Origin of the sequence: Niabella sp. (assembly GCF_030150205.1) — a bacterium.
GTDB lineage: Bacteria > Bacteroidota > Bacteroidia > Chitinophagales > Chitinophagaceae > Niabella.
This window is the reverse complement of sequence record NZ_JASLGT010000020.1, coordinates 57672-115342: the sequence shown is the minus strand read 5'-3', so window position 1 is coordinate 115342 and position 57671 is coordinate 57672. Positions and strand designations below refer to the sequence as shown.

The following is a 57671-nucleotide window of genomic DNA, read 5'->3' as shown; positions in this document are numbered from 1 at the left end:
TTCCTCGTCCGGTTAAACACCCAGAAAATAATCGGGAAGATCAGCAGGGTTAATACCGTTGCGGTGATGAGTCCTCCTATGATCACAATGGCCAGCGGCTTCTGCGATTCGGACCCGATACCTGTGGAAAGCGCTGCCGGCAGCAACCCGATCGAAGCCATCAGCGCGGTCATTACCACGGGTCTTGTACGCACTTTCACCCCCTGCAGGATGGCATAGTTCAACGGCATGTTTAACTTTATATTGTTATGGAATTCAGAAATCAGGATCACGCCGTTCTGTATACAAATACCAAATAACGCAATAAAGCCCACACCCGCCGAGATCCCAAAATTCATATGCGTAATATGCAGCGCAATAATACCCCCGATCAATGCAAACGGCACATTGGCCAGCACCAGGAGCGAGTCTTTCATGTTTCCAAAAAGAATGAACAGTAAAAAGAAGATCATGAGGATGCTTACCGGCACCACCTGCCCCAGGCGGTGCGAGGCCCGCACCTGGTTTTCAAATTGACCTGTCCAGCCGATACTGTAGCCATCCGGCAATGCAATACCTGCCACCTTTTTTTGTGCATCCGCAATGGTACTACCCAGGTCGCGGTCGCGAATAGAAAACTTAACGCCGATATACCGTTTGATATTATCCCGGTATATAAATGCGGCACCGTTGTCTTTAACAATATCGCTGATCTCTTTTAAAGGAATCTTGGTTCCATCCTGGCTGGGCACCATTAGCCGGGCAATATCTTCCTCGTCCTTCCGGTACTCCGAAGCATAACGCAGCCGGATGTCGAATTTCCGCTCCCCTTCGTACATTTCGGAAGCGGTCTTTCCGCCAAATGCCATTTCCAGCACCGCCTGCGCATCTGCCGGCTGTACACCATAGGCCGCCATTTTATTACGATCCAGCACCACGCTTACTTCGGGCTGACCAATATTCTTAATGATTCCCGGTTCTTTTACACCTTGTACGGTTTTGATCTGCTCCAGCACCTGGTTGGCAAGGCCATCCAGTGTTTGCAGATCATCTCCAAAGATCTTGATCCCGTTCTCTGCCTTAAACCCTGCCACAGCCTCTGCTACGTTATCAGAAATAGGCTGGGAATAGTTAAACGTAATACCCTGGAACTTTTTCAGCTTCTGATCCATTTCCTCAATCAGCTCGTCCATCGTTATTTTCCGTTTCCATTCATCCCGGGGCTTCAGGTTCACGGCAAATTGTACAAATCCAAAACCATTCGGATCCGTTCCGTCATTGCTTCTGCCGGTTTGAGAAAGTACGCCGGTCACCTCCGGAAAACTGCGGATCACATTCTTTAACTCATCCGTTGTTTTCATCGACTCCCTCAGTGAAGTACTCATCGGCATTTCCGCCGTTACCCATAATGAGCCTTCATTTAACTGTGGAAGGAATTCGGTTCCCAGGAATTTTCCGGAAAAAAGGGTCAGCGCCAGAAAGGCGAGCGCCACAAGCAAACTCAGGCGTTTATTGCGGAATGTTGCCCGGAATCCTTTTTCAACAATGCGATCCCAGAAATTCACAAAAATATTATGCTTCTCCCGTACATTTTTATTCAGTAAAATATGCGAAAGCACCGGCACCAGTGTAAGTGTAAATAACAGCGCGCCCATCAATGCAAAACCCAGGGTATAGGCCAGCGGTGAGAACATTTTCCCTTCTACCTTCTGAAAAGAAAAGATGGGTAATAAGGAAGTAATGATGATCAGTTTGGAAAAGAAGATCGCCTTGCCCAGGCCGGTTCCCGTTTGCCGGATCCAGCCGGCTTTTGCCAGCTTGTTAAATTTTTCCATACCATACTTCCGGGCTTTGTGATCGAGCATTACAAATACCCCTTCTACCATCACCACCGCCCCATCGATAATAATTCCAAAGTCAACCGCCCCCAGGGAAAGCAGGTTGGCACTCATACCCGCCAGTTTTAAACAGAAGAATGCAAAAAGCAACGACAGCGGAATAATGATGGATACGATCAGCGTGGTACGCCAGTCGGCCATAAACAGAAAAACGATCACCGTTACAAATACGATTCCCTCCACCAGGTTGTGCAATACCGTATGCGTGGTAAAATCCATCAGGTTATCCCGGTCGTAGAAGGTAACCAGTTTTACATCCTTTGGAAGCGTTTTGGTATTCAGCTCTTTTATTTTTGCCTTTACGCCATCCAGCACTTCTCTTGGATTTTCTCCCTTACGCATTACCACAATGCCTTGTACCACGTCAGACACACTGTCCAGCCCCGCCTGGCCAACCCGCGGCAATGAACTTTCACGCACCTCAGCAATATTTTTAACCAGGATGGGGTTGCCATTATCCGTCTGGATGGTCACGTTTCCGATCTCATCCTGGCTTTTGAGCAGCCCGATACCGCGCACCACATAGGACTGGCCGTTTTTTTCAATTACATCACCACCCACATTCAGGTTACTTTTTGTTACCGCATCATATACCTGCAGGGGTGTAAGATTGTATTTATCCAGCTTGCGCGGGTCGATGCTGAGTTCAAACACTTTATCCTGGCCACCAAACACATTGATGTCGGCCACTCCGGGCACCCCCCGTAATGCGCGGTCTACCACCCAGGTCTGCAAGGTCAGCAGATCGCGTGAATCCCTTTTAGGACTTTTTAGGATATACCGGAAAATTTCTCCGGTAGGCCCATAAGGCGGTTGTACTTCCGGTTCTGCTCCCTCCGGCAGGCTCACCGTCCGTAACTGGTTATTTACCTGGTTACGGGCGATCATATCTTCTACACCATCATCAAAAATTATTTTTACGATCGATAAGCCAAACATCGTAGTGCTCCGCACACTGGCTTTTTTTTGCACCGGGCTCATCGCCAGTTCAACGGGGGTGGTTACAAAGCGCTCTACTTCTTCTGCACTTCTGCCGCTCCACTGGGTAATAATCACGATCTGGGTATTCGTCACATCCGGAAACGCTTCAATGGGCATGTTCTTAAAACTGATCAGCCCTGCAATGGCCAGTATACCTACCCACACAAACGTAAATACTTTATTCTTCAGAGAAAAAGTAATGATGCTCTTTATAAACCTGTTCATTCGCGCCCGTATTTATTCAATAATTTCATTCATGATTGTATCTTCAGCAGTCCTGTTTACTGATCGTTGAGCGAGCGGTAAATCATCAGCTGGTTATTGGTCACTACCCGGTCTCCTTCTTTTAACCCTTCGGAGATATAGGTAACGGCACCGGTTTGCTGCAATACTTTTACCTCCCGTATCTTAAGGTTATTTTGAGAAAGGAACTGAACCACATAATTCTTGTTATTGTCAAAAATGACCGCCTGGGAGGGTACCGCAAAAGCAGTGCTGTCCTGGGTATTAAACACTTTAATAGTGGCCTTACTTTCCGGTATCAACAGTCCCTGCACATTGTCCAGCACTACTCTGGCCTGCATCGCATTGGTTTGCGGGTCAATGATTTTAAAGATCTTATCAATCTTTCCAAAAAATTTTTTATCCGGATAGCTCAATGTGGCTACCTCTGCTTTCATTCCCAAACCGATCTTATCGATATCGGCTTCGTTTACATTCACCATTGCCCATACATTGGAGGTATTGGCCACATCAAAAATATTATCGGACCGGTCGCTCCGCAGCTGCATGTCTTTGTTAATATTCTTCTGCACAATATACCCGCTGATGGGCGCTACCACGGAGTAAATATTGCCATTACGGATATTATAAATGGTTCCCACGGCTTCGGCTCTTTTTAACTGATCGCGCGCCTTTGTAAGCTGGCTCTGCGCTTCCAGGACTTCTTTCTCCGTACTCAGTTTTCCTTCATACATTTCCTGTGCTACCCGTAGGTTGTTTTGTGCCACAGCAAGGTCCGTTTTAGCATCACTGATGTCTTTCTGCATACCGGCCATTTCTGTACTGCGTATGGTTGCCAGCACCTGCCCTTTATGTACAAAATCGCCCAGCTCCACGTTTACGCTAATCACGTTGCCTCCTACCAGCGGAAACACATCGATATAGTTGTTTTTATCGGCGGCAATCTTTCCAAAAAAATTCATTTCCGTTTCAATGGGCTGCCGGTGCACCTCCTCTGTTGTGGTGGAGCGCATCATTACATCACTAAGCTCAAATCCCTTAATAATAGTCTGTTCCTTCTGGTTCTCTTTTTGTCCGCAAGACACCAATAAGATCATCACCAGTGCCGGCAGTATCGATACGCGATTCATTCTTAAAATATTTTTGATTGTGTTAAGCGATTTAATTCCTGTGCGGCAATCATGAGTTGTTTTTTCATCTCATACATTTGCAGGATGGTTTGGCGATAGCTATCCATAAAATCTGTAAAATCAACCAGGGTTACATTTCCTTTTCTAAAGTTGGCCAGCATTCCTGCATGCACGGTCTGCAGGTTTTGCAAATCTTCCGTTTTAACCGCAGCATACTGATTGTATTGATTTTGCCAGGTTTGATACGCCAGTTCCACGGAAGTTTCAAGGTCCAGTTTCTTCATATCACTATTGGCCTGGCTTTCCTTTACCTGGTATTGCGCCTTTGTAACATTGCCCTTGTTCCGTTTCCAAAGCGGAATGGGAATGCCTACGGTAAGATTTACCTCATTCCGGAAGGCGCCGCCCAGCTGATCCCATTCTCCGCCCAGCGTAAGGTCCGGCACATTCTGTGAGCGCTGCCAGTTCACATTTACTTTATTGGCTTCAATATTTTTTAATGAATAGCGATAATCAGCATTATGCGCCAATGCCTGTTGTTTGAGCTCATCCAGGGGCATTAACGGACGTTGCGCCAACAGGGCACTGTCCTCATTATCCGTGATGGCCGTATGAATGTTTTCCTGTGAACCGGTAAACGTTTTCAGGAGCTGCTGCTGTTGCAGTATAGTGTTTACGATCCCGATCTTATCATTGTTAAGCTGTACCACCATGGCCTGTAACCGCACCTGCTCTTTCAGGGCCGTATTGCCCTTTGCCGTCTGTACTTTAAAAGCATCCAGCAGATCGGTCATATACGTTAGCTGTGTGTTAATATCGATGAGCTTTTTTTCCTCGTAATGCAGCGTGTAGTAGGTTTCATACAACCGGGCCTTTAGTTCCGCAAGCAGCTGATCAAATTCCAGCAAAGCCAGGTCCTTGTTACTGCGGGCATAGGCTACTTCATATTTTTTTTTCCCGCCCAGGTATAATAGCTGCTGAACAGACAGGCTGTTGGCTTTGCTCAAATCAAAGGCCTTATGGGCTTCCGGGTTATAAAGATTGGTTTGGAAACTCGCCTGGGGCAAGTCCCAGATTTTCGCCTGCGCAATATCGGCATCTGCCTGGCTAATATTATATTGCTGCGCCAGGAGCGACAAATTGTTTTTCAAAAATGCAGCCTCACAGGTTTCCAGGGTCATTTTCTCCTGGCTAAAACCCGAAATGCCTGCCATTAATCCTGCAAAAAATAATAATCCCCGCATACATGATCTGTTTCAGGGCAAAATTGAAACACGGGTCTTAAAGCCGCCTTAAGTTTAGCTTAAAATCTGCTTAAAAAACGGGGCGGAACAACCAGTTGTTAGCGGGCATTGGATAATGGCTAACCGTTTAAATGCCAAAGGTCCAAATCCCAAGAAACAAATTTCAGAACAGGACATCAATCACTAATGGCTGATAACTTAAATGCTAAAGATTCAAATCTCAAAAAAACAGGATCAGAAGACTAGCTCCGGGATGTGATGTTATGTCAACTTATAACTGGTGGCTAATCACTGAAGGCTGGTAGCTGATACCTGCAAAGGAAACCGGACCCTGAAAATATTCTGATCGGGCGCAACCGGCAAATAACGGATCTGCCCTTTATGGTAATCAATGATCCGTTTCACAATGGGCAAGCCAAGGCCTGATCCGGCAAGATGTTGAGCATTGCTGCCTCTCATGAACGGCTCAAAAAGACGCTGCTGTTCTTCCTCCCGAAGGAGGGAGCCATAACTGCACACATCTACTTCTATCCATTCATCGGTTTCCGTGATGGTAACGGTTACCTGCGATGTTATGGAATAAGCCGCTGCATTTTTCAACAGGTTTATAAATACAATTTCCAGCAATGAGCGAATGCCGCTTATAAGAAGTACCGGTTCTTTCTCATCCTGCGTAACAATGGTAAAATCCATTTTCAGCTCCGGGTATTGCGTTAATGTTTGTTCATAAGCATTAAAGATGACCTCATCAATGCGTTCGGTTTCATAAATACTGCTGATATTCTCCTTGTCAAATTTTGAAAGCAGTAACAGGGACCTTGTCAGGTCCGAAAGCTGGTGTACATCTTTGATGATATTGGTGATGGTATGCCTTGTTTGTTCCGATTGTCCCTCCTGGTATTTTAAGTTTTCAAGCTGAAAGGCAATACGGGTTAACGGGGTGCGGATTTCATGCGCGGCACTGGATGTAAAATCCTTTTGTGATTGAAACACATCATTAATACGCCGCATTACTGTATTAAAAGAACGGGCCAATACCGTAATTTCATCATTGGATCCTTTTTCCGGCACCGGTTCCGTGATGTTGTGTGCGGTAATATCCGTTATTTGCTGCGTTAGCTGATCCAGGGGGCTCAGCAATTTCCGTACAAAGAAATAACTACTGAGCCAAACCACAGCAGTACTGATCACATAGGTGAGCAACAGGATATAACCAAGAAAACGAAGTTTAGAGCGTCCGTTTACATCCTCAGCACTGGTTAATATATAAAACTTCTGATCCTCAATGTTAACCAGCACACCAAAATACTCCGGCGTTGTATTTTCTACATAAATTTCATTTTTCAGATCCAGCTCCTTTAGCAGGTTGGCATCCCAGGAAACACTTTCGTCCTTTACTGTACTGTAAAGCAATTTTTTATCCTGGTTAAAGATCAGGATCTCTTCTTTGTATAACCCATCATCCGATTCACTTAAAAACTGCGGAACACCTTTTATAAAATCGGGCGTTTTGGCAATAAAATGGGCCGTCACCATCGACTTGTCCTTCAGATTCTGCCGGAACTCATCCCGCCTGAAATCATAAAAGGCATAATAGATGATCACCATCAGCACGCCAAAAAGCAGCGAATAAGCAATGCTCCAGCTAAGCGCTATCCTTCTTTTTAATGTCATTTAAACCGGTTTCAGGTAATAGCCGAACCCCGGGCGGGTATGAATAAGCTTTACGTCGAACTGCCTGTCAATTTTTTTTCTTAAGAAATTAATATACACTTCTATTGTATTATGAGTGGTTTGAAACTGGTTTTGCCAAACCTCATCTGATATGTATTGTTTGGAGAGTGTTCTTCCGTTTGCCTTTGCCAGTAATACCAGCAGCTGAAATTCCTTCTGGGTCAATTGAATCTCCTGCCCGGCTCTGAACACCTTATACTCGTCGGGGTAAATCTCGAGGTCCTCGATTACAATACGGGAACTATTTTCTTTTGGAGCAGCACTGCGAAGCCGGGAATGGATGCGCAGTAAAAGCTCTTCCAGTACAAACGGCTTTACCAGGTAGTCATCCGCATTGCGCAAAAAGGCTTCTTTTTTTTCCAGGATATCATCATAGGCCGATATAACGATGATGGGCGTTCCGGCATCCTGTTCACGTATTTTTTTACAAACATCCAGCCCGTTGATCAGGGGTACATTAATATCGAGGAGATAAACATCGAACTGTTCTTTAAACGCCCGGTCCAGGAACGTTTTTCCATCAGCCGCTGCCACACAGTCTATACCATGGGCTTTGAGATAAAACAAGATCTCCGACGACAAAACGCTATCATCTTCCAGTAAAAAAGCTCTCATACCTTATTAATGAAGATACAAAAATCGGATATAATCGTTGAAAACGGTCATTAACCGCGGTAGTGCTCTGAAGCTGTGGGCCGGTGTGCAATAAAAAACAGATCCTTTCCCGGTCTTTACTCTATTTTTCCCGGGAAAGGATCTCTATAAAAAAATCAACGCTGCTTAAATGCTGCGCTGAATTCCCAGCTCAAGACCTCTTAATTCCGCCAGTCCTCTCAGCCGCCCAATCGCCGAATAACCCGGGTAAGTCGTCTTTTTAAGGTCATCCAGCATCTGGTGGCCATGATCCGGACGCATATGGATGGATACATTCCTGCGGTGCATGGTCTTTACAATTTCTTTAACCACAGCATACATATCAACATCCCCATCCAGGTGGTCCGCTTCAAAAAAGTTACCGGCTTCATCCCGTTTCGTACTACGCAAATGCAGGAAATGAATATGATCGCCCAGGCGCTCCACCATTCCGGCCAGATCGTTATCTGCACGCACGCCGTAAGAACCGGTACAGAAGCAAAGACCATTTGCCGGTGAGGGCGCAGCATTGATAAGTTCCAGCGCATCGGCTTCCGTACTAACAATTCTGGGTAATCCCAGGATCGGGAAGGGCGGATCATCGGGATGAATGGCCATTTTTAAACCCAGGGCTTCCGCTACAGGAACCACCTGCTGCAGGAAATAGAATAAATGCTGTTTTAATTTTTGCGCATCAATGGCTTCATATGTTTTTAACGCCTTCAGGATCTCTTCCTCCGTAAAACGTTCTTCGCTTCCCGGCAAACCTAAAAGGGTATTGCGGTACAGGGTTTCTTTATCGGCCTCACTTAATTTTTCAAGGCAGCTTTTTGCACTTTCCAGTTCGGCTGCGGTATAGTCGCCTTCTGCTCCCGGACGTTTCAGCAGGAACACATCAAAGGCTATAAATGCCGCCTTTTCAAAACGGAGCGCCTTGCTTCCGTCTGCAACGGTGTAATGAATATCGGTGCGCATCCAATCGAGGATAGGCATAAAATTATACGTTACCACCTGCAAGCCACAGGCCGCCACATTACGCAGGCTTTGCTTATAGTTTTCGATGTATTGCTCAAAATTGCCACTCTGTTTTTTAATATCTTCATGTACGGGCAGGCTTTCAATCACCTCCCAGGTAAGTCCGGCAGCTTCCACCTCCTCCTTTCGCTTGTTGATGGCTTCTATCTCCCAAATGGCGCCTACCGGGATATGGTGCAGGGCTGTAACCACACCGGTACAGCCGGATTGTTTTATATCATTTAAACTAACAGGATCATTGGGCCCATACCAGCGCATGGTATGGATCATGGCATTTTGCGTTTGTTTCATGCTCTTTTTATCGTTTAAAAATACTGAATCGCCCAAAAATAAGCGATTTATAAATGTGCAGGCGCACTACTTTTTCGTGTAATGATGCGGGTTGATAACATCTGTTTGGTAAAATCCGTCACGGGTCGCTTACTTTCAATGTCGGTTAGCAACAGTTTGGCAGCCGTACTGCCCATTTCCACAGAAGGTTGATAGATCACGGAAAGGGCCGGATCCAGCAATTCGGAGTTATTGAAGTTGGAAAATCCCATCAGGCCGATATCCTCAGGAATCCGAACCTGCTTTTGCTTCAGGATGCGAAGTGTTTTTAAAGAAAGGGTGTCCGACAAGGTAAGGAACGCATCGGGCCGGTTCTTCATATTCAGCAATGAGGCAATTACTTTTTCAATCTCCCGGTCATCCGACCCGCCTGCAGCACAAAACTGCACCCATTTTGCATCCTGCTCCAGTCCCAGCTCTTCAAACGCTTTCATACACCCTTCAATCCGTTCCCTGGATATGGAAAGATTTTTATTGTTGGCGATCAATGCTATTTTTTTATACCCGTTTTGTGCCAGGTGCTGAACAGCATTATAGGCACCGGTAAAATTATCCGCCGTCACCTTATGTGTTTCAATATTTTCGGCGATGCGGTCAATAAAAACGATGGGGACGCTCCGTTCAATCATCTCTTCAAACAGCGAATAATCAGTTGTTCCGGCCGCCAGTGAAATGATCAGTCCGTCAATAGACCGCGAGGTGAGGTCATTTACGATCATCTGCTCCCGCTCCGCAGAATCCTTGCTTTGTGTAATGATTACATTATACCCTTTTTCATTGGCAACCGATTCAATACCGGCGATGATCTGGCTGAAATAACTGTTGGCAATATCTGCTACAATAACCCCGATCGACCGGGATTTGCCTTTTCGCAGGCTCAATGCCGCAAGATTGGGACGGTATTTATTCGCATTGGCATAGTCCCGCACCTTTTTTTTTGTTTCCTCACTGATCTCATAGCTGTCACGCAATGCCCTCGAAACCGTGGAAGCAGATAGTCCAAGTGCCCTGGCTATGTCTTTTATGGTGATGGCATTGAGTTTCATATATCCATATCTTAACAGTAGGCGAATATACTCTATATTATACAATCGTTACCGGCAACGATTGCGTAAATACTGCCCTGCAGAACAGATCGCCCTTTGGGAAATAATCCTACCTTGTATTTGTGAGGTTTGCGCCCCGGCGCTCTTCCCCTTTTGGGATCTGAGTCATTTCAATTCGACATATGCAAAAAAGGCGTCTTTTATACCGTGTATTTTTACGGGACCTGACAGGCACATTGACTGATGGCCAGGGAACGATCCATACGGAACCGGGAAAAGGAGAGATCCCAACACCGGCAGCGGCCCCCACCCGCCAGCAAATACCCAAACCTGCCAGCCCATACTTATCAGCAGCCACCAAATAATTTTGACGTGAAATCCATTATTACCGCATTTCTTTTAGGCTGTTTTGCCATCGTTCCGGCATTCAGTCAGACAGCAAATCCTGAAAAGTATCAATACATTTTTACCGTAGCGCAGGATGGCAGCGGAAACTTCACCAAGATCCAGGATGCGATCCGGGCCATGCGCGGATATCCTCTGGCTCCGATAACCCTCTATATCCGGAACGGAGTTTATAACGAAAAAATCGAACTGCCGGCAAATAATACAGATGTTAGTTTTATTGGAGAAAGTGTAGACAGCACAATTATTACTTACGATGATTATTCGGGTAAGGGCCCGTTGACTACATTCACTTCCTATACTGCTAAAATATCCGGAAACCGCTTTACCGCAGAAAATATCACCTTTGTAAATGCCGCAGGTCCGGTAGGCCAGGCACTGGCACTATATGTAGATGCAGACCAGGCTATGTTTAAGAACTGCCGGTTTATCGGTAACCAGGACACTATTTTTAACGGGGGTGAAACGGCCCGGCAATTTTTTCTGAACTGTTATATTGAGGGTACCACGGATTTTATTTTTGGACCGGCCACGGCTCTTTACAGCCATTGTATTATTAAAGCGAAGTCCAATTCATATGTTACGGCTGCCAGCACTACAAAAGGGAAAAAGTACGGGTTGGTATTTACGCATTGCAGGTTGTTGGCAGACCCCTCCGTAAAAAAACTGTTCCTGGGCCGCCCGTGGCGGGCATATGCCAAAACAGTATTCCTTCACTGTGCAATGCCTGCCGCCATTACCCCGGAGGGATGGCATAACTGGGGCAACCCCGATAATGAAAAAACAGTGTACTACGGCGAATACGGCAGCCAGGGACCGGGAATGGCCAACTCTAAACGGGCGCCCTGGGCCAGGGATATCAGCGCTTCCGAAGCGGAGCAATACACACCGGAGCAAATCTTTGCAGCTTGCAACCCGGAGCTTCCTGCAGCAACCAGCTGGTATAAAAACATCCAACCCGCTGTTTTCAAATGGCCGGCTAAATAGGTTCAATGCTCCTGCCGGAAAGCTATCCGATATGTATCTATTCTCCTTTTTTCACCAATACCATTCGTGCCCGGTCTGCGGCATAAACCTTATTGTAAAAATCGGCCATTGTTTTATAATCGCTGGCCGGAAAACGGCCGCTGTTACGCTCATACAGGCGGGTCATGCTGATGATATCTTCCTTTAATTCAAACCGGATCTCATATACACCAAATGCATTTTTCACCGTTACGGCCTTGGGCATCGACTCTATGACGTAACCTTGTGGGATCCTGATTGAAACGCTATCTGACTTTTTGAAACCATAAGGATAAACAATTTCTTCTTCCCGTTTTTCCTCATCCAAAAGTTTACGGGTATCAACTGCCAGAATATTGGGTGCAATAAACAGGCGTTTCCCGGTAATGGTTGCATAATTTTTCGATACCAGCTGCACTTTTTCGGTAACAGCCGGAATGGTATTGCTCCCCGCTTCCTTGTAATTAAACGAATTGATTTCATAATTAGGAAGCGAAAAATGGCTGCGCAGTCTTTTTTGCTGCTCTTCATCCGAAAGGCCGTGTATCACGCCATGCAGGTCATCCTGCAGCAGCCCCGTGCAACGGGTTGTAACAGCTGCGTCTAATGTACCTGCCGCATCCAGCCGGGCATCAATCACCCGGTACTGCGTATTTTCCGACTTAAGATAAGCGGGTGTTCGTACCAGCCGGCTGTCTGCATCATCAATCAGCAAGGCCTCACGGTCGCCGGTGAAGCCTCCCATATACCCCGGTGAAACGGTTTGGCTGGTACATTCCAGCCATATGGAATCCCGTGCCCCGGGTACGCAAACGATCACATGGTTAAACTGATTAGACGGAAAATCACTCACCAGCTCTTTATCATCGGCTCCTGCGGTAATCAGCACAGAATGAGCTTTGATCCCTGCTTCTTTTAACAGTGCCACCATATAATTCGACAAGGCCTTGCAATCGCCATACTTTTTTTCAGCAACATAGGTGGCATCCAGCGGCTGCCATCCACCTATGCCCAGCTGAATACTGATATAGCGCGCGTTGTGTTGCATATAGCGATACAGGGTATCAATTTTTTCTTCCCGGGTTTTCAACCCGGCCGTTAGCTCCTGCACTTTTGTTTTCATACCGGCCGGCAACACATCGCGCCCGGCATAAAGCGTGGTCATAAATTTTCCAAACTGCTGCCAGGTATCCATATTTCCCTTATAGCCTCCGATCTCAAAATCCGAAGGTGCCGTTAACACACGGGTCACCAACTGGTTCCATTCCGGTGCAAAAGCTTCTTCCTCCCGGGCCGGTACCGGCCCCAGCTCCCAGGAAAGCATCTTTGTATTTTTCAGGTCCTTCACCTGTGGTGCTCCGGTATAATGAAACATCTTATAGCGCAGATTGTAATCCTTTGGGGTTTCAAAAATAAGCCGGCTGTTTTCCACTGCCACTTTTGGACCGCTCTGCGGTATCCATTCCGGAAAGTAAAACAACCCGTTCAACTCCATTACCATATCATATTCAATAGTATAAGGATACTCTTTGTAATAAAAATTATGGTATTTGTATCTTCCGTCTGTAATCAGACTGGACCCATCCGTTCCACTGCCGTCCTGGATGTCTTTCCGCTTTACCGATCGTAGCTTTTTTCCATCGGAACTATAAAGTGTTCCGGAAATATCATTGATCAGCCGGAACTTATCATAGCCCACAACAAGAGCGCTGTACTCGTCTGCGGCCTCACTAAGAATGGTGTACACGTAGTGTCTGCGATAGATGGCCTTTCCGATATTCCGTACTTCTATGGTGGTTTCATCCAGGCGCTTAACCAGGTCTGCCTTTTTTAGCAGGGCCTCCGGAATGGAGCTCACCGGATACTCAGCCCTGGCCAGTACCGGCCATAGTACTACAATAAGAAAGAGCGCAGCAGTGCTGGGAAAAAATGCCTTCATCACTGTTTGATTTTTTTTAATACAACCTGCTCGCCGTGTTTTTTTGCAATATGACCAAAAAAATCCCGCAGCGTCTGGTAGTCCTCTGCCTGGAAAGTTGTTTTCCGGATATCAATCTTGCTCTGCAGCATAATCCTTCCGCCGGAGGAGCTGATGAGATACTCAAACATACCCTCGTTATCGTTGAGCATCACCCGTGTTGATTTTGGCAGTTCCTCCACTTCATATCCCTTTGGCAATTCCATATTAAGCACAAATACCTGATACATGGTAAACGGCATTTCTACCGGGTACTTCCGTTCTGCAGAAACAAAAGGATTTGACTTTACTGCTTCCCCGAACATGGGGTTCAGGTAAATCATGTCTTCCCCCTCTGTGTCAAAACTCATTTTATATCTCACGGTGACCGGAAAATCAAACTTTTTTAATGAATCGACCTGGGTATCAGATAACTTCATTGGAAAAGAATAGGATTTTTCAGCCTCTTTAAAATAGCTATCCATGTCCTTTGTTGCCAGCTGATCTCTTATCCGGAACGATTCATAATAGCCGGGCGTACTGCTAAAAGAACCTTCCAGCCCCTTTCCATCCGCTTTATTCACCAGGAATAGCAGGGTTGTTTTTTGTTCACGCAATGAGTCCGGATCAAAGTTTATATTCTGTGGTGTGGTACTTACCATAAATCCCATGCCGTTATAGCATTCGGCCGGTAGTTTTCCAAAACCCAACCGGGGCCGTGTGGCATCCAGATAATAAGATTTTCCGTCTACCCGGGCAGTGCAGATAATATAATTGTACCGGCCCAGCAGCGGGTAAAAGGGGTTTGCCCAGCCATGACTGCGGGTGCTGAGCAACACCGGATTTACGGCGATCCCCCGCTGTTTCAGCATAGCAATCAACAGCATGTTGACCTCCGCAACCGTTCCGCTTTTTTTCCGGTATACGTCTTTCAGGGTAGTTTGGTCAGAAATATAAAAACCGTTTGCCTGGGTGGTTGTGAAATGGTCCCTCACAAAGGAATACAGTGCCTGTACCGCCTCCAGCTCACTGGCGCCCGCGGGTATAATCTCTTTTACCACATCATTCAGCCAGAAATTGGGCCTGGTGATCTCCGCCCCAAAATTTTCATGTTTTAACAATTGTTCACTGGCAGTAACCCAGTTCCCCATGATGTCTTTAACCGGTGTATTGGGAAAGCGATACTGGGAAAGCTGAAAATCGATCTTGGAATTATGGTTGTGAAGCGAAGAAGTAAACGGCTCTTCTTTTAATGCCGGAACATCTGTTGCAGACCAGGTGTTTTGCGTTTCATAACCCGTAAGCGAGTAGTGTTCTGTGGCCTGGGTTCCGTTTGACTCCGACACCGACCAGGTTTTAAAAACATCTTTCTTGGCGTTTTTCAATGGTATATAGCCCTGTGATAAAAATACATATTGAAAGAACTCAGGAATGTAAACGGTATACTGCGTAAATAGCCGGGGATAAGCTCCCTGGAACTCCCAGGGCCTTAGGTTGAATAAGAATTCCGATTCAATGGTGTAAGTATATTCCAGGATCGACCCTTCCTTTAGATTTGGGAATGTAAATTTACGTGCAGTCCAGCGCCGGTCCTGTTTTTCCTTAAAAATATTTGCAGCCTCCAGCTTTGTTTGCTGTACCGTGCCGTTTTCCAGGTTGTAGGTAATGCCTTTTACATCGGTTAGTTTTTCTTCACCTTCGGGAGATACATACAGCTCAATAGATACGTTACCCGCATCAAAACCCTTTTTATTCAGTATTTTGATTCGTGTAGTACGCTTATGGATCAGCGAAAACCAGCCCTTGTTGTTTCCCTCGATCCGGGAAGAACCAACATCGGCCAGCACCACGGCACTGGAATTAGAGTCCACTACAGGCGAATGGAGCGTAAAATCAGCAGCCGTAACCTTACCAAATTTGAGATTAGTCCCTTCCTGGGCATCGGCAATCGGGAATAAAAAAAATGTCAATAAAAGCAGTACAGAAAATAAAGTCGTTCTCATAATAGTTAATTCCAGCAACAAATATAAAAGCTCCATTAACAACGAAAAAATTTTTAACCGGCCAATTCCTTTGTACAATACGGCCGAACATAAGAAAGAGCGACTTCAAAACAATTACCGTGTTTGTTGCCAATCGTTGTTACGGGGAGAACAAACCTCAATACAAGGCATTTATATATTTAAGATTTTTTTTTGGGGGGGGGGTGGCACACCATTTAATGTAGCCTGGCCTCTTTTCATAAAAAAACGGGGCAGGGCCCCGATTTCTCAATGTTCATACGGAGGGTATTAAAAATAGTAATAGCCGGTATTAATTAATTTGTCTGCAATACGGCGACGTGCCTCCTTGCTGTTAAAAGGCTGAGCCTTGGTAAACCGTTTTAATCCCATCAGGATCATGCGTTGCTCATCGCCTTCGGCAAACCCATTGATGGCGTCTTTACCGGCTTTATTGATCTTATCTGCCGCGTCATACAGGTACACCCGGGTCATATCCGCATAGTCGGCTGCAGCTGCATCGCCCCTGGTTGCGGCCGTTTTCATAGTACGTAGCAGCACGCTTTCTGCATGAAATACGTCCATTGCCATATCGGCAATATGCATCAGGATCTCCTGTTCCCCTTCGATTTTCATCATTAGTTTTTGTGCGGCAGCACCGGCCACCATCAGGATGGCTTTTTTAAGATTGGCGATCAGCTTGCGCTCTTCCGCAAACGGTGTTTCATCCTCACTACCAAAGTCTGGTATACTCATCAGTTCCTTTTGTACTTCCATTGCCGGTCCCATCAGGTTCAGCCGCCCCTGCATTGCGCGTTTCAGGGTCATATCCAAAATCAGCAACCGGTTAATCTCGTTGGTACCTTCATAAATACGGTTGATCCGGCTGTCGCGATAAGCTCTTGAAATATTATACTCAGCGCTAAACCCGTTACCACCGTGTATCTGCACGCCTTCATCCACTACAAAGTCCAGCAACTCGCTTCCAAAAACTTTTAACATGGCACATTCAATAGCATATTCCTCTGCCGCTCCCAGCAATGCTTCATTAAAGGGCTTACCTTCATCCAGTAATTTCTGTTCAAACCGGTCGATCCATTTTGCCGTGCGGTACAGGGCCGATTCCGCTGCAAACATGCCAATGGCCATTTCCGCCAACTTGTGTTTAATGGCCCCGAAATTGCTGATCGGCTGCTTGAACTGTTCCCGTGTTTTTGCATACTCCAGCGAAATATTAAACGCCTTGCGCGCACCGCCCAGGGCCGCTGCGCAAAGTTTCAGACGCCCGATGTTTAATATATTAAAGGCGATCTTATGTCCTTTGCCAATCTCACCCAGCACATTTTCAACCGGTACTTTCGCATCCTGAAAATACAGTTGTACGGTAGAAGATCCTTTGATCCCCATCTTCTGTTCCTCCGGTCCTTGGGTAAAACCTTCCATACCTCGTTCTACAATAAAGCCGGTAAATTTATCACCATCTACTTTTGCAAAAACCGTATATACATCCGCAAAACCACCATTGGTGATCCAACATTTCTGTCCGTTCAATAAATAATATTTGCCGTCCTCGCTCAGCTTAGCCGTGGTTTTTGCACTTAGGGCATCACTACCACTGTTAGGTTCTGTAAGCCCATAAGCGCCCGTCCACTCACCGGTGATCAGTTTGGGAATATACTTTTGTTTTTGGTCAGGATTGCCAAAATATAAGATAGGCAGGGTTCCGATACCCGTATGCGCCGCAATTGCCACGGAAAAAGAATGCCCCGCACCCAGGTATTCATTGATAATGGTGGAGGTTACAAAATCCTTTCCCAGTCCGCCGTATTCTTCGGGAAACGAAGTGGCCAATAGCCCCTGTTCCCCGGCTTTTTGTACCAGCGATTTCATCAGCCCCGGCTCCATACTATCAATCCGGTCCAGGTTGGGCCATACCTCCGCTTCCAGGAACTGGTTACACAGATCACGTATCATCAACTGCTCTTCATCAAAGTCGTTGGCAATAAATGTTCCGGCCGGGTCCTGTTCTTTTATCAGCCACTCTGCCCCTTTGGTAATTGTTTCATTGTTTACAGCAGCATCCATTGTTTTTGTTTTTTAAGTTTTAAAATGTTGAGGCATTCTGTTATCAGTCGTCAGCTGTTCGCTGATAACTGAAGGGTAATGCTGAACGCTCATTCTTACCTTAAATTCTCATATACAATCTTCAGCACTTCTTTACAAACCTCAATTTTATCCTGGCTTACACCGGAAAGTGCTTCTTCCACGGTTTCCTCTGCAAAGCCGTAACAGGTTTCCTGCATTTCCTTTGCACGGTCTGTGAGATAAATCAGGTTCTTTCTGCGATCGGACCGCGAAGAGATCCGTTTTACCATTCCTGCTTTTTCCAGGTTATCTACCAGCCGCGTCATGCTGGGCTTATCCCGGAAAGTGGCCTTACAAAGGTCCTGCTGACTAATGCCATCTTCTTTCCATAAGTGGTACAACACGCTCCACTGTTCGATGGTCAGACTCAGATCTGCCTGGTTGAACTTCTTCTGCAACCTCCGGGCAATAGCCGTACTGGCTACACCGGTGATGAAGCTGTACAATTCACTTTTTTTAAATTGGTTGTTTGGCATATAGTTGTTTTAACAACTAACCAAAGTTAGTTTATTTTTTCATCCATCCAACTTTTCGGGATTGATTCCGCTCAATAAAACAAATAAAAAAACGGCGGCATCAAAAGTCCTGCTCCGTTGGGAAATAAGACTTTTGATACCGCCTTTGGCCACCCCATTTCAGGGATGATTCGTAAATATGAAACGTTAGCTACCGGTTTCGATGGCCTGGTTCTCTTTTGTGGAAAGAGCGGCCCGGTGTAATATTAATTGTTCCTGGATCTTGCTAAAGCTCACCTCAACCCATCCGGTATAAATGCGGCTGTTGCGCGTGATCCTAAAAGGAATAAACAGGTGATCTGCGGCCGTCCAATCGCCCCGCCAAAAGACCTGGTCATTGGCATTTGTTACTTTTTCTGCCAGCAAAGCGGCAACCCCTTCTGCCCAGTGATAGCCGTTAAAATCTTCAATACCGATCCGTTGTTTTTGAGGGATCACGGGGATATGGTCGTCTGTATTCACCGGCAACCGGGTAGTGGCATACCCCTGCACCTTCCATTGCTGTTTGTCTTCTTTATTGATGGGATCTCCCAGCAGCGATGTTCTGAAAATCAGGTCATCCGTTCCGTTACCATCCGCATCAACCGATGCCTGCTGGCCAAAGGTGATGGCCCGGTTGTGCAGGTCAACATATTGTATGGTTGCTCCCGGCGGATCCTGTAGCGGCGGATCCTTTTTTTTATCGCAGCTACCGGTCATTGCAAGCACTAAAAGGCAACCTATGGTAAAACGCATCTTTTTACCAAAAGTATGCATCCGGCTCCGCTTGCATTCACCCCATGTAACGAATTGCTGTTTTTTTGTGATGAAACTGCATTTTTAGTGCCGGATCGCAAAAGTGGTACTCTTTTTAATTCGACGGAATATAGATCAGGGGGGGATAAGCCATAGTGCATGTCATCAAGTGCCACTCCAGGAATAAAAATGTTATCGTTTAACCGGCCGGCCATAAAAAAACCGAAATTGCAGCAACTCAACAGCGGATCTGAAACAGCAGTACCTTTTATACAGGCAATCGGTCATTAGTTATGGCGTTAGCGGCACCGGGCCGCAACCGGTGATCTGTTTTCATGGTTTCAACGAATCGGCGCAGTCGTTTTCGGTGCTTAAAAACAGTGCCAATCAGTATACCATCATTGCCATTGATGCACCGTTTCATGGTAGTACCCAATGGAGGGAAGGGCTCCGTTTTACGCCGGCCCAGCTTCATGAAATCATACAGCATTTATTGAACGAAGAATCTTTTAATGCCGTACAGCCGGTAATCCTGGTGGGATTCAGCCTGGGCGGACGTATATGTCTTTCCTATTACCAGCAATATCCTCAAAATGTTCAGCAGCTGGTATTGCTGGCCCCGGATGGCTTGAAAATGAGCTTCTGGTATTGGTGCGCTGCACATACCATACCAGGCAATCGTCTTTTTGCCAGGACTATGAAAAAGCCGGGATGGCTGATAAAATTTGCGGGAGCGCTGCATAAGGCCGGGATCATTAATGCGGGGGTTAAAAAGTTTGCGGTTCATTACCTCCACCAGTCGCAGGTACGCAAAATGCTGTATACCACATGGACCGCATTCCGATTTTTTAAACCCGATATCGCACAGATAAAAAAAACAATTGCTCAACGGCAAACACCCGCGCAGCTTTATTTTGGAAGATACGACAATGTGATTCCTGCAAAACGTGGCGACCGGTTTGTAAAAAACATCGAAGCACTTGCCCATACTTATGTACTGGAAGCGGGGCACCGGTTGCTGCAGGACAGAACGGTACAGGCAATTTTTACAAAAAATTTTTGATTCGCCTGTCGTAAATTGGGCATAAATACTTTTATATGAAATGGCCTTTGCTGCTGATTATTGATGTAATTTTAGCGTATCCGGGCATGACACAAACCATTATTGTCAATTCAGATGGTACACATTCGGTGGTTATCAATAATGGAACAACAAAAACAATCGTTAACCCCGATGGTACGCATTCAACCATTATTGATAACGGGGCAGCAAAAACCATCGTAAATCCAAACGGAACACACGCTACGATCATTAATAACGGCAGCACGAAAACAATCGTTAACCCCGATGGCACGCATTCAACCATTATTGATAACGGAGCAACAAAAACCATCGTAAATCCAAACGGAACACACGCTACGATCGTTAATAACGGCCGCACGAAAACAATCGTTAACCCCGATGGTACGCACTCAACCATTCTTAATAACGGAGCAACAAAAACCATCGTAAATCCAAACGGAACGCATTCCATCCACATCGGTAATGGGAATATCAAATCGTCTAATGGTCGCCGGGCAGCTCCTGTTGTGCATGAAACCGCCGCGAATAGGATTGCAGTTTCCGATACAAGGCATACAGCTTCCCGCAAGCCAGCTGCAAACCGCTACAACCGGCAGAAGGCTGCTACCATTACCAGCCACAAAAAGCGCCCAACGGTGAAAACACAGCGCACTCCCGTTAAACGCACCAATAGTGCCCGTATTTAAGACATTACATCACGGGATTTTAAGGTAGTTTCATTTAATCACGAACCATTAGCTTTGCCAACATGTGGCTCATTGGTGTCCTGTTGCTATTACTCCTGGTGTATACGCTGTTAATCCTGTTTTACACAAAAAGCTGGAAACAGATCCCCCTGCAATCTCCAAATACCGGCAATACCGTTCCTGGTCATCCAGCTACCTTTTCCATCATCATCCCCGCCCGGAATGAAGCAGCTAACATTCTGCAGCTCCTTGAATCGATAAAACGTCAGCAGTATCCCGCCCATCTTTTTGAAGTGATTGTGGTGGATGACCATTCAGACGATGATACCGCAGCCCTCGTGGAAGGATTTAAAGCGCTCAACAGCGAAAATCTTTTAATAACCCTTATCCGGCTCACCGGCGGGGGACTCAACTCTTATAAGAAAAAAGCCATTGAAACCGGCATCGGAGCAGCGCAGCACGAATGGATCATTTGCACCGACGCGGACTGTATCGTTCCCCCCGGCTGGTTACAGGGATTTGCGCAGGCTATTCATGAAAGCGACCCGGTATTTATTGCAGCTCCTGTTGCTTTTATAGAGGAAGGAACGGTTGTGAATATATTCCAGGATCTGGACTTCCTTACATTGCAGGGCATTACCGGAGCCTCTGTTTATAAGAATATCCATACTATGTGTAATGGCGCCAACCTGGCTTACCGGAGAGATGTATATCAAGAAGTAAACGGATTCAGCGGAATTGATACCATCGCCTCCGGAGATGATATGCTGCTGATGCACAAAATATGGAAGCGATATCCGCACCGGATTACCTACCTCAAATCCAAACAGGCAATTGTAAAAACTGCGGCGGCACCCACCTGGAATGCATTCATTAACCAACGCATCCGCTGGGCCAGTAAGGCCACCAGTTACGACGATAAGCGCATCTTTGCCGTGTTGTTACTGGTGTATTTTTTTAATCTTTCCTTTTTGGTGTTGCTCATTGCAGGGTTTATACACAGCAGCTACCTATATATATTATTTGCATGCTGGCTCTTAAAAACCATTATCGAATACCCGTTTATCAGCAGCGTGGCGCAGTTCTTCAGCAAACAGTCGCGGTTAAGATATTTTTTTTTATTTCAGCCGCTACATATTGCATATACCATACTTGCAGGGTTCCTGGGAAGCTTTGGCCGGTATGAATGGAAAGGGCGCCGGGTAAAATAAAGTGATTCCGGATCGGTTTTTTCTTACATTTGAAACGCATGCAATTATTCTCCATATTTCGCCAGTCTGCCTGGAAAAGGCTCAAGAAAAACAAAGGAGCAGTGGTGGGTTTGTACGTGATTCTTTTTTCCATCTTTGTGGCGATCTTTTGCTATTTTCTTGCGGAAGATGCTTCACCCAATGCAAACCGCATCATTCTTGAGATCGGAGGGGCCAAACCCGGATGGAAACAAACCTTTTTAAAAATAAAAAAAGACCAGCAGCCAAATCCCGCCGGCTTTATACAACGGCTGCTGAACGGCCGGCCAGACCAGGCCGACTATATTCCCATTACAGCCTACCAATACACGGCCGATAGCGTCTATGTTGATAAATACATTGATGAAGGGGTTACAGAAAAGGTACATTTCTCAAAAACACAGCTGACCGAAACGCCAATTGTTACCAAAACATTCTGGTTGGGAACAGACAGCTACGGACGGGATATTCTCAGCAGGCTGATCGTAGGAACAAGGGTTAGCCTGAGTGTGGGAATGATCACTGTGCTGATATCAATCAGCATCGGATTGATCCTTGGATCCCTTGCCGGATTTTACCGGGGCAAAATTGATGAAGCCATTATGTGGTTCATCAATGTGATCTGGAGCATCCCGACACTGCTATTGGTCTTTGCAATTACACTGGCACTTGGTAAAGGCTTCTGGCAGGTATTCATCGCCGTAGGATTAACCATGTGGGTGAATGTGGCCCGTCTTGTAAGGGGGCAGGTACTGGCGGTAAGAGAACTGGAATATATTGAAGCAACCCGGGCCCTTGGATTTAGAAATGCGCGCATCATCGCGGGGCACATATGGCCCAATATTATGGGGCCCGTATTAGTGATAGCAGCCGCTAATTTTGCATCAGCAATCGTTATTGAAGCGGGGCTCAGTTTCCTTGGCGTTGGCGTGCAGCCGCCTCAACCCAGCTGGGGATTGATGATTAAGGAAAACTATAATTTTATTATTACGCAAAACCCCATGCTGGCGCTGGCGCCGGGGTTTGCCATAATGATCCTTGTGCTGGCTTTTAATCTTTTTGGAAACGGGTTGCGGGATGCACTCAATGTACGGGGAAAGCTCTGAGAAAATCCGTTTCCCTGCCTGCTACATCGGGATTGTCCATTTTGGGCTTGATCAAATCAGGTATTAAAAACCGAAAATCGAAAATGGGCTTAGTCCAGTACTCTTACATTCCGGGCAAAACTTTCCTCAAGGGAGATCAGCGTTTCGGTTCTTTCAATCCCTTTGATCTTTTGCAACTTCTCATGCAGTACGGTTCGCAGTTCACTGATATCTTTACAGATGATCTCCGCAAACATGCTGTAATTTCCGGTAGTATAGTTAAGACGAACCACTTCCTTTAGCTTATACAATTCTTTGGCTACAGAATCATACAGGGAACTTTCTTTCAGATAAATTCCGATAAAAGCAATCACATCATATCCCAATAGTTTTAAGTCTGTATTTAATTTCGTACCTTTCACTATGCCATCCTTCTGCAATTTTTTAATACGCACATGTATGGTACCGCCCGATACAAAAAGCTTTTTGCCAAGATCGGCATACGAAATCTCTGCATCCTCCATCATGTGCTGGATGATCTGCAAATCGAGTTTGTCTAGATTCAATTTATTGTTCATTTAGGCAATATTGATTTTAAATAATTTAACAATCACTGCAAATATTTAAACATTTTCTATATTTTCAAAATTTTTATTGAATTATTTGGAATGAACCGGGAAGATTCTCTATTTTTGTTCTATCAAACGCTTAAACAGCGGGTTCTTTTACACTGTGGGGTGATGAAATTTTTGGCAGACATGCCCTCTTGTCTCGGGGGTGAGGAGTCCAGGATAAACACAGCATAGAGCCGGTTCCAATTTCGGTTGGGATCGACCGGGGTTGACCACCACGGAATTTGTGTTGCGGCTAACTGCCTCGTGGAGGTTCGAGCCCTCCCCCTACAGCTTTTAAAAAGTCTTACAAGCCACTCTTGTAAGACTTTTTTTATTAGGTTTTTCGGAAAACCGTTCATTTGTAACCGATCCGTTCCCTGTTTTTCCATGATTCTGCTTTGGCCTTCTCTTGGTGTCTCTTTTCAGCTTCCGTATCCAGCATGTTTTCCAGTGCGTCATATATCTGGCTCAGCTGGGCATCATGTCCATCAATACGTTGGTACAATTCAATGCGAAGCTGTTGCAATTGTTCCAGGAAGTTATTACGCAGCAGGGTTAATTGCCGCAAGGCTATAAAAGCCCGTACAATTGCAATATTCATTTCAATGGCCTTTTCACTGTTTAGTACAGACGCCAGCATGGCTACACCATGTTCGGTGAAGGCAAAGGGCGAATATTTTGAGTGTCTGCCACGCTTTGAAACTACCAGTTCATCCTCTGCAACAATAGCATGCTTTAAGGTCGCAATTTGCGACCTTAAAGCATCGTACTCTTCTTTTGTCAGTTCAAACATAAAATCGTCGGGAAAACGATTCCTGTTTCTCCTTACAGCCTCCTTCAACCGCTTTGTTTCAACCTGGTACAAATCAGCGAGATCATAATCGATCATTACACGCTGATCTCTTATTTCATAAATTTTTTGTTGAATAACAGTTAATTGCATGGTACTTTCATTTGTTTTCAATGGTTAGAACATTTTTCGTCATCAATTTACAGCATTTTCATGACTTCCGGAAATATGCTATATGGCTGATTCATCCTCGCCTTAGCCGGAATCATGTGCCCGGAACGCCGGTCATGCAAAAATGGTTTCGCCTCCCCGAAATTACCGTTATCTTGCCTCCTTCATTTTAATTATCTTTGCCCGCTATGCAGGATTTGATTCAAAAGTTAGATGCTTACAAACACGAGATTACGGCATTCTCTGGTTCCGGCGAACAAGCTGCGGAAACATTCCGTATTCAATGGCTGGGTTCCAAGGGCCGGGTAAAAGAAGCAATGGGCGAAATGAAACATGTACCCGTTGAACAGAAGAAGGAGGCGGGACAACTATTGAATGAATTTAAACTATTTGCTGAAAATAAATACGCCGAACTGAAGGAATCAGCCGGCGCAAGTGCTGCTGATCAGTCTGTACCGGATCTTTCCCTGCCGGGTGATGCGGTTCCCCTGGGTAGCCGTCATCCCATTTCCCTGATGCGGCATAAGATCATTTCCATTTTTCAACGACTGGGGTTTGCGGTGGCTGAAGGCCCTGAGATCGAAGACGACTGGCATAATTTCACCGCCTTGAATATGCCGGCACATCACCCGGCACGGGATATGCAGGACACTTTTTATGTGGATGCGGGAGAAAATACGGCTGTTGACTGGCTGTTACGTACGCATACGAGCAATACGCAGATCCGCGAAATGGAAAAAGGTAAACTACCTATCCGCGTTATCTGCCCGGGACGGGTATACCGCAATGAAACCATCAGTGCCCGCAGCCATTGCTTCTTCCACCAGGTGGAGGGATTATATATTGACGAAAATGTATCTTTTGCCGACCTCAAGCAAACCCTTTATTTCTTTGTAAGAGAGATGTATGGCAAAGATGTACGGGTACGGTTCCGTCCTTCTTATTTTCCATTTACAGAACCCAGTGCCGAAATGGATGTGAGCTGCTTTATTTGCGGAGGTAAAGGCTGTAATATCTGTAAAAAAACAGGATGGGTAGAAATTTTAGGATGCGGTATGGTACATCCGAATGTATTACGAAATTGCAATATAGATCCCGAAAAATATACGGGTTTTGCCTTCGGCATGGGCGTAGAGCGGCCGGCAATGTTAAAATATGGCATTAATGATATCCGCCTGTTCAGCGAAAACGATGTGCGTTTCTTAAAACAGTTTACCGCTGCAACGTAATACCGGTAACACCGCATCATAAAAGAAAACCGGTAGCAACAACCACCCGTGATCCTTATTTTTGATAACTATTTATAGAAGTATAACAATGGAAAAAGAACAACTGAAACAACAGGTAAAAGAACAGATCATTAAGTTTCTGAATCTGAATAATGTAAAACCTGAAGATATTAAGGATGAAGAGCCCTTGTTTGGGGATGGCCTCGGACTGGACTCCATCGACTCCATTGAACTGATCGTGATGCTTTCCCGCGAGTATGGCATCAACATCCAGGATCCTAAAGAAGGACGAAAAATTTTAACTACTGTTAATACAATGGTAGATTATATTGAACAACACCGTACAAAATAAAATTCCGTTTTGGGCAGGATTTTAGTTACCGGCATAGGGCTCACTTCTGCGATCGGCGATACAGTGGCAGCAAACCGGCAGTCGCTGAAGGAAGGACGTTCCGGTATCGGGAATGCGGCCTTTTTGCAATCGAAATATACAACCCTGCTTCCTTTCGGAGAAGTAAAAAAAAGCACGGAGGCGCTGGCAGACCGATTGAACGCCCCCCAGGCCCAGGCTACCCGTACCGATTTGATCGCTTTGCAGGCGTTAAAGGAAGCGATCGAAGATGCACAGCTCTCTGAGCAGCAATTACGCAGCCGGTCTACAGCGCTGATCGGCGCCAGCACTGTTGGAGGTATGTGCCTGACGGATAATATGTATGCCGATGCCAATGCCGATGTGCCTACAGGCAGCCCTTACCTGGCATCCTATTCTAATAGCGCCAGCACCCTGTTCCTGCAATCTTTTTTTAATATCGGCGGTATCATCAATACCTTTAATACCGCGTGTTCTTCTTCCGCCAATGCTATTATGTATGGTGCGCGCCTGCTGAAGAGCGGACGGGCAGAACGGGTGATCGTAGGCGGTACCGATAGTCTTGCAAAATTTACGATCAATGGTTTCAATGCGCTGATGATCCTATCAAATGCACCCTGCCGGCCTTTTGATATAGCGCGGAAAGGCCTGAACCTGGGCGAGGCCGGAGCGTTTATCGTTTTGGAAAAAGAGGAGCATATTGTGCCTTCCCGCCGGATCTATGCAGAACTAAAAGGGTATGGCAACAGTAATGATGCCTATCATCCTTCCTCTACTTCAGAAAATGCCGACGGTCCCTTTCTTTGCATGCAGGGAGCTTTGCAAACAGCAGGCCTGCAGCCGGAAGACATTGATTTTATCAATGCACATGGAACGGCTACCGAAAATAATGATGAAACAGAAAGTGTAGCCATGCTGCGCTTGTTTGATAAGGTACCCGCTTTTGCCAGCACCAAATCCTATACAGGCCATACGCTGGGAGCTGCCGGTGCCGTTGAAGCCATCTACAGTATCCTCAATCTCTATCATCAGGAAGTATATCCCTCTTTAAACTTTGAAACGCCCATTGAAAAAACCGGGCTGGTTCCGGTAACGGCTTACGAAAAACGCCCCCTTCGTTATGTAATGTCCAACTCATTTGGATTCGGAGGCAATTGTAGCTCGTTAATCTTCGGGCAATACCTTTAAAAAACATCCTTCCTGTCAGGGGCAGGCGTATCTGATTGCAGTACCGGCTAAAGGCGTTATCTTTATAGAGCATCTTTGTTAAAACAAATACCTATGACAACTGCAAAACACCGGGGAGATGTTGCTGTTTATATTGATCCGCTTACAGACTTTGGTTTTAAACGCATCTTTGGAACAGAGCCAAATAAAGACCTGCTTATTGCTTTTCTAAACTGCATCTTCAATGGCCGGAAACATATCACAGACCTCAATTTCAGCAAAACAGAATATACGGGAGATACCACCAATGGAGGCGGGGCCGTTTTTGACCTGTTATGTACCGGCGACAATGGTGAAAAGTTCATCATTGAAGTACAGCGCAGCAATCAAAAAAACTTTAAGGAGCGGGCACTTTTTTATACAAGCCGCCTTATTAGTGATCTGGCACCTAAAGGCAAACGGCATCTTTGGAATTATGAATTACCGGAAGTATTCCTGGTTGCATTGTTGGAAGATTCTGAGCTGGAAGAGCTTTCCACCGGATCTGTACTCCATGATGTAGGGCTTTGCAGTGCCGGATCAGGAATACGGTTTTATGATAAGCTTGGATTCATTTATATAGAATTACATAAATTTGTGAAAACAGAGGCAGCATTAAAAACAGATCTGGAAAAATGGCTGTATGTGCTGAAGAACCTGGGGCAAATGAAAAAAATGCCGGTATTCCTGCGAAAAACAATATTTCAGAAGTTATTTCACATTGCCGAATACAGTAACCTTACAAAAGAAGAAAAGATGCTTTACGATAAGAGCTTAAAACATAAATGGGATCATGCTAGTGTATTGAGCTATGCCCGGGAGGCTGGTAAAGAAGAAGGCATCAGGATTGGTGAGCAAAAAGGCAGGGAAGAAAGAGACTTTGAATTTGTAATGAACCTTCTTACCAATACCGATTTTGAAGTATCAAAAATTGCTGCATTAGCCCAGGTTACCGTTGCCTATGTAAAACAGGTAAAAGAAAGAATCAGCTGAATTTTCATCCCGCCAGAGCGGGACATATTTTCAAATTTTCAAATCGCCCCTCAATCTTTTTTCGCCGCCAGGGTAAACCCAATGGTTGTGCCTACCCCTTCTGTACTGCGGATATGGATCGTCTGCTGGTGTGCTTCAATAATGTGTTTGCAGATAGCAAGACCCAGGCCGCTGCCTGTGATATCCATACTACGACCCGTTTCGGTGCGGAAAAAACGCTCAAAGATCCGGGGCAGGCTTTTTTCAGTAATTCCCACACCATCATCGCTGATCTCCACCAGGATCCGTTTGTCATCGGTTTTATAAATACCGGCCTTAATACTGCCGTTAATCTTCCCATACTTAATGGCATTTTCCAGCAGATTGATTACCACCTGGCGGATCTTTTCCTTATCGGCATTGACCATAATCGGACCTTCGCAGCCTTTTTTAATGCTGAAATGAATATTTTTCTGTTCGGCTTTTATCGAAATGCCCTCAAAAGAATCCTTCAACAGGTCCTGTATAATAAAATTCCGTTTTACAATGGTAATTTCCCCGCGTTCCAGGCTGGAGATTTCATCCAGGTCCTGCAACAGGTTGGTCAGCCGCTCTACATTCGTGGATGTTTTTTCCAGGAACTTCCGGCTGATCAACGGATCTACCATATCGCCGGCCAAAAGCGTTTCCACATAGCTTTGTATGGCAAAAACAGGGGTTTTAAATTCATGGGAAAGATTTTGCAGAAATTCCCGCCGGAACTCTTCATTGGCCTGCAGTGTGGCTACTTTTTGCTGGTTCTCCTGCGCCCAGGTCTCCACATCTACCGCCACCTCATCCAGGCTTTTTTTGGGAAGGATGTATTTATAATAGGTTTCCTGCCGCCGCGTGGCCTTGGTTTGATAAATAAACTTGTAAATAACCTTGATCTTACGGTAAATAAACCGTTCCAGTACAAAACTAACCAGCAGAAATCCGCCGATCAGTACCACAAAGAACGAAGCAACGGCGGGTTGCCATTTCTGTTCAAATACATAATCGATAAGGCTGATGGGAGCTGCCAGACCCAATGCCGTATAAAACGATAATTTTCTTGGTGAAAGGTTTTTAGGGTCAAACATGCTCAAGCCATTAAAATCATTCCGGAAACAGATACCATCCTATACTTCGAACTTGTATCCCACGCCTTTAACCGTTGTAATACAATCCAGCTCCAGCTTTTGCCGTATTTTCCGGATATGCACATCAATGGTACGGTCGCCCACAATTACGTCATTTCCCCAGATCGCGTTCAGGATCTCATTCCTTAAAAACACGCGCCCGGGCTTTAACGCCAGCAGGTATAGCAGCTCAAATTCCTTTTTGGCCAGGATGATCTCTTTATCTCCGTTCAAAACCACAAATTTTTCCGGATCAATGGTTACCGGTCCCACTTTGATGGCTTTATTATCGTCTTTATGAATACGGCGCAGCAGTGCGCTCACCCGGCTCAGCAATACTTTCGGGCTCACGGGTTTGTTTACATAGTCATCTGCTCCAGTTTCCAGCCCGCGGATTTGTGTAGATTCATCATTAAGCGCGGTCAAAAACATGATCAGGGTATCTTTAAAAGTCGATTGGGCCCGTAATACCTGGCATACCTGCACACCGGTTTTTTTCGGCATCATCATATCCAGGATGATCAGATGCGGTTTTACCTTGTTTGCCAGGTCAATTGCCTCTTCACCGTCCCTGGCCGTGGTTACATCGTAACCATCTTTTATCAGGTTATAAGATAAAATGTCGAGAATGTCGGGTTCGTCATCCGCAACGAGAATTTTATACCCTTTATTATCCATTTAACAGAAATTTAAAGCAAACCTAACCGTATTTTTTTGATATACGGCCTTTCTGCAGGTCTGATTGAAGAGAGTTAATAATAAATTAATCTAATCATCATCATAAAATTACGCTGAAAACTGCCTGGTTTTATCCTGCGGGTATCATGGTATAAATTTTGCATGATTTTTAACCAAATATTCTTACCAGGCTGTGTAATTTGTGATTAAATGTATATGAAGAAGCTTATACCGTTCCTTTTACTGCTATTATTATCTGTGCAGGCCGATGCACAAAGAAGATCCAAAAGAAAAAAAAAGCGGGAACAGGCACCTGTTGAAGTGGTAGACACCATTCCGGCCTATACGCCTGCAATGATCCGGTTAAAGCTTCATGAAACGGTGGATGCCGACCAAAAGGCATTAATGGCCAGCGATGGTAAAGCCGATGCCCAGCTGAACGTTTCCGCAGACGAACGCGTAAATGCCGCAGCAGGCGATGCCGCTACCAAAAGGGTTGACTGGCTGCAGTACGAAATAGAAACAGATCCTACTATGGATCAACGACTTAAAGCGAATTATCTTCTGGGACTTTCAGAAATCCTACGGTATGTAAAAACAGGATGGAGACGGGGCGACGTGGATGCGGCTTACCTGCCGGAGATCATTGCCACGTATAAAAAGTGCATCGCTGCCGACCGCAACAAACAGTCCATAGCGCCCCTGATCCGCAATCTTCCGTATGATGTGGCCTATACCGCCATTTTGCCCCGGGTGTTTAAAGACAATGTTGGCTACAACGACACCAAAGATGTGCTCCTGCTGAAATTAAGCGAGCGGTATCCGCAAAAGACCTTTGCCTCGTTGAGGACCAACCCGGACTCTCCGTATGCCGATAGCCTGATTCGGGTAATGGCACACAAATATCCCCAGCAACTCTACGATTATGCCCAGGCCAATAATAAACTCAGCTACAGGATCCAGAATATTGAAGACGATGCGCTTATAAAAAGCATTGTGGGTATGGCGCGAAGCGATAATAAAAGCGGGCAGTTCTACTTTCCGTTCCTGGACCTCATTTCCTCCGATAAATTAACGATTAAGGAGATCGACGCCGTTAAGAATGATCCTGTAAAATATTTCCGCCTGCTGGTAAAAACCCAGATCGAATATTCAAAACGGGCTTCCGCGGGAGATACTGCGATCGGATACCGGAGTCTTTTGAGCAAACTGGAGCAAAAAGCCAAAGATGAGTTTGTAGCGCCCATCAACGGGCTGCACGAGCGCCCGGATGCCATCCGCTTCCGCGCCATTCAGCCGCTGAGTGCGGAAGAACTGTATTATGTGGCAGTACTGACCAACGGTTTGATCTATACCAGCAGTTATACCAATGGCGTATACCCGCTCATGATGCGGAAGGCCCGCAACAGAGGCGACGAATTGCTGAAAAACCTCAATTTCGATCATTATCGAAAATTTATCAGCCAGGCCGCCTCCTACAATACCCTCAAAAATTTTCTGAGCACCTTTGCGGATAAGGACGACACAAAAAGACTGATGACTTCTTTTGTAAGCAACCTGGAAAAAACAGAGGGGCTGGAAGACGGGGTGGATGTAGCCGATTCCTATGCCAGCGTTTATGAAACCCTCCCGGACCTGGCAGGCCAGATGCTGAGCGATGTAAAAGAAAACCTTGCCCGTAATAAACAGGCAGGTAATAAAAAAGGCGTGGCCATCTACAATATCCTGAATTATCTTTTTCTCTCCGCCGACTCTTCCAACCGGATCGACCTTACCAAAGAGCTTCGTATTCCGCCGGTATACGATATCAGTTTCAGTACACTGGCAAATGAAAAAGGGGAAGTGATCAGCCAGGTGTTCTTTTATGGAGATCAGGACGGACGGAATATTTTTAACGGTTTTCTGAATATGTTTAACCCATCCAACTGGAAAATCGACCGCAGCAATAAGCAATGGGTGGTGATCAAATCCACCAAGGGCAACCCGGTTTCCATTTACGCTAACCGGCCGCTGGATGAAACAAAGGGAGAGGATGACAAGGCCCAGCGTGCACTGAACGCTTACCTGGAAGAAAATAACCTGTATCCCACGGTTACCATTCACCGGGGCCATAGTTACTATGCACCTACTACGATCGATTATATGTCGCCCACATCAAAGCTGGTGTTTATGGGTTCCTGTGGCGGTTTTAACCTCATCGACTCTATTTTGAGAAAATCGGAAGATGCCCATATCATCGCCTCCAAGCAAATTGGCAAAACAGCCATTAACAAACCCTTCTTTCTGTTGTTAACAGAGAAACTCCGCACAGGAAAAGACATCGAATGGATCCCCTTCTGGAAGGAATTTAAAGGCCGGGCCAATGTTCCGGGGTTTGAAGATTACATCCCCCCCTACAAAAACCTGGGAGCCATTTTCATAAAAGCCTATAAAAAAGAAACCGGGGAAACCGATATCTGATTTTTTGCGTCTTGGTTTTGTTAAAAGATCATCGCAAGCTTCCTTACTGCACAAAAAGGGGGTAGCTTTGCGCATCGCATGAATTTTTAGTACGTTTTTTATGAAAAGATCGGCTTTTGTTTTAGGATTGGTAATTGCGTCCGTAACCCAGGCATTTTCACAAACAGAAAATGGCAATATACCCGAATATACAGTTCCCATTACCCGGCAACTGGCCCACGACAATGTAAATAAGCAGCAGAAACTGTTGCTGGGCAGCGATGGTAAAGCAAACGACACATTTACCATTGATAATAATGAAAGCGCCAGCCAGATCGCCACAAAAGCGATTACTACAAAAGTAGACTGGCTCCAATACGAAATTGAAACGGAACCCAGTATTGATAACCGTATGAAAACCGGCTATCTTTCCGGATTAGTGGCCATTTTAAGTCATATGCGTACCGGGTGGTTAAAAAAAGAGGTGCGTCCTACCCATTTTGACCAGATCATTGCACTGTATAAGAAACTGATCGATGCCAATCAGAAAAAAGAATCACTGGTACCTTATGTATCGTACTTTCCCTACGATATTGTGTACACTGCCACCCTGCCCCGCATCTTTGAGGAAAACCCCAGCTATAAACAAATAAAAGATATTTTACTGGTTAAGTATTGTACGCAATACCCTTACAAAACATTTATTGCGCTTACAGATTACCCGGATGCTCCTGCAGCAGATAGCCTGATAAAAGTAGCAGGGAAACAATATCCTGAACAACTGTATTCCTATGCTCAGGCCAATAATAAACTGGGCTATAAGATCCGGTCTATTCAGAACGACGAATTTGTAAAAACGGTAGTAGCCTTATCCCAGCAAAAAAGCGGTCAGATCTATTTTCCCTTCCTGGACAACCTGGTAAAAGGAAAGATTACAACCGCCCAGCTGGATGCTGCCAAGGATGACCGGTATAAATATTACCGCCTGCTGGTAAATACCCAGATTGATTACACGAAGCGGGCACTTGCCGGCGACACCGCCATCGGGTACGCTGAATTAACCAAGCGACTGGAGCGGAAGGCCGCGGAGGACTTTATTTCGGAAATCAACGGCTTGCATGAGTCGCCAAACGCAGTTCGCTTTAAATGCCTGCAGCCCCTGAATGCACAGGAGCTGTACTACCTGGCCGTATTGTCTGATGGGTTGATTTATACCAGTAGTTATGTAAGTGGTGTATATCCCCTGATGATGAGCAAAATCAACAACCGGGGAGATTCACTGCTGGTGAGTGTTACCTTTGACCATTACCGTAAATTTATCAGCCAGGCAGCCTCGTATAACACCTTGAAGAATTTTTTCACTACTTTCAAAAGTGAAGCGCATGCCCAGGACCTGATGACCGCATTTGCCAGCGGACTGGAAAAATCCAAAGGGCTGGAAGACGGGGTGGATGTGGCCGATTCCTATGCCAGCCTTTATGAAACCCTGCCGGACCTGGCACGCCAGATGCTGGCCAATATTAAGCGGAACCTGGAGAGTAACCGGCGCAATGGCAACCAACGGGGTATTGCCATTTATACCATCCTCTCCAAGCTGTTTATGTCGGCCAATCCTGCCAATAATATCGACCTTACCAAAGAACTGGGTATTCCGCCGGTTTATATGGTGCCTTTCTCCAACCTGACCAACGAAAAAGGAGAAGTGATCACTCAAATGTTCTTTTACGGGGATGATGACGGAAAAATGGACTTTGACATTTTTGTACGGACGTTCTCTTCAGATCCTAAATGGAAGCTGGATCAGAGCAACAGCAAGTTTGTGGTAGCTAAAACCACCAGCGGCGTTCCGGTGTATGTATATGCCAACCGGCCCCTGCCCAATGAAGACGACCAGGACTATGTGGCTCAAACAGCCATGGAGGATTACCTGGAAAAGAATAACCTGTCGCCCACGGTTACCTTCCACCGGGGGCACAGCTATCATGCCATGACCAGCGTGGGCTATGTAAGTCCTACCAACCGGGTGGTATTTATGGGTTCCTGTGGTGGCTTTAATCTCATCGACTCGATCTTAAGGCGCTCATCCGACGCCCATATCATTTCGTCCAAGCAAACAGGTTACCGGGATATCAACCTGCCTTTTATCCGGATCTTCCTGGAAACTTTAAGAAATAAAAAAGATATCGACTGGATTCCCTTCTGGAAAGAATTCAGGGCAGCAGCCCATATTACCGGTATGGAGGATTATATTCCGCCGTACAAAAACCTGGGCGCTTTATTCATCAAGGCATACAAAAAAGAAACGGGGGAAGAGGATCTGTAAATGTGCGAATTTGAAAATGTGAAAATGTGAAAATGAAGATTTCGTTACCGCCTCGTGATTTTTCTTCTATTCGACATTCACAGCAATCAGCGATTAGACATTTTGACGTTCGATGTTGAACCCCCAAAAACACATCAAACATAAAAAACGGCTTCAACCTGGCCCTTGAGACTGGATCCAATGTAAAAAGGTGAAACCGGGAACGGTGCGGGTCTTCGAGTGTAAATCAGGATGTGACGTGGAACCTGGAACTTTAAACAAAAAAATCACTGCTTCCAAAGCTGCACGCCACCGTCAATGCCATCGATATTCGAAACGATGGTCATATTGTCTTTCAGTTCAAGCGTTATTTTTTTGGCCAGTCCGCCGCCAATAAACAAATGATCGTAATTAAATGTGGTTTGCAGGATTTTTAATACCGCATGCAGCCGTTTATTCCACTCTTTTTTTCCCAGGTCATCATAAGCCCGCTGGCCAATATACTGATCATAGGTCTTATTATTAATACAGGGATGTTGCCCGATCTCCAGGTGGGGCAACAGCTTTCCATCCAGGAAGAACGCCGTACCAAAACCCGTGCCCAGGGTGATCATCATTTCAAATCCCTTGCCGGCAATACAGCCCAGCCCCAGCATATCCGCATCATTCACCACCCGTGCCGGTTTTCCAAGTGCTTTTGAAAGCAATGCGGCCAGGTCTACCTTATTCCAGTATTGCGAACCCAGGTTGGGCGCCGTATACACGATATTATTCCGCACATAACCGGGAAACCCTGCCGACACCTGGTCGTATTTGAAATCCTTCACCAGTTCTTTGATCGTATGCACCAGGTTCTCCGGTGTGGCCGGAACAGGCGTTGGTTGTTTGATATAATCCTGCACCATTTCACCCTGCGCATTGAGGGTACAGCCCTTTACCTTGGAACCGCCAATATCAATAGCCAATGTGATGGATGCCATATACGTTTTCTTTTTAGAAGCATGAAAGATAGATAAGTTTACGGGTCTTAAAAAAAAATTGTCTCCAGAATAATTATCTTGCAGGCCCATGGCAGATTCAAAAAAGGCATTTTTTGACGTTTCAAAGGTCAGGCGGGTATTTCAATACGCAGCACCGTATAAGAAAAAATTTTACCTGTCTGTTGTACTGGCAATCCTTCTGGCCCTTATTACACCCGTTCGGCCGATGCTGATCCAGCTTACGGTAGACGATTATATTACGCATTCCATTCCCCGGATGGTGGTTTATGTAACGTTGCTCCAACTGGTGATCATCCTGATTGAAACCGTCATGCGCTTCTCCTTTTCCTTTACTACGGCCTGGCTGGGACAGGCAGTAGTAAAAGACATGCGGGACGCTATCTACAAAAAGATCCTTCGTCTGAACCTGCGGCAATTTGACCGCACGCCCATCGGCACGCTTACCACCCGTACCATCAATGATATCGAATCCATCAACGAGATCTTTTCTGACGGACTGATCCCGATTATAGCCGACCTGCTTTCGATTCTTTGTGTATTGCTGTATATGTTCTGGATCGACTGGAGACTGACGCTGATCGCGCTGATTCCGTTCCCGATCATGATCATTGCCACGTATTATTTTAAGGAAAGCATTAACCGTTCTTTTTTTAAGGTACGCAATGCCGTGGCCGCGCTCAATGCCTTTGTGCAGGAACATCTATCCGGTATGAGTGTAGTACAGGCCTTTCATGCAGAGGAAAAAGAATTTGACAAGTTCAATACCATTAACAAACAACACCGCGATGCCAACATCCGGTCCATTTTTGCCTATTCGGTCTTTTTCCCCATCATCGAAATCGTACTGGCGCTTTCGATCGGGCTTATTATCTGGTACACGGCCCGCGAAGCCCTGGATCTGAAACAGGGGCAGCAGGGAGTGATCGTATCCTTTATCCTTTGCCTCAACCTGCTGTTTCGCCCCTTACGGATGCTGGCCGATAAGTTTAATACGGTACAGATGGGCATCATTGCCAGTGAGCGGGTGTTTACGGTAATGGACAACCCGGATACGGATCAGCCGCCTGCAGGCGGATACCAGGATCCGCAACACCGGGTAGCAGGTACCGTTGATTTTGAAGATGTTTCTTTTGCCTACGTGGATGACAAATGGGTGCTCAAAAACCTGAGCTTCCACATCCGGCAGGGCGAAACCGTGGCCATCGTGGGGCATACCGGCAGTGGTAAAACCACGATTACCAACCTGCTGAACCGCTTTTATACCATTCAAAAGGGCACCATCAGGGTAGATGGCCGGAACATACAGTCGTTGTCACCCGCGTACCTTCGTAAAAATATTGGTGTGGTGCTCCAGGATGTGTTCCTGTTCTCCGGATCGGTTCTGGACAATATAACCCTCCGGAACCCGGAGATATCAAAGGAGCAGGTGATCGCCGCTGCCAGGATGATCGATATGCACGATTTTATTATGCGTTTGCCAGGCGGATACGATTACAATGTTAAGGAACGGGGTGCCACCTTATCGCTGGGACAGCGGCAACTGCTTTCGTTTATCCGGGCCCTGCTATATGATCCTTCCATCCTCATTTTGGATGAAGCAACTTCCTCCATTGATACAGAAAGTGAACTGCTCATACAAAAAGCCACCGAAACGCTGGTAAAAGGCCGCACCTCCATTGTTATTGCCCACCGGTTAAGCACCATCCGCAAAGCCGACAAAATAATTGTATTGGACAAGGGTTTACTGGTAGAGATGGGCTCCCATGACGAATTGATGCAAAAGAACGGGTTTTATGCACGCCTGCATAAAATGCAGTTTGAGCAGCAGGCCGGGCAGGTTTCTGCCTGAACCCTATTCCCGTATACCGGTGATGCACTCTGTTTTAGTCTATCCGCGCTCCGGGCTCCTGAAAATAAAAAAAAATTGTTAACCGAGGCAACCTGCCCCGGAAATTTGCTGTATGTACTTATATATAAACCATTTCGTAACCTTATACATAGTGTTTGTCAGTACCGCCGAAGACCGAGTATAGCCTGTCAAGTATTGTAGGTGGCTGTAAGTTGGGTATACCCTCCTGGCAGCGGCGGTTGTATGAGCAATACTTTGGGTTTTCACTTTCCGTATGCCTGCGGTATACCGCTTCGCGGGAAGAGGCGCTGGAAATGGTGAACGACGGATTTGTAAGAGTATTCAGGGGCATGGCCCATTTTCAGGAACCGGAGGACCAGGAACATTTATCAAAAGTTTTCATGAGCTGGTTAAAGAAAATAATGATTCATACAAGCATCAACCACTACCAGTCTGCTAAAAGAAAAGCAGAGCGGGTTGATACCGGCCCCGGAGAGCTGCCTGCAGCCGCATCCGGAACTATGGCAGATCATATGGCGTACCTGGACCTGGTAAAACTGATCCAGAAATTAAGTCCGGCTTACCGGGCCACCTTCAGCCTGTTTGCCATTGAAGGGTTCAGTCATGAAGAAATTGCACAAACATTGGGCATATCGGTTGGCACTTCAAAATCCAACTTGATGAAGGCCCGTAAAAATCTCAGGGAAATGCTGGAGCAGCTAAATGAATAAAAAATTTTCAAATATGGACGATGAAGCGTTAGATAAACTCTTTCGCGATGCAGCCAGCCGCTTTCAGCATCCGGACGCCCCGGAAGGTGCATGGGATGATTTTTATAAAACAAAAATGCTTCCCGCCGGAAAAGATGCCGGGCAACGCCGTCCCCCGGTGCTGCGACGCTTCTGGCAACTGGCTGCCGCCTGCCTGTTGCTGGCCATAGCGGGACTGGTATGGATGCTTCAACAGCATCCGTTGACAGGACTTGCAGGCAGTTCATCCGTAGCAGGTATGGCTTCGGATGTCTTTAAAAAAGATTCGATTGTTTCTGCGGCTACAGATCAACTCCCTGTGACAGCGGCTACAGAAAATGATGAGAAGGCGCTTCGTTCTTTGAATACAATTATACCGGGAGGGATAACGGTTCCCCTGGAAAGGAGCGAACGCTCCCAGGCAAACAACGGACAGACGTTTCCGGCTCCGCTTAAAAATGCCGGAGTCGCACCGGAACACCGCCCTGCGGATAGCAGCCAACCACAGAGGCCCTATTTTTCACTGCGTGATAAATCTACGGGCGGGCGCCCGGCAGTTCCCGGGAACTATAATCCGTTCCTGACAGAAGGAGCTACGCCGGCAAGAACGGCAAACAGCCGCTGGCAGGTGGGGCTCATTGCCGGTTCCAACCTGGGAATGGTGCGGGGAGATGTATCTAAAAAGCCAGGCCTGAACGCCGGTCTGCTGGTACAGCGTAAGCTGGGACAATCGCGTTTTTCTGTAGAATCAGGTGTGGTATACGAATCCATGACCTACGATGTGAACAATGCAGACTTCAACCCCAACGGCAAACCGGTATCCGCCAAGGTTTCCAATATCGAAGGCTCCTGTACCATGATCGATGTGCCGGTAAACGTACGCTATGACGTAGTGGCCTCCAAAAAGAACAAGGCATTTGTAAGTACCGGTGTGTCGCCAACCGTGATCGTAAAACAGAGTTATATCTACGATTTTGACCGGGGTGAAGGGCCGGTGCCCATCAACCGGGATGTATCTGGCAAAGGAAAAAGTGTATATGCGGTAGCCAACCTTTCGATCGGCTACGAGCAAAGATGGGAGCATGTATCGGTACAGATCGCTCCCTATGTAAAGATCCCGATGGGTGAGATTGGGTATGGTAATTTAAGCCTGGGCGGGGTAGGCACACAGATCTCCATTAAAAAAGACTTGTAATGCAACATATTAATTCCATACTATAATCTTTAAAAAACCAACTACAATGAACAACTACTTAACAATCTCATTCCTGTGTATTAGCATCTTATTTATTTCCTGTAACAAGAATGTAGAATTTCGTCAGCAAGCTACAGCACGAGCAGCAACATCAATTACCCAATTGAATGATGTAACATCAACATTTTCTGATCTGGTAGACTTTCCAGTACACATAATAGTAAAGGAAAATAATTCCGGGAAAATGTATTTAACGTTTTGGCCTCTAGGAACAGATTACAAATCAGATTTCAAATTTGCTTCTAAATATACAGAGGCTGATGCTTCATCAAGTGGATATTCTTATGAATATCTTAAAAGTAAGCAAGCCTATTATTTGAGAATAGATCCTCAAGGGAATTTGCAGTTTTATAGAATCATCGGAGCCGCCGGTAGTGGTTTTATGGAGGCCAGAGTCTCAGGGATTGATAAACCCAGTGCTTGGGTGGGCGATACAACTTTAATAGTGAAAGATATTGATATTGTATCAGAGCCAGTATTCCCATCAGAGCCGTTATATTCCTGGAGAATACTAAGTGGAGCGACAAATCATCCAGGTTCCTATGTATTAAAAAATGTTGGATCCAACAGATTACTGGGATGTAGCTTAACTGGTGATAATATTTACGCCAGCACGGCTTATAGCACTGGTCGTCAGGAATTTGAAATAAGGCCCGCTGATGAATTCGAAATTGTTGATATTGAATATTTTAATGACGCATATGCCACCGTTTCTCAACAACCGGATTTCATAACTCAATGGTTTTATAGCAATAATACTTCTATTCAGCAAAGTATGTCCACTTCTTTCTCTCAAAGAGCAACTCAAACATCTTCGTTTTCTCAAACAACAGGAGGTTCTCTTACATTATCAGTGAACCTTAACGTTAAAGTTCCTTTTTTCAATGGAGGAATTCAAACAACTGTATCAGCAAATCATAGTGCAACTTATGGTAAGACCGAAACAAATGAAGACGCTCAAACCTATAATTTTCCAATAAACGTGGCTCCCAGGACAAGTGTTACAGCTACCGCCACGGTTGGCAGATATCTTATTAATATGAAATACAAAGCAACCTTGCGTGGTATAAATACAGGTAAATTATTAACAGTGGATGGTACATGGGAAGGTATTTCATGTACTGATGTTAAAGTGGCGCTGGTAGAAAAATCTTTAGATACAGGGGAAACATTACGTACCTCTACATTATCTAAAGTCCCGAAAACTACGTTTAGTTTTTAGTAGCAATTTTTGTCGTCCTTTTAAATTAGTAAATTATTTCAATATATACCTTTTCGATAAAAAATCTTGTAATGCGATAATATACAACTAAATAATCCTCTTATACAATTTAAATCTGTCATCATGAAAAAAAAGAATCTTTTTTCTACAGGAATCCTATTGGCCTTTATCGCCCTTGTGGCTGTTAATTGCGGCGGCGATAAAAAAAATTCCGTTGATACTCCTCCACCTTCAAACGATTGCACAACAGGGCTCACAGCTGGTGTCAATTTTACGGCTGTAAAAAGCGTGTTGGCTGCTAATTGTGTACGTTGCCATGGCGGTTCAAGTCCACAATCCGGTATCAATTTCGCTGACAATTGTACTATTGTTAGCAAGGCAGCACGTATAAAAGCAAGAGCTGTTGACCTTGGGGATATGCCTCAGGGCGGGCCATCATTGTCGCAGGGGGATAAAGATAAAATTACCGCATGGGTAAACGCGGGAGGCAAGTACAATAACTAGCAAATAAGCAGTAATCATCTTCATTCGTTAAACTTATCGCATAAGTACCGGATCCGTGCCTCAGCAGACAAGAAGAAGATATTGGGACGCTGAATCAATGACAGAACTTTTAATAATTAAGATTATGAAAAAAGGAAAACGGGTTTTGCAGCTCCTGCTGATCGCTGTGCTGCTGGGTGGCGGTTACGCGTATTACCAGTACAACCGGAAGCCGGCAGATGTAAAGGCGGAGCAGCCGGAAATCACCACAGATGCGGCAGCACTGGTGACCGCCTTTAGTAATGACGAATCCGCTGCCAACCGGAAATATGTGGAAAAGATCATTGCAGTAACCGGTAAGGTCACCGATGTAAAAATTGACACCATGGGGCAGGCAACGGTTTTTCTGGATAGCAGCGATCCGACAACTTCCGTTACCTGCAGCTTTTACGATACTGAGGCCACAGCAGTAAAAAAACTGTCAACCGGCCAGCAGGTAACTATTAAAGGCGTATGCACCGGAAAGCTGATAGATGTGGTCCTTAACAAATGCAGTATCGTTCAATAAAACTCTTATCATGAAAAAAACAGCCTTTGCGCTTTGTATGCTCCTGCTGCTGGCAAATGCAGGACTCGCACAGAAATACTTTACAAAAAACGGCACCGTTTCGTTTGAAGCAGGAACCGCACTGGAAGATATCATCGCCACGAATAAAACCACCGCCAGTGTGCTGGATGCCGCAACCGGCCAGTTGGAATTTGCCGTGCTGATAAAAGGTTTTGAGTTCCGCCGGGCCCTGATGCAGGAACATTTCAACGAAAATTACATGGAAAGCAGTAAATACCCCAAAGCGGTATTTAAAGGAAAGATCGTTAACCTGGCAGATGTTGCCTTTCAAAAACCGGGCAAATACCCGGTAACCGTAAAAGGTATCCTGGAGATACACGGTGTAAAGAAAGAGGTGACCGCTTCCGGATCACTGACGGTTTCCGGCGTAGGCGTTCAGGCACTGGCGAAATTCCCGGTAACCATTGCGGATTACAATATTTCCATCCCCGGTATTGTGAGCGACAAAATAGCCAAAACCGCCATGGTGTCCGTGAATTGTAACTATACTGTTTTAAAATAACGCTTCAACTACAAACCCAACTACTATGAAGTATTTAACAACAACGATCTTTCTTTTTGCGGTCTCCGTTATCCAGGCCCAGGAAAAAGATCTCCTCAATTTGATCGATTCTGCCGGAAGCGGACAGAAAGCATATGTTACCGGCGCTTTTAAATCGAGCCGGGTGATCAATGGTCATTCTATAGAGTTCATCGGGAAACATGTATTGGATGTACGCATCCTGCACCGGTTTGGCCGAGTGAACGACGGTATCGGGGAATTTTTCGGACTCGACCAGGCTGCTATGCGCATGGGATTTGATTATGGTCTTGGAAAAAACCTCACCATCGGCGTTGGCCGCAGCACAGCCGACAAAGAACTGGACGGCTTTATCAAATACCGGCCTATACAACAGGCTACAGGGGGTAAAGGTGCATCACCCGTTTCCGTGGTACTGGCGGCCGGGGCAGCGCTCACCACCCAAAAATTTGCCAGTGACGCAAAATTTACCGATACCAAACACCGGATGGCCTATTATAGTGAAGTGATCATCGGCCGTAAGTTCACGGAAGCCTTCAGCCTCCAGGTGTCGCCCACCTATGTACACCGGAACCTGGTGCCCGACCATACCGACGACAATGATACCTATGCTGTGGGGATCGGCGGCCGGCTGAAGCTTTCTAAAAGAGTGGCTTTTGTAGCTGATTATCATTACGTTGTTTCCGGCCTGAACAAAGATCTCTATAAAAATCCCCTGTCGCTGGGTTTTGATATTGAAACCGGCGGGCACGTATTCCAACTCCATTTCTCCAACGCCACCGGTATGAATGAAAAAGCATTTATTACCAATACCACCGATAGCTGGGGCAGCGGGGAAATACGTTTTGGTTTCAACCTGTCGCGGGTATTTACTATTGGAAAGAAGAGAAGCACCACCCGATCTTAATCCGTTCCTTTTTTTAAACACTTAAAACAAAAAATTATGTACGCTTATATTTCTACCCATTCCCGCAGGCATGCGCTTATTCCCGGTCTTATTATATTAATGGTATTACTGGTTGTTGCCAGCTGTTCCAGCGACGACAGTTATACCCCACCAGCTCCGGTGATGCAGGTAAAGCTGGCCACAAATGCAGCACTGGGAGATTACCTGGTAGATAAAGATGGCCGGACCCTTTACTTTTTTGCAAATGATTCTGCCACCGTAAACACCTGTGTTTCTGCCGGGTGTAAGGCTTTATGGCCTACTTTTTTTGCAGGTATTACCCCTCAAACCTTAGGAAAAGGGCTGGATATCAATGATTTTGACACCATCGGCACCGGGCCGTCCATGCAATTAGCCTATAAGGGACGGCCTTTATATTACTATGCCCCTGTAACCAACGGCACCAATACCCCTGAAGCTGCCGGCCAGGTTTTAGGCGAGGGCGTGGGCAATAACTGGTTTGTGGCCAAACCCGATTATACCATTACAGTTACGAACGCGCAGCTGGTAGGTGCCGATGGTAATAAATATGATTCAAACCTGGCGGTGATCAGCGGCTTCAGCAAAACACGCTACCTTACTGACGCCAGGGGCATAACTCTTTACGCTTTCACCAATGACAAGCTTAATACCAATAATTGCTCCGGAGGCTGCGCCACTGTATGGCCGGTTTATGAAATGGACAAAATAGTAGTGCCTTCATACCTTGACAAAACCAGGTTTACGGTAATCACCACATCTTCCGGTAAAAAGCAGCTGGCTTATAACGGATGGCCGCTTTATTATTATGTATCCGATAATATGATCATGGGACTTAATAAAGGCGTCTCTATAAGCTATCCCAGGTGGCCGGTGGTAGTGCGGAGCCGGGCTGCCGCTCCTGCCCCCTGATCATTATGCAGAGGTTCAATAGGTTTATATGAAAGCCGTCTTCTAAAAAAATTGAAGGCGGCTTTATTCATTTTAGTCCGTGGCCAATGGCAATACCCGGAAGTTTTGTAAATTGCGGTAGTGATAGATGAAAAAAAATACCCGCAGGAAGAAACGCCTTTGCCCGTATTGCAGGAACCGGATGTATGGATGAAAACCTTCTCCTCCCAGGAAGAAGCAGATTTACACCGGTTGAAAAAAAACCTTGCCCGTACGGATATGGAGCGCTTCCAAATCATGTGCCGTATGATACGGATTGGCAAAATGCTCTCCCAGGCCGGAAAAACGTCACGTTTGTAAAACCAGGATATGGATATATTTGATGAAGAATTATTGCAATTCTGGAAAGTATTAAACAAACACCAGGTCTTATATATTATGGTTGGAGGGTTTGCCGTTAATCTGCAAGGTTTTAACAGGGCAACAGAAGATTCTGATCTTTGGTTAAAAGACGAACTACAGAACCGGAGAAATTTCAGGAATGCGTTTAATGAACTGGGATATGGAGACTATCCTTCTTTTGAGACCATGCAATTTGTGCCTGGATGGACCGAGTTTTATATTGCTAATGGGTTGATCCTGGACATTATGACATCTATGAAAGGGCTGGAACATTTAAGCTTTGACGACTGTCTGAAAGAGGCGACCATTGCCGATCTAAATGGTATTAAAGTTCCCTTTCTCCATATCAACCATCTAATCGCCAATAAAAAAGCTGTAAACCGCCCCAAGGACCAGATCGATGTGATCGAGTTGGAACGGATTAAAAAAATCCTGGAAGAGGGATCCGCTTACCGCTAAAAACTTTAAATACCCGCCTGTAAATTCCCTTTTTTATCCATTTCAGCCTTATCTTTGCCGCAAATTTCAGAGCAGTATGGGTTTTAAATGGTTCAAATCCTTTATGGTAGCGGCTTTAAGCCTTTTTTTGGTGTCTTCGGCACAATCCGTTTTTGCACAACATGAGGAGCATGCGGAGGGCGCTGCCACTGAAGAAAAATTCAACCCTGGTGAAGCCATCCTGCATCACATTGCGGATGCCCATGAATGGCACTTCTTCTCCCTGAAAAATGCCGACGGAAGCGAATTTCATGGTACCATTCCCCTACCGGTGATCCTATACTCACCCCAGCGCGGATTTAGCGCCTTTATGTCTTCTGCATTTCATCATGAAACAGAGGCACATAACGGATACAAACTGGAACATGGCAAGGTAATCGCGGTTGACGAAGCCGGAAACCCTGATGAAACCGTTAAAGTATATGATTTTTCCATGACCAAGAACGTGGTTCAGATGCTGATCGCCCTGATCGTTCTGGTATGGCTGCTGACCACCATGGCAAAAAAATACAAAACCGGCCAGGGTGTTACTTCTGCTCCTAAAGGCATGCAAAATGCCATTGAGCCGGTAATCACCTTTGTACGGGATGATGTGGCCAAGCCCAACCTGGGCCCCAAGTACCAAAAATTTCTGCCATACTTATTAACCGTTTTCTTCTTTATCCTGATTAACAATATTTTCGGATTACTCCCCGGTGCCGCCAACGTAACCGGAAACATTGCCTTTACTGCAATGCTGGGGATCATTTCCTTCTTTGTGATCCTGTTCAACACAAACGGACACTACTGGCAGCATATTTTCTGGTTTCCGGGTGTACCCCTGCCGGTTAAGCTGCTGATGATGCCGGTGGAGCTGCTGGGTGTATTTACCAAGCCTTTCGCTCTTATCATCCGTTTGTTCGCCAACATGACAGCGGGGCACATTATCATCCTGAGTTTTGTGAGCTTAATTTTCATCTTTACCGAAATGTCAAAAACTGCGGGAGTATTGTTCACCCCCGTTTCCATTGCCTTTGCGGTATTCATTTATTTAATTGAAATTCTGGTAGCATTCATCCAGGCATATATCTTCACCAACCTTACAGCTGTATTCATCGGCGGTGCTATTGGTGATCATCATTATGAGGAAGACATTGTTACCCATCATTAATACGTTTTTATTTTAAATCAATTATAAAATCAGAGTCATGAGTTTAATGAACACTTTGTTGGAAGTAAGCGGAAGCTGGTCTCACTTTGGTGGTGCCGTAGGCGCTGGCCTTGCTGCAATCGGTGCTGGTATCGGTATCGGTCAAATTGGTAAAGGCGCTACTGAAGGTATCGCCCGTCAGCCTGAAGCTGCTAACGACATCCGTGGCGCTATGATCTTAACTGCTGCGTTTATCGAGGGTGTTGCCCTGTTTGCGGTAATCGCCGGTTTATTGGCCGTACTGAAGTAAGATCAGCGTTCACAAACAAAACATTACTGTACCCGGAGCAAAGGGCAATGGGTACAGTAAATTTTAAGTTTCTTCTTCGAGGTTTTTTGTTAGGTTTAAAACGCCGAACATCAAACATCAAATGTCAAATACACAAAAATGGAATTATTAACTCCCAATCTCGGTTATTTTGTATGGGCACTGGTTGCCTTCATCGTTGTATTCCTTATACTGAAAAAGTTTGCCTGGAAGCCCATCATCAAATCCTTAAATGAGCGGGAACAAAATATTGCCGGAGCCATTGCCTCTGCTGAAAAAGTAAAAGCAGAAATGGCCCAGTTACAAAGTGAGAACGAAGCGTTGCTGGCAAAAGCACGTGAAGAGCGGGCACAGCTGCTTAAAGAAGCGCGTGAAACAAAAGATAAAATTGTTAATGAAGCTAAAGAGCAGGCCAAAACCGAAGCAAGCAAAATCATTGCTGATGCCCAGCAGGCTATCAATGCTCAAAAAATGGCTGCCCTTACCGATGTGAAGAATGAAGTGGGTAAAATGGTGATCGAGGTAAGCGAAAAAGTACTGAAACAACAACTGGCAGGTCAGGGCAAGCAGGAAGAGTATATCAACAGCCTGGTTCACTCTATCAAACTGAACTAAACCGGTTCCGGAATCGTTCTACATTTCACATTTTATATTCGTTATTCTACATTTAAGTTATGCCTAATCCCCGTTTAGCCTCCAGATATGCAAAAGCCCTGTTAGACCTGGCAAAAGAAAAAGACCAGGTAGCGGCTGTATTTGCTGATGTGCAGTGGCTGCAGGCGGTATGCAAAGAAAGCAAGGAATTCGTAAATCTGTTGCGTAGCCCCATTATCAAGGCCGATAAGAAAAAGAGCATCGTAAACGCCATTACCGGCAATCATATCGGCGCCCTTACCAAAGGCTTTGCCAATCTGCTTATCTCAAAAAACAGGGAAGCCATCCTTCCTGAGATTTTACCGGCTTTTATTGAGCAGTATAAAGTGTTGAACAACATTCATACTGTAAAGCTGACAACAGCCGTTCCGGTTAATGATGCGGTAAAGGCCAATATCATCGAGCAGGTAAAAAAAGCATCCGGTCAGCAAAATATTGAACTGGAAGCCACCGTTAATCCCGATATCATCGGAGGTTTTGTTCTGGAAATGGGCGATAAAATGGTAGACGCCAGCATCAGCTATGATCTGAAGGCTATTTCCAAACAGTTTAAGAATAATGATTTTATTTACAAGGTACGGTAAGCATACTTCCTTTAAAAAATAATACAGCCCTGTTCCAAAAGAATGGGGCTTTTCTTTTTTCATATAGATACTGCAGAAAAAGGGGCGGTTTTTTAAGATTCCGATACCTGGCATTAGCATAACTTAAAAGAAAAGACCATACAACCGTTTTCGGGTATAGTTGAAACGAAATAAATATTCAAAATTTTAGCCCCCTGCCGCTTTCATATAAATAAAATAACATATCTTAGTAACAGTAATGCACCAATCCCTTCCCGTTGCATTGCCTTATTTTTATGACCACCAAACTAAAAGCATGAAAAATATATTGCCGTTGTTTCTCCTTCTGTTGTGTTTGTCCTGTACAAAATCTAAAAGAGAGGCTACACCAAATCCGCCGGAGTCAAACCCACCTGAGCTTCCCAAAGAAGCAAGCTATCAGCTAAAGGAAAGTCTGCTTCTACCTGATTCAGGGAGTACCAAGAATGCAACGTTGTTAGATGGTCAGTGGACAATCCGTTATATTACTGGAGAAACCCTCATTTACAATCCAAATGCAATCATCATTTCCAATTCTGGAAGCGAGATCGCAGCCCGGGCCGGATGCAATTACATGTTGGTTCGCTTTAATATTTTAAACGATAAGCTCCAACCCTTCTATACCCAAATGTCGGCGTTGGGCTGCCTGGGAAAGGTAGACAATGACAGAGGTTTATGGGATGCTATGCGAAAATTCAGGAGCTTTTCTGTGAGCACGTCAGGAGTCTGGTTAAAAGACAGCCTGGGAAACGTGCTGGTCTTTGCACAAAGACAGTAACCGGTCAATACAGCTATTGCAGCTGCTCCAGATGCTCAATCCGTTCCTCCGGCAGCAATAAATGCGTTTGTATACCCAGCTCCTGCGCCGTGGGCAGGTTGGTAAAGCTGTCGTCTATAAACAGGGTTTCGGAAGCCGCTATCTCTGCATCCTCCAATACGAAGGCATAGGTATCTATATCCGGTTTCCGGCGTTTGATATCATGGGAATAATACGCCTTTGTAAAAAAAGACTCCAATGAAGGATAAACCGTTTCTTCTTTCAGCGTTTTTGAAAAATGATCATAATGGATCTGGTTGGTATTGCTGAGCAAAAACAGGTTGTATTTACTGGCAAGGGGTATTAAAAAATCGAGACTGGGCTTGCGGTAGTCCAGCAGCATGGCGTTCCAGGCCTGCTCCAGCTGTGCATCCGGAATGGGCTTTTTTAGCAGGCTCCGGAGCCCCTCATAAAACGCCGGTGCAGCAATCAGTCCCTTCTCCAGCTCCTGAAAAATAGGCGCCGCTTTATACTGCGAAAACTTATCTTCAAAATCGTCAAACCCCAGGGCCTCAAATGCAGCAAATGACCGCTTAAAATCAAGATTCAGCAATACCCCCCCAAAATCAAAAATTACATTTTTAATCATGGTTCAAAGATAGGTTTTTGTAAGGGTGAAATATTTTTCGCCCTTACAGCCCCTATCTTTGCCGCCTAATAAAAAACTATGGCAACTACAAAAATTACAGTGAATAATAACGGGTCGCTAAGAATTGAAGGCGATTTTGAAATCGTGGATAAGGAAGGAAATCCCTATGACCTGGGCGGAAGAACCGTCGTATCGCTTTGCCGCTGCGGAAAATCAGTAAATAAACCTTTTTGCGATGGCAGCCATAAAGGACATTTTGAACATGAAGCGGTTGCTTTTGCCCTGCCTCCCAGGAAAACGGATTAAGCTTCCGGGCGCCTAATTTTGCAATATGTATACTTTAAAAAAATCACTGGGTCAGCATTTCCTAAAAGATGACAATATCTGCAGGAAAATCGTTGATGCCGTTGCCGGTGAAAAACCGGAGCAACTCCTGGAAGTAGGCCCCGGTGGCGGAGCCATCACCCGTTACCTGGTGCAGCTGCCAGGCGTATCGTTTAAGGCTGTAGAGCTGGATGAAGAAAAGGTACAATATCTTTCGGCTACTTATCCACAGCTGAAGGACAAGCTCATCCATGAAAGCATACTGGATACAGCGGCCCCTTTTGAAGGTACTTTTCATATCGTAGGCAATTTCCCCTATAATATTTCCACACAGATCCTTTTTAAGATCCTCGACTGGAAAGCACAGGTCCCCGTCATTACCGGGATGTTTCAAAAAGAGGTGGCACAACGGGTGGCCGCAGCACCCGGCTCCAAAATTTATGGAGTGATCAGCGTATTGATGCAGGCTTTTTATGAAGTAGACTACATGTTTGATGTAAGCGAACAATCATTCAATCCACCACCCAAGGTAAAAAGCGGGGTGATCCGGCTCCGGAGACGACAAACGACCGAACCTGTAAAGTCAGACCGGGCCTTTACCGTACTGGTAAAAACAGCGTTCAATCAAAGAAGGAAAACACTGCGAAATGCCGTAAAATCCTTGTTCGACGAAGCAGCATTAAAAGACGATATCTTTAATAAACGTGCTGAACAATTATCGGTCAGCGATTTTGCTGCACTCAGCTTTAAAATGAAATAATCGCTCCAGGTTTTATTTATTTTAAAAAAAAAAAAATATTGATGAAAGAAAAAGTGATCATTACAGGAAACGCACATCCCATACTCCAGGCAACCCTGGAGGAAAAAGGATTTGAGGTTTCCTACCTGCCAAAAATCACCTATGAAGAATTGATGGCACAGGCACGGGATATTACCGGACTGGTATTAACTACCCGCATTACGGTAGATAAACCGTTGCTGGATGCTGCTCCTGCGCTTAAATGGATCGGACGCCTGGGAAGCGGCATGGAATTGATCGATGTACCTTATGCTCAAAGCAAGGGCATTCTTTGTGTAAGCAGCCCCGAGGGCAACCGCAATGCTGTTGCGGAACAAAGTATGGGTATGCTGCTGATGCTGCTCAATAAAATGAATATTGCCGTTCCGGAAGTACAGCAGTTCATCTGGAAACGGGAAGAGAACCGGGGTACCGAACTTACCGGGAAAACGGTGGGCATCATTGGCTATGGAAATACCGGCTGGGCCTTCGCCCGCCTGTTGCAGCCTTTTAATGTAACCGTGCTGGCCTACGATAAATTCAAAAATGATTTTGCGCACGACCATGTAAAAGAAGCTTCGCTGGAACAGGTTTGCCGCTATTCGGATGTGATCAGTTTTAATGTGCCGCTAACTTCCGATACAAAGGGCATGCTCACCCTTGAGCTCATGAAAACCATGCAGCAAAAACCCATTATCCTCAACGCCAGCCGTGGTAAGGTCATTCATCTTCCCACACTGTATGAAGGACTCAAACAGGGGTTGATTGCCGGTGCCTGCCTGGATGTACTGGAAAATGAAAAACTGGACACCTACACACCGGAAGAAAAAGAAACCTTGCAAGCACTTCTGAATCAACCGAATGTGATCATCACACCGCATATTGCCGGATACAGTCATGAAGCCTTTTACAAAATGGCTACAGTTCTGTTAAAAAAGCTGGGTATAAAGGAATTGTAATCCTTTTTAGTTATATTTGTTTATATAGGTAATGCAACGCTTCAGTAATGTCTGAGGCGTTGTTATTTTTTTCTGTTTATTCTAAAGTAACGCATATGACGATACAATATGTAACAAAGGAAACATTAGAGCAAATGAAGGAAGAGCTGCAGCACATGAAGGGTGTAGAGCGGCCGGCTGCCAGCAAGGCCATTGCTGAAGCACGTGAAAAAGGAGACCTGAAAGAAAATGCAGAGTATGATGCAGCCAAGGAGGCCCAGGGTATTCTTGAAGCAAAAATTGCGGCGCTGGAAGGTGCATTGGCAAATGCCCGTGTGTTAGATGAGTCCACGATTGATACCAGTAAAGTATCCATTCTAACCAAAGTAAAACTCACCAATCTCAAAACAAAAAAACAGGTTATTTACCAGCTCGTAAGTGAGCAGGAAGCCGATTTAAAAGCCGGAAAAATATCCATTACTTCCCCCATCGGAAAGGGCATCCTGGGAAAAGAACCCGGTGATGTGGCCGATGTACTGGCACCGGCTGGTGTAATTCAGTTTAAAATTGAAGAAATCTCGATATAATTTTTTAGCCGGCAGCGGTGCATGACCGGACTTTTCTTGTGTCACTCACTTATACTGCAGTACTAAACTCAGCTTTTTTAAGCCGCTCCGGTTCAACCGGGGCGGTTTTTGTTTCGGGGAAAAACCGGGATAAAAACAGTGGCTGATGAAACATCGCAAAACCAACAGGCATCCGCAGCCCGGCCGCAAAAAAAGAGCAGGATAATAGCAATAAAATATCTCTTCGGGAGGCGAAATATTTGAGCTAACTTGCCCACACATCAATATATGCTTAAATATGCAACAGCCCCAGTTTAACAACAATGCAGCCGGAAAAAAAGCATTAACAATTACAAAAAAGCATACGAAGGATGTACTTAGTAAAGTACAGCAGACTTTTAACCGGCTGGTAAAAAGAATAGAGAAGCTCCAGGTTGAGCTTAAAACCACCACTGAAGCGCTTGACAAAAAACTGAACTATTATACAGAACAGGTTTACCCGGTCAGTAAAGAACTGACACAACTCCGGAACACGCTGTTAAAACAACTTTATGCGATCTATAAAGATAAATCACTGCAGCTGTCCAATTGGCGCAAGTATTTAAAGACCCTGTTAAAAGCGCAGCTGAATGAATACCTGGCAGAAGAGGAACATCCGGATGATGAGATAAAATCCATATTTAAGGCCGTATTTAATAAAAGCTACGATGCTGCCTTAAAACGGGAAATGGATGAATACTTTGAGGATATGAAAAGCGACATAGAATCTATGTTTGAAGCGGCCGGATTTTCGATGAACCTCGACGAACTGCACAGTGGAATGACTCCGGAAGAGATGCTTGCAAAAACAGCAGAAATAGAAGAAACCCTTTACAGGCAGGCGGAAGAAAAGGAAAAACCAACTGGTAAAAAAACAAAAAAACAGCTGGAGCGGGAAGAAAAAGAACGTCAGGCCGAAGCAGCAAAAAGCAAGAACATCAGCAGTATTTACAAACAACTTGCAAAAATTTTTCACCCGGACCTTGAGCCGGACCCCGGTCTGAAGCTGCAAAAAGAAGAGCTGATGAAGCAACTTACAACAGCCTATGAAAACAACGATCTGCATACGCTGTTGCGATTGGAACTGCAATGGGTGCAAAATGAGGAAGCAGCAGATAACCGCCTCACGGATGAAAAGCTGTCCGTATACAACGAAATCATGAAAGAGCAGGTACTGAACCTCGAAAACGAGATCGATGACCTGTATGAACATCCCCGTTATGCTTCCCTTCGCCAATTTGTGCACCTTCCCTGGCAATTAAAACAGCTGCGGTTGGAGCCTGAATTGAAACAATTAAAAGAAATTAAAAAAAGTATCGAACATACATTAACAGATCTTTCCGATCCAAAGATGACGTTGCCGGTGGTACAGCAGCTTATTGAAGACTTCCTTTCAAGCGATGATGAACCTGATTTTTCTGAATTAGCTGACCTGCTTGGTCAATACATGTCAACCGGTAACTCCGCCAGGCGAAAAAGAAAATAACCGCATTTTTCAGGGTGCTGGCCGGCACATGGTTATTTGCATGTGCCGGCCGGCTTGCCCGCTATTTTGTATCTTTAGCGTTAAAAGAGCGCTTCATGACCATCTTTTCAAAAATCATCGCGGGAGAAATCCCTTCCTATAAAATTGCAGAAAGCGATAAATTCATTGCGTTCCTGGACATTATGCCCCTGCGCAAAGGCCATACCCTGGTGGTGCCCAAAATTGAGGTAGACAACCTGTTTGATGTACCCGATGACTTTCTTTCGGAATTACTGGTATTTGCAAAGCCAATTGCAAAAGCTATTGAAAAAAGCTTTGACTGTAACCGCTGCGGCCTGAGCGTGGTAGGTATTGAAGTACCACATGCCCATGTACACCTGATCCCGCTGAATAATGCCAATGATGTTAACTTTCTACAACCCAAGCTAAAATTATCTCCGGAAGAAATGAAGGAAGTGCAGGAACGGATTGTAGGGAACTTATAAAAGGTGGCGCATTTTTCCGGGTGATCCTGGGAGAACCTGAAAAAAACAACCTGCCGGTGGTTTTGTTATGCTACCGGTTTCAGTTTCGCCGTAAAATGCCGCAGTAACGGCGCTTCATAAACAATTTCATACCCTTTGAGCTCCTGCCGCTTCTTAAATACATCGATGATGATCTCCGCTACATAGTCGATATGACTTTGTGTGTATACCCTGCGGGGCACAGCCAGCCGTACCAGTTCCATCTGCGCAGGGATCAGGGAGCCATCCGCTGCATATTTTCCAAACATCAGGGAACCGATCTCCACACTTCGGATGCCGCCTTCTATATACAATGCATTGCTCAGCGTGAGGCCCGGGTACTGATGCAGCGGTATATGTGGCAAAAATGCTTTTGCATCCAGGTATACGGCATGCCCCCCAACCGGTTTTACAAAGGGTACACCCGCTGCCTCCAGCTTTTCACCAATGTACTCCATACTGCGGATGCGGTATTTCAGGTAATGCTCGTCCATAATTTCTTCCAGCCCAACCGCAATGGCCTCCAGGTCGCGGCCAGCCAGCCCTCCGTAGGTAGGAAAGCCCTCTGTAATCACCAGCAGGTTCCGGCATTCCTGGGTTAAGGCATCATCATTCAATGCCAGGAAGCCCCCGATATTCGCAAACGCATCCTTTTTAGCGCTCATGGTGCAGCCGTCTGCGTAGGAAAAAACCTCGCTGGCGATCGCTTCCATCGTTTTAGTAGCATAGCCCTCCTCCCGTTGCTTTATAAAATAGCAGTTCTCTGCAAACCGGCAGGCATCAATAAAAAATGCAATACCGTGTTTTTTGCAAATCCGGCTCGCTTCGCGGATATTCTCCATGCTCACCGGTTGCCCGCCACCGGAATTATTGGTAATGGTAATGATGCACATGGCAATTTGTGCGGCTCCTTTTTCTTTGATGGTTTTTTCCAGGACAACCAGGTCGATATTTCCCTTAAAAGGCGCAATGGTAGCTGGCTGCCGGCCTGCTTCCGTGAGCAGGTCGATCCCTTCTGCCCCTGAAAATTCAATATTCGCCCGCGTGGTATCAAAAAGGGTGTTGCTTAAAAAGTATTTTCCCTTACCCCCGGTAATCGTAAACAGTATTTTCTCCGATGCCCTTCCCTGGTGTGTGGGAATGATGTTTTTCATTCCGGTGATCTTTTTTACAGCGGCTTCAAAGCGATAAAAACTCCTGCTGCCGGCATAGGACTCATCACCTTCCATTATAGCGGCCCATTGCCGGCTGCTCATGGCCGATGTGCCGCTATCGGTAAGCAGATCAATCAGCACATCGTCTGCATGGATCAAAAAAGGATTATAAAAAGCTTGCTCTAAAATGCCGGCACGTTGTGCCTTTGTGGTGAACCGTAGCGGTTCCACCGATTTAATACGGAAGGGTTCAATAATGGTGGTTGCCATACACTGTTTTTGGGATGATCAATAAAAATGAAAATGCCATAAAGGAAGCACATCCAAAACAGGCAGCGCTCCCCGCAGGAATGCGGAGCGCTACGTAGGACTTTTTATTACTTTTTGCCAAAGCGGGAGCATATACAATATTAAGAAAAATCCCGCAATGTTTGCATCGCCACAGGTGATGGAATAATGATGCGAGGCGTGGACGCCTCGCATAACTGGAGCAGAACTGGACGCCTCGCGTCACCAGGAACGATCGTTAAAACGACTCATCCGCGCTGGGACCATAGCTACCCGGTATCGGAATATCCAGTAAGCGCAGGAATACACCCAGCTGTGCGCGATGGTGGATGATCTGCGATAAAGACATCCGGATCACATCTGCTTTCGGATCATTACTGTAAATGGTTTCCCCCTTGCGCATGGTCCAGGGCTTATCCAGTATTGCATCCGTTGCTTTTGCCAGGTTTTCACGACCATCGGCTACACTTTTTTCAAACAGCGCTACCAGTGACGCGGTATCATTGATCGGTGTGGGCTTATAGTCCATCGTGGCAAAATCAATCCCGTCCGTATTCAGGGCCATACTCACCCAGGTAGGCAGCTCCGCAATATGCGTTGCCAGCTGGCGGATGGTCATACTTTTCGGATGCGGCTGCCAGTCGTATTTATCGTCCGGTACAATGGCCAAAAACTTACGGGTAGTAGCGATTTCTTTCTCAAAATCACGCTGAAAAACTTCAACTCTGTTCATAACGATTTTATTTTTTGTTTAAAATTACAAGTGATCCGGGCAGGGTTGCAATATCATAACCTTCCCGGCGCATAAAACGGGTGATCATTTCGGTATCCAGTTGTGCTGCAGATTCAACCCGGAGTATATGATCACAATCCTCCAGGTCAAAATTCACCTTTGCCTGCCATAAAAGCGCCTCCAGGCTCTTTATCAGCTTTGCTGCTGCGGGTCTGTGCTGCACATTGGTTTTAAAAACTTCTATGGACGTTTTCATCATTGTGTTAAGGACTTTTCCGCCCTTGATACAAAGTAATACAGGGTTGGTGACAGCTGTATGTCAGGAGTTTTTCCTGAGCTTTAATAAACCCGGTTTGTAAAATACCGGCAACAACAGCATATTGCTGCTTCGCCGCTTTGGGGCAACAGGAGACCGGGAAACCATTAACCGTAATCGGATCGAAATCCTGTTTTATCCTGCTAACGCCCGCTTCACCACCTCCTTTTTAGCCTTGGAGATCGGTATTTTTTCTCCGTTGGTTAACAGCAGGCAGCCCCCGTCTTCTTTCAAAAGGCTTTTTATAAAAACGGGATTTACCAGGTGTGTTTGATGACAGCGGATAAAGCCGCCCGGGGCCAGCAGCTCATCATATTCTTTAAGCGGCCGGGAGACGAGTATCTTTTCCCCGTTATTTAAATGGAAATAAACATAGGTATTCTGCGCTTCACAACGAACGATACTGTTTATCGCTACATAACGCATTTCCTGGAACAAGGGCAGCGCAATCCTCTGGGGTATTTTTTCAGCTCTTTTAAGATGCGTTACTAAAAAATCGAGCTGGTTATAACGCTGTTTGCTGCTCCATTTTTCCTTTGCCCTTTCTATTGCTGCCCTCAATTCGGTTTCATCAACCGGCTTTAGTATATAATCCAGCGCAGCGTATTTGATGGCCTGGATACCGTACTGATCATAGGCGGTAACAAAGATCACTTCAAATGCTCTGCCCGAAAGCTTCTTTAACAGGTCGAAACCTGTTTCCTTTCCCATTTGAATATCCAGGAATACCAGGTCCGGAGCGTGGGTATCAATCAGTGCAACTGCGGCATCGACGGTTGACGCCACGCCCGAAACGGTTAGCTCCGGGAAGCCCCGGTTCAGCATTCTTTTCAGATTCTCAATGTTATGCGCCTCGTCGTCTACAATAATCGCGTTCATGCCAGCCAGTCGTTTAATGTAAGTAATATGGTGGTGCCGTTTTCTCCGGACCGAACATCCAGGATTACAGGCGTACTGCTATACACTTCGTTCAA

The 57671-nt window shown here is 45.6% G+C and carries 57 protein-coding genes (2 of these 57 cut by a window edge); 34 read left to right on the top strand and 23 right to left on the bottom strand.

The window, feature by feature from the left end; all coding sequences use genetic code 11:
• The 7 genes from Q1V85_RS16280 to Q1V85_RS16250 all read right to left on the bottom strand — a co-directional run.
• Nucleotides 1-3083: the 5' portion of a CusA/CzcA family heavy metal efflux RND transporter gene (locus tag Q1V85_RS16280; protein ID WP_300601553.1), read on the bottom strand. Its footprint begins 16 nt before the window's first position; the window shows 3083 of its 3099 coding nt (coding positions 1-3083); it begins with the start codon at nt 3081-3083; its stop codon lies off the left edge, out of view.
• 56 nt (nt 3084-3139) lie between these two features.
• Nucleotides 3140-4231 carry an efflux RND transporter periplasmic adaptor subunit gene (locus Q1V85_RS16275; protein ID WP_300601552.1) on the bottom strand — a complete coding sequence of 364 codons (1092 nt, stop codon included), beginning with the start codon at nt 4229-4231 and terminating at the stop codon, nt 3140-3142.
• A gap of 2 nt (nt 4232-4233) precedes the next feature.
• On the bottom strand, nt 4234-5475 hold the full coding sequence (locus tag Q1V85_RS16270; RefSeq protein ID WP_300601550.1) for a TolC family protein: 1242 nt from the start codon (nt 5473-5475) through the stop codon (nt 4234-4236).
• Between the two features lie 288 nt (nt 5476-5763).
• On the bottom strand, nt 5764-7149 hold the full coding sequence (locus Q1V85_RS16265) for an ATP-binding protein (RefSeq protein WP_300601549.1): 1386 nt from the start codon (nt 7147-7149) through the stop codon (nt 5764-5766).
• Entirely contained in the window at nt 7150-7824 is a 675-nt protein-coding gene (locus Q1V85_RS16260) for a response regulator transcription factor (RefSeq protein WP_300601548.1), read from the bottom strand.
• Nucleotides 7825-7989: 165 nt separating this feature from the next.
• Complete coding sequence (gene uxuA, locus Q1V85_RS16255; RefSeq protein WP_300601546.1) at nt 7990-9168, bottom strand: mannonate dehydratase; 1179 nt, start codon at nt 9166-9168, stop codon at nt 7990-7992.
• 47 nt (nt 9169-9215) lie between these two features.
• A complete protein-coding gene (locus tag Q1V85_RS16250; protein WP_300601544.1) occupies nt 9216-10253 on the bottom strand; it encodes a LacI family DNA-binding transcriptional regulator in 1038 nt (345 codons plus the stop codon).
• A gap of 182 nt (nt 10254-10435) precedes the next feature.
• On the opposite strand from Q1V85_RS16250, the gene Q1V85_RS16245 reads away from it, so the two are divergent.
• Both Q1V85_RS16245 and Q1V85_RS16240 read left to right on the top strand, forming a co-directional pair.
• Complete coding sequence (locus Q1V85_RS16245; protein ID WP_300601543.1) at nt 10436-10618, top strand: hypothetical protein; 183 nt, start codon at nt 10436-10438, stop codon at nt 10616-10618.
• 7 nt (nt 10619-10625) lie between these two features.
• Nucleotides 10626-11645 (top strand): pectinesterase family protein, encoded by a 1020-nt coding sequence (locus tag Q1V85_RS16240; RefSeq protein WP_300601542.1) that lies wholly within the window; start codon nt 10626-10628, stop codon nt 11643-11645.
• A 37-nt stretch (nt 11646-11682) separates the two neighbouring features.
• Here the strand turns inward: Q1V85_RS16240 and Q1V85_RS16235 are convergent, their stop codons facing one another.
• The 5 genes from Q1V85_RS16235 to Q1V85_RS16215 all read right to left on the bottom strand — a co-directional run bounded on the left by Q1V85_RS16235 (nt 11683) and on the right by Q1V85_RS16215 (nt 19015).
• Nucleotides 11683-13602: a DUF3857 and transglutaminase domain-containing protein gene (locus Q1V85_RS16235; RefSeq protein ID WP_300601541.1), complete on the bottom strand. Its 1920-nt coding sequence runs from the start codon at nt 13600-13602 to the stop codon at nt 11683-11685.
• Nucleotides 13602-15623 carry a DUF3857 domain-containing protein gene (locus Q1V85_RS16230; RefSeq protein WP_300601540.1) on the bottom strand — a complete coding sequence of 674 codons (2022 nt, stop codon included), beginning with the start codon at nt 15621-15623 and terminating at the stop codon, nt 13602-13604. Before Q1V85_RS16230 ends, Q1V85_RS16235 begins: the two co-directional genes overlap by 1 nt.
• A 288-nt stretch (nt 15624-15911) precedes the next feature.
• Nucleotides 15912-17705 carry an acyl-CoA dehydrogenase family protein gene (locus Q1V85_RS16225; RefSeq protein ID WP_300601539.1) on the bottom strand — a complete coding sequence of 598 codons (1794 nt, stop codon included), beginning with the start codon at nt 17703-17705 and terminating at the stop codon, nt 15912-15914.
• A gap of 95 nt (nt 17706-17800) precedes the next feature.
• Nucleotides 17801-18241 (bottom strand): MarR family winged helix-turn-helix transcriptional regulator, encoded by a 441-nt coding sequence (locus Q1V85_RS16220; RefSeq protein ID WP_300601538.1) that lies wholly within the window; start codon nt 18239-18241, stop codon nt 17801-17803.
• A gap of 186 nt (nt 18242-18427) precedes the next feature.
• Nucleotides 18428-19015, bottom strand: a complete 588-nt coding sequence (locus tag Q1V85_RS16215; protein ID WP_300601537.1) for a hypothetical protein — start codon at nt 19013-19015, stop codon at nt 18428-18430.
• A gap of 322 nt (nt 19016-19337) precedes the next feature.
• Between Q1V85_RS16215 and Q1V85_RS16210 the strand changes: the two genes are divergently transcribed.
• The 4 genes from Q1V85_RS16210 (at nt 19338) to Q1V85_RS16195 (ending at nt 23120) form a co-directional block, all read left to right on the top strand.
• Nucleotides 19338-20078 (top strand): alpha/beta hydrolase, encoded by a 741-nt coding sequence (locus Q1V85_RS16210; protein ID WP_300601536.1) that lies wholly within the window; start codon nt 19338-19340, stop codon nt 20076-20078.
• 35 nt (nt 20079-20113) lie between these two features.
• On the top strand, nt 20114-20785 hold the full coding sequence (locus Q1V85_RS16205) for a hypothetical protein (protein ID WP_300601535.1): 672 nt from the start codon (nt 20114-20116) through the stop codon (nt 20783-20785).
• Nucleotides 20786-20847: 62 nt separating this feature from the next.
• Complete coding sequence (locus Q1V85_RS16200) at nt 20848-21996, top strand: glycosyltransferase (protein WP_300601534.1); 1149 nt, start codon at nt 20848-20850, stop codon at nt 21994-21996.
• Nucleotides 21997-22034: 38 nt separating this feature from the next.
• Entirely contained in the window at nt 22035-23120 is a 1086-nt protein-coding gene (locus tag Q1V85_RS16195; RefSeq protein WP_300601533.1) for an ABC transporter permease, read from the top strand.
• 89 nt (nt 23121-23209) lie between these two features.
• On the opposite strand, the gene Q1V85_RS16190 is transcribed toward Q1V85_RS16195, so the two are convergent.
• Both Q1V85_RS16190 and Q1V85_RS16185 read right to left on the bottom strand, forming a co-directional pair.
• The gene (locus Q1V85_RS16190; RefSeq protein ID WP_300601531.1) at nt 23210-23677 is read right to left on the bottom strand and encodes an Lrp/AsnC ligand binding domain-containing protein; all 468 of its coding nucleotides are present in this window, start codon (nt 23675-23677) and stop codon (nt 23210-23212) included.
• A gap of 391 nt (nt 23678-24068) precedes the next feature.
• A complete protein-coding gene (locus Q1V85_RS16185) occupies nt 24069-24677 on the bottom strand; it encodes an ORF6N domain-containing protein (protein WP_366914012.1) in 609 nt (202 codons plus the stop codon).
• Between the two features lie 185 nt (nt 24678-24862).
• On the opposite strand from Q1V85_RS16185, the gene pheS reads away from it, so the two are divergent.
• The 4 genes from pheS to Q1V85_RS16165 all read left to right on the top strand — a co-directional run bounded on the left by pheS (nt 24863) and on the right by Q1V85_RS16165 (nt 28472).
• Nucleotides 24863-25903 carry a phenylalanine--tRNA ligase subunit alpha gene (gene pheS, locus Q1V85_RS16180; RefSeq protein ID WP_300601530.1) on the top strand — a complete coding sequence of 347 codons (1041 nt, stop codon included), beginning with the start codon at nt 24863-24865 and terminating at the stop codon, nt 25901-25903.
• Nucleotides 25904-25991: 88 nt separating this feature from the next.
• A complete protein-coding gene (locus Q1V85_RS16175) occupies nt 25992-26255 on the top strand; it encodes a phosphopantetheine-binding protein (RefSeq protein WP_300601528.1) in 264 nt (87 codons plus the stop codon).
• A 9-nt stretch (nt 26256-26264) separates the two neighbouring features.
• Nucleotides 26265-27461, top strand: coding sequence for a beta-ketoacyl-[acyl-carrier-protein] synthase family protein (locus Q1V85_RS16170; RefSeq protein ID WP_300601527.1), 1197 nt, complete (start codon nt 26265-26267; stop codon nt 27459-27461).
• A gap of 93 nt (nt 27462-27554) precedes the next feature.
• Nucleotides 27555-28472, top strand: a complete 918-nt coding sequence (locus tag Q1V85_RS16165) for an Rpn family recombination-promoting nuclease/putative transposase (protein ID WP_300601525.1) — start codon at nt 27555-27557, stop codon at nt 28470-28472.
• 50 nt (nt 28473-28522) lie between these two features.
• Here the strand turns inward: Q1V85_RS16165 and Q1V85_RS16160 are convergent, their stop codons facing one another.
• Both Q1V85_RS16160 and Q1V85_RS16155 read right to left on the bottom strand, forming a co-directional pair.
• Nucleotides 28523-29572 (bottom strand): ATP-binding protein, encoded by a 1050-nt coding sequence (locus Q1V85_RS16160; RefSeq protein ID WP_300601524.1) that lies wholly within the window; start codon nt 29570-29572, stop codon nt 28523-28525.
• Nucleotides 29573-29611: 39 nt separating this feature from the next.
• Nucleotides 29612-30289 carry a response regulator transcription factor gene (locus Q1V85_RS16155; RefSeq protein ID WP_300601523.1) on the bottom strand — a complete coding sequence of 226 codons (678 nt, stop codon included), beginning with the start codon at nt 30287-30289 and terminating at the stop codon, nt 29612-29614.
• Nucleotides 30290-30505: 216 nt separating this feature from the next.
• Here Q1V85_RS16155 and Q1V85_RS16150 point away from each other — a divergent pair, with 216 nt between their 5' ends.
• The gene (locus Q1V85_RS16150; RefSeq protein WP_300601522.1) at nt 30506-32749 is read left to right on the top strand and encodes a hypothetical protein; all 2244 of its coding nucleotides are present in this window, start codon (nt 30506-30508) and stop codon (nt 32747-32749) included.
• A gap of 100 nt (nt 32750-32849) precedes the next feature.
• Nucleotides 32850-35051 carry a hypothetical protein gene (locus Q1V85_RS16145; protein WP_300601521.1) on the top strand — a complete coding sequence of 734 codons (2202 nt, stop codon included), beginning with the start codon at nt 32850-32852 and terminating at the stop codon, nt 35049-35051.
• Between the two features lie 266 nt (nt 35052-35317).
• On the opposite strand, the gene Q1V85_RS16140 is transcribed toward Q1V85_RS16145, so the two are convergent.
• Nucleotides 35318-36010 (bottom strand): ROK family protein, encoded by a 693-nt coding sequence (locus tag Q1V85_RS16140; RefSeq protein ID WP_300601520.1) that lies wholly within the window; start codon nt 36008-36010, stop codon nt 35318-35320.
• 88 nt (nt 36011-36098) lie between these two features.
• Here Q1V85_RS16140 and Q1V85_RS16135 point away from each other — a divergent pair, with 88 nt between their 5' ends.
• From Q1V85_RS16135 to Q1V85_RS16060, 16 genes are all read left to right on the top strand, one after another.
• On the top strand, nt 36099-37880 hold the full coding sequence (locus Q1V85_RS16135) for an ABC transporter ATP-binding protein (RefSeq protein ID WP_300601518.1): 1782 nt from the start codon (nt 36099-36101) through the stop codon (nt 37878-37880).
• 155 nt (nt 37881-38035) lie between these two features.
• Nucleotides 38036-38611: a sigma-70 family RNA polymerase sigma factor gene (locus tag Q1V85_RS16130; RefSeq protein ID WP_300601517.1), complete on the top strand. Its 576-nt coding sequence runs from the start codon at nt 38036-38038 to the stop codon at nt 38609-38611.
• Between the two features lie 13 nt (nt 38612-38624).
• Complete coding sequence (locus tag Q1V85_RS16125) at nt 38625-39824, top strand: outer membrane beta-barrel protein (protein WP_300601516.1); 1200 nt, start codon at nt 38625-38627, stop codon at nt 39822-39824.
• Between the two features lie 46 nt (nt 39825-39870).
• Nucleotides 39871-41106: an ETX/MTX2 family pore-forming toxin gene (locus tag Q1V85_RS16120; RefSeq protein ID WP_300601515.1), complete on the top strand. Its 1236-nt coding sequence runs from the start codon at nt 39871-39873 to the stop codon at nt 41104-41106.
• 123 nt (nt 41107-41229) lie between these two features.
• Nucleotides 41230-41610 (top strand): cytochrome c, encoded by a 381-nt coding sequence (locus tag Q1V85_RS16115; protein ID WP_300601514.1) that lies wholly within the window; start codon nt 41230-41232, stop codon nt 41608-41610.
• A gap of 124 nt (nt 41611-41734) precedes the next feature.
• Complete coding sequence (locus tag Q1V85_RS16110; RefSeq protein ID WP_300601513.1) at nt 41735-42157, top strand: hypothetical protein; 423 nt, start codon at nt 41735-41737, stop codon at nt 42155-42157.
• Nucleotides 42158-42167: 10 nt separating this feature from the next.
• The gene (locus tag Q1V85_RS16105; protein WP_300601512.1) at nt 42168-42719 is read left to right on the top strand and encodes a YceI family protein; all 552 of its coding nucleotides are present in this window, start codon (nt 42168-42170) and stop codon (nt 42717-42719) included.
• 25 nt (nt 42720-42744) lie between these two features.
• The gene (locus Q1V85_RS16100; protein ID WP_300601511.1) at nt 42745-43644 is read left to right on the top strand and encodes a DUF5777 family beta-barrel protein; all 900 of its coding nucleotides are present in this window, start codon (nt 42745-42747) and stop codon (nt 43642-43644) included.
• A 36-nt stretch (nt 43645-43680) separates the two neighbouring features.
• Nucleotides 43681-44574, top strand: a complete 894-nt coding sequence (locus tag Q1V85_RS16095; RefSeq protein ID WP_300601510.1) for a hypothetical protein — start codon at nt 43681-43683, stop codon at nt 44572-44574.
• A gap of 120 nt (nt 44575-44694) precedes the next feature.
• A complete protein-coding gene (locus Q1V85_RS16090; RefSeq protein ID WP_300601509.1) occupies nt 44695-44913 on the top strand; it encodes a hypothetical protein in 219 nt (72 codons plus the stop codon).
• 9 nt (nt 44914-44922) lie between these two features.
• Entirely contained in the window at nt 44923-45414 is a 492-nt protein-coding gene (locus Q1V85_RS16085) for a hypothetical protein (RefSeq protein WP_300601508.1), read from the top strand.
• 76 nt (nt 45415-45490) lie between these two features.
• Nucleotides 45491-46603, top strand: coding sequence for a F0F1 ATP synthase subunit A (gene atpB, locus Q1V85_RS16080; RefSeq protein WP_300601507.1), 1113 nt, complete (start codon nt 45491-45493; stop codon nt 46601-46603).
• A 37-nt stretch (nt 46604-46640) separates the two neighbouring features.
• Complete coding sequence (gene atpE / locus Q1V85_RS16075; protein WP_067761131.1) at nt 46641-46892, top strand: ATP synthase F0 subunit C; 252 nt, start codon at nt 46641-46643, stop codon at nt 46890-46892.
• A gap of 138 nt (nt 46893-47030) precedes the next feature.
• Nucleotides 47031-47525 carry a F0F1 ATP synthase subunit B gene (gene atpF / locus Q1V85_RS16070; protein WP_300601506.1) on the top strand — a complete coding sequence of 165 codons (495 nt, stop codon included), beginning with the start codon at nt 47031-47033 and terminating at the stop codon, nt 47523-47525.
• 59 nt (nt 47526-47584) lie between these two features.
• Nucleotides 47585-48148 carry an ATP synthase F1 subunit delta gene (gene atpH, locus Q1V85_RS16065; protein ID WP_300601505.1) on the top strand — a complete coding sequence of 188 codons (564 nt, stop codon included), beginning with the start codon at nt 47585-47587 and terminating at the stop codon, nt 48146-48148.
• Nucleotides 48149-48443: 295 nt separating this feature from the next.
• Nucleotides 48444-48944 (top strand): hypothetical protein, encoded by a 501-nt coding sequence (locus Q1V85_RS16060; protein WP_300601504.1) that lies wholly within the window; start codon nt 48444-48446, stop codon nt 48942-48944.
• Nucleotides 48945-48957: 13 nt separating this feature from the next.
• On the opposite strand, the gene Q1V85_RS16055 is transcribed toward Q1V85_RS16060, so the two are convergent.
• Nucleotides 48958-49572, bottom strand: coding sequence for an HAD family phosphatase (locus Q1V85_RS16055; protein ID WP_300601503.1), 615 nt, complete (start codon nt 49570-49572; stop codon nt 48958-48960).
• A 78-nt stretch (nt 49573-49650) separates the two neighbouring features.
• Between Q1V85_RS16055 and Q1V85_RS16050 the strand changes: the two genes are divergently transcribed.
• The 6 genes from Q1V85_RS16050 to Q1V85_RS16025 all read left to right on the top strand — a co-directional run bounded on the left by Q1V85_RS16050 (nt 49651) and on the right by Q1V85_RS16025 (nt 54188).
• Complete coding sequence (locus Q1V85_RS16050; protein ID WP_300601501.1) at nt 49651-49878, top strand: CDGSH iron-sulfur domain-containing protein; 228 nt, start codon at nt 49651-49653, stop codon at nt 49876-49878.
• Nucleotides 49879-49903: 25 nt separating this feature from the next.
• The gene (gene rsmA / locus Q1V85_RS16045; protein ID WP_300601500.1) at nt 49904-50656 is read left to right on the top strand and encodes a 16S rRNA (adenine(1518)-N(6)/adenine(1519)-N(6))-dimethyltransferase RsmA; all 753 of its coding nucleotides are present in this window, start codon (nt 49904-49906) and stop codon (nt 50654-50656) included.
• A 41-nt stretch (nt 50657-50697) separates the two neighbouring features.
• Nucleotides 50698-51633, top strand: a complete 936-nt coding sequence (locus Q1V85_RS16040; RefSeq protein WP_300601573.1) for an NAD(P)-dependent oxidoreductase — start codon at nt 50698-50700, stop codon at nt 51631-51633.
• A gap of 95 nt (nt 51634-51728) precedes the next feature.
• Nucleotides 51729-52199, top strand: a complete 471-nt coding sequence (gene greA / locus Q1V85_RS16035; RefSeq protein ID WP_300601499.1) for a transcription elongation factor GreA — start codon at nt 51729-51731, stop codon at nt 52197-52199.
• Between the two features lie 277 nt (nt 52200-52476).
• Nucleotides 52477-53703, top strand: coding sequence for a hypothetical protein (locus tag Q1V85_RS16030; protein ID WP_300601498.1), 1227 nt, complete (start codon nt 52477-52479; stop codon nt 53701-53703).
• Nucleotides 53704-53798: 95 nt separating this feature from the next.
• Entirely contained in the window at nt 53799-54188 is a 390-nt protein-coding gene (locus Q1V85_RS16025) for an HIT family protein (protein ID WP_300601497.1), read from the top strand.
• Between the two features lie 65 nt (nt 54189-54253).
• Here the strand turns inward: Q1V85_RS16025 and Q1V85_RS16020 are convergent, their stop codons facing one another.
• The 5 genes from Q1V85_RS16020 to Q1V85_RS16000 form a co-directional block, all read right to left on the bottom strand.
• A complete protein-coding gene (locus Q1V85_RS16020; protein ID WP_300601496.1) occupies nt 54254-55630 on the bottom strand; it encodes a tryptophanase in 1377 nt (458 codons plus the stop codon).
• Between the two features lie 256 nt (nt 55631-55886).
• Nucleotides 55887-56381, bottom strand: coding sequence for a DinB family protein (locus tag Q1V85_RS16015; protein ID WP_300601495.1), 495 nt, complete (start codon nt 56379-56381; stop codon nt 55887-55889).
• A 7-nt stretch (nt 56382-56388) separates the two neighbouring features.
• Nucleotides 56389-56640 carry a hypothetical protein gene (locus tag Q1V85_RS16010; protein ID WP_300601494.1) on the bottom strand — a complete coding sequence of 84 codons (252 nt, stop codon included), beginning with the start codon at nt 56638-56640 and terminating at the stop codon, nt 56389-56391.
• 192 nt (nt 56641-56832) lie between these two features.
• A complete protein-coding gene (locus Q1V85_RS16005; RefSeq protein WP_300601493.1) occupies nt 56833-57576 on the bottom strand; it encodes a LytTR family DNA-binding domain-containing protein in 744 nt (247 codons plus the stop codon).
• Nucleotides 57573-57671, bottom strand: the end of a protein-coding gene (locus Q1V85_RS16000; RefSeq protein WP_300601492.1) for a histidine kinase. The gene runs 1638 nt beyond the window's last position; 99 of the gene's 1737 nt are visible here — the last part of the coding sequence; its start codon lies beyond the right edge, outside the window; it ends in the stop codon at nt 57573-57575. Before Q1V85_RS16000 ends, Q1V85_RS16005 begins: the two co-directional genes overlap by 4 nt.

Coding starts and splice junctions, on each gene's coding strand:
- Q1V85_RS16120 (WP_300601515.1), top strand. CDS start 39,871: ATGAACAACTACTTAACAATCTCATTCCTGTGTATTAGCATCTTATTT.
- Q1V85_RS16135 (WP_300601518.1), top strand. CDS start 36,099: ATGGCAGATTCAAAAAAGGCATTTTTTGACGTTTCAAAGGTCAGGCGG.
- Q1V85_RS16095 (WP_300601510.1), top strand. CDS start 43,681: ATGTACGCTTATATTTCTACCCATTCCCGCAGGCATGCGCTTATTCCC.
- Q1V85_RS16145 (WP_300601521.1), top strand. CDS start 32,850: ATGAAAAGATCGGCTTTTGTTTTAGGATTGGTAATTGCGTCCGTAACC.
- Q1V85_RS16040 (WP_300601573.1), top strand. CDS start 50,698: ATGAAAGAAAAAGTGATCATTACAGGAAACGCACATCCCATACTCCAG.
- Q1V85_RS16030 (WP_300601498.1), top strand. CDS start 52,477: ATGCAACAGCCCCAGTTTAACAACAATGCAGCCGGAAAAAAAGCATTA.
- Q1V85_RS16190 (WP_300601531.1), bottom strand. CDS start 23,677: ATGAACAATAAATTGAATCTAGACAAACTCGATTTGCAGATCATCCAG.
- Q1V85_RS16005 (WP_300601493.1), bottom strand. CDS start 57,576: ATGAACGCGATTATTGTAGACGACGAGGCGCATAACATTGAGAATCTG.
- atpH (WP_300601505.1), top strand. CDS start 47,585: ATGCCTAATCCCCGTTTAGCCTCCAGATATGCAAAAGCCCTGTTAGAC.
- pheS (WP_300601530.1), top strand. CDS start 24,863: ATGCAGGATTTGATTCAAAAGTTAGATGCTTACAAACACGAGATTACG.
- Q1V85_RS16100 (WP_300601511.1), top strand. CDS start 42,745: ATGAAGTATTTAACAACAACGATCTTTCTTTTTGCGGTCTCCGTTATC.
- Q1V85_RS16020 (WP_300601496.1), bottom strand. CDS start 55,630: ATGGCAACCACCATTATTGAACCCTTCCGTATTAAATCGGTGGAACCG.
- Q1V85_RS16010 (WP_300601494.1), bottom strand. CDS start 56,640: ATGATGAAAACGTCCATAGAAGTTTTTAAAACCAATGTGCAGCACAGA.
- Q1V85_RS16195 (WP_300601533.1), top strand. CDS start 22,035: ATGCAATTATTCTCCATATTTCGCCAGTCTGCCTGGAAAAGGCTCAAG.
- Q1V85_RS16270 (WP_300601550.1), bottom strand. CDS start 5,475: ATGCGGGGATTATTATTTTTTGCAGGATTAATGGCAGGCATTTCGGGT.
- greA (WP_300601499.1), top strand. CDS start 51,729: ATGACGATACAATATGTAACAAAGGAAACATTAGAGCAAATGAAGGAA.
- Q1V85_RS16150 (WP_300601522.1), top strand. CDS start 30,506: ATGAAGAAGCTTATACCGTTCCTTTTACTGCTATTATTATCTGTGCAG.
- Q1V85_RS16055 (WP_300601503.1), bottom strand. CDS start 49,572: ATGATTAAAAATGTAATTTTTGATTTTGGGGGGGTATTGCTGAATCTT.
- Q1V85_RS16265 (WP_300601549.1), bottom strand. CDS start 7,149: ATGACATTAAAAAGAAGGATAGCGCTTAGCTGGAGCATTGCTTATTCG.
- Q1V85_RS16260 (WP_300601548.1), bottom strand. CDS start 7,824: ATGAGAGCTTTTTTACTGGAAGATGATAGCGTTTTGTCGTCGGAGATC.
- Q1V85_RS16125 (WP_300601516.1), top strand. CDS start 38,625: ATGGACGATGAAGCGTTAGATAAACTCTTTCGCGATGCAGCCAGCCGC.
- Q1V85_RS16085 (WP_300601508.1), top strand. CDS start 44,923: ATGGATATATTTGATGAAGAATTATTGCAATTCTGGAAAGTATTAAAC.
- Q1V85_RS16105 (WP_300601512.1), top strand. CDS start 42,168: ATGAAAAAAACAGCCTTTGCGCTTTGTATGCTCCTGCTGCTGGCAAAT.
- Q1V85_RS16015 (WP_300601495.1), bottom strand. CDS start 56,381: ATGAACAGAGTTGAAGTTTTTCAGCGTGATTTTGAGAAAGAAATCGCT.
- atpE (WP_067761131.1), top strand. CDS start 46,641: ATGAGTTTAATGAACACTTTGTTGGAAGTAAGCGGAAGCTGGTCTCAC.
- Q1V85_RS16250 (WP_300601544.1), bottom strand. CDS start 10,253: ATGAAACTCAATGCCATCACCATAAAAGACATAGCCAGGGCACTTGGA.
- Q1V85_RS16220 (WP_300601538.1), bottom strand. CDS start 18,241: ATGCCAAACAACCAATTTAAAAAAAGTGAATTGTACAGCTTCATCACC.
- atpF (WP_300601506.1), top strand. CDS start 47,031: ATGGAATTATTAACTCCCAATCTCGGTTATTTTGTATGGGCACTGGTT.
- Q1V85_RS16050 (WP_300601501.1), top strand. CDS start 49,651: ATGGCAACTACAAAAATTACAGTGAATAATAACGGGTCGCTAAGAATT.
- atpB (WP_300601507.1), top strand. CDS start 45,491: ATGGGTTTTAAATGGTTCAAATCCTTTATGGTAGCGGCTTTAAGCCTT.
- Q1V85_RS16115 (WP_300601514.1), top strand. CDS start 41,230: ATGAAAAAAAAGAATCTTTTTTCTACAGGAATCCTATTGGCCTTTATC.
- Q1V85_RS16060 (WP_300601504.1), top strand. CDS start 48,444: ATGAAAAATATATTGCCGTTGTTTCTCCTTCTGTTGTGTTTGTCCTGT.
- Q1V85_RS16140 (WP_300601520.1), bottom strand. CDS start 36,010: ATGGCATCCATCACATTGGCTATTGATATTGGCGGTTCCAAGGTAAAG.
- Q1V85_RS16155 (WP_300601523.1), bottom strand. CDS start 30,289: ATGGATAATAAAGGGTATAAAATTCTCGTTGCGGATGACGAACCCGAC.
- Q1V85_RS16160 (WP_300601524.1), bottom strand. CDS start 29,572: ATGTTTGACCCTAAAAACCTTTCACCAAGAAAATTATCGTTTTATACG.
- Q1V85_RS16215 (WP_300601537.1), bottom strand. CDS start 19,015: ATGCGTTTTACCATAGGTTGCCTTTTAGTGCTTGCAATGACCGGTAGC.
- Q1V85_RS16165 (WP_300601525.1), top strand. CDS start 27,555: ATGACAACTGCAAAACACCGGGGAGATGTTGCTGTTTATATTGATCCG.
- Q1V85_RS16225 (WP_300601539.1), bottom strand. CDS start 17,705: ATGGATGCTGCTGTAAACAATGAAACAATTACCAAAGGGGCAGAGTGG.
- Q1V85_RS16175 (WP_300601528.1), top strand. CDS start 25,992: ATGGAAAAAGAACAACTGAAACAACAGGTAAAAGAACAGATCATTAAG.
- Q1V85_RS16025 (WP_300601497.1), top strand. CDS start 53,799: ATGACCATCTTTTCAAAAATCATCGCGGGAGAAATCCCTTCCTATAAA.
- Q1V85_RS16235 (WP_300601541.1), bottom strand. CDS start 13,602: ATGAAGGCATTTTTTCCCAGCACTGCTGCGCTCTTTCTTATTGTAGTA.
- Q1V85_RS16110 (WP_300601513.1), top strand. CDS start 41,735: ATGAAAAAAGGAAAACGGGTTTTGCAGCTCCTGCTGATCGCTGTGCTG.
- Q1V85_RS16275 (WP_300601552.1), bottom strand. CDS start 4,231: ATGAATCGCGTATCGATACTGCCGGCACTGGTGATGATCTTATTGGTG.
- Q1V85_RS16200 (WP_300601534.1), top strand. CDS start 20,848: ATGTGGCTCATTGGTGTCCTGTTGCTATTACTCCTGGTGTATACGCTG.
- rsmA (WP_300601500.1), top strand. CDS start 49,904: ATGTATACTTTAAAAAAATCACTGGGTCAGCATTTCCTAAAAGATGAC.
- uxuA (WP_300601546.1), bottom strand. CDS start 9,168: ATGAAACAAACGCAAAATGCCATGATCCATACCATGCGCTGGTATGGG.
- Q1V85_RS16230 (WP_300601540.1), bottom strand. CDS start 15,623: ATGAGAACGACTTTATTTTCTGTACTGCTTTTATTGACATTTTTTTTA.
- Q1V85_RS16205 (WP_300601535.1), top strand. CDS start 20,114: ATGAAATGGCCTTTGCTGCTGATTATTGATGTAATTTTAGCGTATCCG.
- Q1V85_RS16245 (WP_300601543.1), top strand. CDS start 10,436: ATGCAAAAAAGGCGTCTTTTATACCGTGTATTTTTACGGGACCTGACA.